Raw genomic sequence first — 56580 nt, 5'->3', positions numbered from 1 at the left:
GGATCGCGACCGGAACCGCGATCAGGAAGATGATGAGGAGCACCAGCATGACGTCCACGAGGGGCGTCGTGTTGATGTCCGACAAAGGTTTCTCGGTGTTATCGCCACCAACGCTCATCGCCATATGTCAGGCTTTCCTATTCTCCGTCCGACGGGAAACCGCCCGCCGGACCAGTGGCGGGACCGCACCAAGCCGGCGCGGTCCCCCACCCTTTTCTTATGCGCGGGTCTGCACGCCACCAGCCTGACCGGCGGTGGCGGTCGCACCGGCCGGCTTCACCGGCGCCTTGGTCGCGGTGTTGCCGATCGACGGACGCACCTTGCCGTTCGAGGCAAGGAAGCCGAGCACGTCGTTCGAGAAGGCCGACAGGTCCTCCGCGATCGACTTGTTGCGGCGCTGCAGCCAGTTGTAGGCGAGCACGGCCGGAACCGCGACGACCAGGCCGAGTGCGGTCATGATGAGCGCCTCACCGACCGGACCAGCGACCTTGTCGATCGAGGGATCGCCCGACGCGCCGATCTTGATCAGCGCGCGGTAGATGCCGACCACGGTGCCGAACAGACCGATGAACGGCGCGGTCGCGCCGACGGTCGCGAGGAACGCCAGACCACCGCCCAGCTTCGAGTTGATCGCGGCCTCCGAGCGAGCGAGCGAGCCGTGCAGCCAGTCGTGCGCCTCGACCGGATCGGTCAGCTGCGCGTGCTGGTCCTGCGCGGCGAGGCCGTCGTCGACGAGCTGCTTGTAAGCCGAGTTCTTCTCGAGCTTGGCCGAGCCCTCGCGCAGCGAGTTCGACGACCAGAAGCCGGCGCGCATGCGCTTCGCCTGGTTGATGATCTTCTGCTGCTCGAACAGCTTCGAGAACAGGATGTAGAACGACACAACCGACATCAGCACCAGGATGGTGAAGACCGACTGCGAGATGATGCCGCCTTCCTTCAGCGCCTGCTGAAGTCCGAACTGGTTCTCTGCGGCCGCGGTTCCACCCGCGGCCAGGATGTTGATGATCATGCGGTGGTATTCCCTCTAAAAAGCTTAGCTCGATTGACGTGTCGTATCAGTCGCGCGGCAGAACCCAGCGAACCGGCAGCGTGTAGCTGGAAGCGATGGGCGTGCCCGAGGCGTCCTGCGCGGGCGAGAAACGCACCCGGCTCTTGGCGATCCGGCAGGTAGCCTGATCGAGCGCGGATGAATTGCTCGACGTCGTGACGACGCAATCCGTCACACGACCATCGGTGCCCACCGTCAGCTTCGCGACGACGCGACCTTCCTCTTCGGCGCGGATGGCCGAGGGAGGATAATTGTCCGCACCGAAGAACTGACCCGGATTACCCTTCAGACCGGCAGCCTTGCTGACCGCGGGTGCGGGGGGAGCAGGCGCAGGTGCCGGGGGAGCAGGCGGCGCCACGACCGGCGTCGGTACGTAGACCGGCGGCGGGTTCGGCGTCGTGTTGATCACCACGGGCGGCGGGTTCGGGTTACGAACGATCGGCGGCGGCGAGACGACCGGCGGCGGCGACATCGGAATGTCGGGCGGCGGGGGCGGCGGCTCATCCGGCGGCGGGGGCGGCGGTTCTTCCACGTCAAACGTGTTCAGCTTCTCAACCTGCTTCTTCACGAAGTTGGTCGCAAGGCCGGTCACGAAGGCGTAGCCGAGAGCAAGGTGGACCAATGCCACGATCACCAATGCGGTGATTTTGCTCCCGCTCATCTTCTGGTCAGAATAGGCCATTCAGCAACGAAACTCCCTCATCCTGCGGCCCTGTTGGGCGGTCGGACAAACCCGACCGTCGAAAACAACCCACGACGCTCCCCTTTCGGGAAGGCCGTAGCGTCACGGTTTCTATCGCGGCACCGGAAGCGACGCAAACGCTTTGTCGGGCGCAACAAACGTACAAGCGCGAGATGACAGAATAATTTCTGTTTCGTTCACCTCCGCGGGCGTATCAATGGGGGATGTCTGCCCGCAAGCCATTCACCATGCTCGCCGTTCCGGCCGTTCTAACGCTCGCTGCCCCCGCTCTCGCGCAAGTGGCCGCACCGACGAACCCTGTCAGCGCTGTCGGAGTCGCAGGTGTTCCGGCGCTGTCCTACGCCGATTTCGCGGACCTGGTGGTCGATAGTCCGCTGATCGTCGACGCCACGATCCGCTCCGCCACGCGAATCAAGGGCGCCGAGGCGGCAGGCGTCGCCGCCAACGCCGCACGCTTCTACGTCGAGGGCGACGTCGGCACGCTGGTTCGTGGCACCGGCGCGATACCGGCGCGAGTGGGATGGCTGGTTGACGTGCCGCTCGACCCGCGCGGCCGCGCGCCTGCGCTCAAGAAGCAGCGCGTACTCGCCTTTGCGCGGCCCGTCGCGAATCGCCCCGATCAGATCCAGCTCGTCGCCAAGGATGCGCAGCGCGCATGGTCCCCCGCCGCCGACGCGCTGACCCGGCGTATCGCGACCGCGGCGGCGAGCACCGACGCGCCGCCCGTTATCACGGGGGTAAAGAGCGCTTTCTACGTGCCCGGCAGCCTGCCCGGCGAAGGTGAAACGCAGATCTTCCTGCTGACGCGCGGTGATCGGCCCGCGGCGGTGTCGGTCCTGCGCCGTCCGGGTGAGCAGCCGCGCTGGTCGATCGCGCTCAGCGAGGTGATCGACGAGAACGCGACCGCGCCCGCGCGCGACACGTTGCTGTGGTACCGCCTCGCCTGCTTCCTGCCACGTATGTTACCCGATGCTGCGACGGGCGCGCTGGCAGAAAGCGATGCGGCGCACGCGCGCGAGGATTATGCGTTCGTCATCCAGCAACTCGGCGCCTGCCGCGGCACCGGCGCGGCGGATGCGATCAGCGGCGGTGGCGTACCATCGTGATGCCGATCGCCTCGCCGGCCTCGGCGATCGCGAGCTTGACGATCTTCACCTTCACGCGCTGAACACGGGTGTCCTGCAGGAACAGCGTCTCGCAGATGTGATCGGCGACCGCCTCGATCAGCGTGAAATGCCCCGCGCTCTCCAGCGCGGTCGTCGCGGCGTATTTCAGGTCGAGGTAATTCTTCGACGCCGCCAACGGCGTGTCGGGCGCAAAATGCGCGGGCGCATCGAGCAGCACGGTCAGCGAAATTCGCAGCGGCTGAGGCAGATGGGTTTCTTCGGAATAGATGCCGGTCAGCACTGGCACCTCGAGATCGTGCACCTCGAGTTCGAGCGTATCGTTCATTCCGGCGCCGTTAGCCCTAGCAGCACGCGCGCGCCAGTCACGACGCGCTTGCGTTAGACCCGTGCTCCGCTAAGGGCGCGGCGCCCGGCCCGCGCCACGGGCATAGAGGGATGGCGAATGATCGAATTGGTACCGATCGACGAGGTGGATCAGGTTACGGTCGAGCATTTGCTCGATCGCGCCTTCGGTCGCGATCGCCACGGTCGCACCGCTTATGCCTTGCGCGCCGGTACCCGCCCGCTGGCAGGCATGAGCCTCGCCGCAATCGAGGATGATATTCTGGTCGGAACGATCCAGTGCTGGCCAGTGTCGTTCGTGCCCGACGCACCGGGCGATCCGCGGGTGTCGATGATCCTGCTCGGCCCGGTCGCCGTCACGCCCGAGCGGCAGCAGGACGGCATCGGCCGCCGGCTGATGCAGGCGGCGCTCGACGCCGTGGATCCCGATGCGGCGCTGATGCTGATCGGTGATCCCGAATATTACGCCCGCTTTTTCGGCTTCTCGGCCGAACGGACGAGCGGGTGGCGGCTGCCCGGACCGGTCGAGCCGCACCGCCTGCTTGCGCGCGGAACGCACGTGCCCGCGGGCGTGGGGGCGGTCCTGCCGCGCGTCAGCGTCGACGCCTGAGCGACGGCGCGCCTTTACCGCGCGCGCGCACGATCCTACCTGCACGTCATGCCCATGGCGCCGCTACCCGACTTCGACACGCTGACCGTCGCCGACATCGCCCGCATGGCCGAGAGCGATCGCCTGCCGCCGGTCGAACGCTGGCACCCCGCACACTGCGGTGACAGCGAGATGCGCATCGCGCGTGACGGGACCTGGTTTCATCAGGGATCGCCGATCGGCCGCGCCGCGATGGTGCGCGCGTTCAGCCGCATCCTGCGGCGTGAGGCGGACGGCGGCTACGTTCTCGTCACCCCGGTCGAGAAGCTCGATATCGCGGTCGAGGATGCGCCATTCGTCGCCGTCGAGATGAAGGTCGACGGCTCGGGTCGGGATCAGGTGCTCGCGTTCCGCCTCAACACCGGCGACATCGTCACCGCGTCGGCCGACCATCCGCTGCGGTTCGAAGAGCATGACGACGGCCCCCACCCCTATCTCCACGTCCGTGGCGGGCTGGAGGCGCTGGTATCGCGCGCAATCTATTACGAGCTGGCCGAATTCGCGCTCGCGGGCGACGACGAAACCCCGGGCGTGTGGAGTTCGGGCGGCTTCTTTTCGCTCGCCCCCGTCGCATCGGCCACGTGAACACGGCTCCTTCCCCGCCGACGCTCGCCGAACGGCTGACGAGCGCACTTGTGTCGCCGGTCGAGGTCGCGCTCCTGCTGGGGGATCGCGATGATCTGCCTAAGCATGAGGAACTGACACCGGCCGCAGTGCTGATCCCCGTCACCGATCGTGCGCGCCCCGGCGTGATCCTGACGCAGCGGGTCGACACCTTGCGCAAACACGCAGGGCAGGTCGCCTTTCCGGGCGGTCGTGTCGACCCGGGGGAGGACGCGGTAGAGGCCGCCTTACGCGAAGCCGAAGAGGAAGTGGCGCTTCCGGCATCCGCGGTTGCGGTGATCGGCCCGACCGATCGCTATCGCACCGGGACCGGATATTCGATCACGCCGGTGCTGGGGGTCGTGCCCCCCGATCTGCCGCTCCATCCCAACGAGGGTGAGGTCGCGCGCGTGTTCGAGGTGCCGTTCGACTTCCTGCTCAACCCGGCCAATCACCGACAGCGCACGGTTGAATGGCAAGGGCAGATGCGAACCTATTGGGAGATGACGTGGAACGATCACCGGATCTGGGGTGCGACCGCGGGGATGATCGTCAATCTGGGGCAGCGGCTGCAATGGACGGTGTGATCCCGGCCACCCTCCCCGACGCGGAGTGGCGGCAACGCCCGGGGCTTGCCCAACTCGCGAGCGTCCTGGGCGCAGCAGCAGGCGAAGCACGCTTCGTCGGTGGAGCCGTGCGCGATACGCTGCTCGGGCTCGACGCGCATGACCTCGACCTTGCCACCGTCCATGCGCCGGATGCGGTGATCGCTCGGCTGGAGGCGGCGGGGATCAAGGCGGTGCCGACCGGTATCGCGCACGGCACCGTCACCGCGGTCTCCTCGGGCACGGTGGTGGAGGTCACGACGCTGCGCCGCGACGTTTCGACCGACGGACGTCATGCCGTCGTCGCCTACACCGACGATTGGCGCGAGGATGCGGCGCGACGCGACTTCACGATGAACGCGCTCTACGCCGACCCGATCAGCGGCCGGATTTACGACTGGTTCGGCGGCCTCGCCGATCTGGCGGCGGGCCGTGTGCGTTTCATCGGCGACCCCTATCAGCGGATCGCGGAAGACCATTTGCGTATCCTGCGCTTCTTCCGGTTTCACGCACGCTTCGGCGACGACATCGACCAGGACGGCCTCGCGGCCTGCGTCGCGCGCGCGAACGACCTGATGGCGCTTAGCCGCGAACGCATCGCCGCGGAGCTGCTCAAGCTGCTCGTCGCGCGGTCGGCGACGACCGTCGTCGCATTGATGCAAGACACGGGCATCTTCCGCCCGATCCTCCCCGAGATCGATGCCGACGGCGTCGCTCGCCTGCGCGACGTCGCCGAACGGGAGGCTGCGGCGGGCGTTGCGCCCGACGCGATCCGACGCCTTGCCGCACTTCTGCCGCGCGAGGCGGCGGAGAGCGTCGGCGCGCGCCTGAAACTCAGCAACGCCGATCGCCGGCGACTCACCCTAGCCACGGAGGGGCCGGGCGACGAAGGCCCGCGCGGGCTCGCCTATCGTTGCGGTATCAACATCGCGCTCGATCGCCTATTGCTCGCGGGGGCCGACGTTTCCTCGCTCGCCGACTGGGTGGCACCGCGCATGGCCGTCGGGGGCGGCGATCTCGTCGCGCGCGGATTGAACAAGGGGCCGCTGGTTGCGCGCACCTTGAAGCGGGTCGAGTCGCGCTGGATCGTCGAAGGGTTTCCAGAGGCGGCACGTACGTCCGTGATCGCCGACGAAGAGGTCGTCGCCGCGCTCGCCGAGGCTCGCTAGCGATTGCGCGTCAGCAGGAACTCATAGGCATCGTTGGGCTCGAGCGGATGCGCGAAGGCATATCCCTGCCCCGACGCGCAGCCGAGCGCGGCGAGTGTCTGCGCGACATCATGCGTCTCGATCCCCTCCGCGACCGTGGTCATGCTGAGTGCCTGCGAGAGGCTGAGGATCGCGCGCACGATCGCGATCTTGTCGCGGTCGGCTAGCATCCCGGTGATGAAGCTGCGGTCGATCTTGAGCACGTCGATCGGCAGCTTCTGCAGCGAGGCGAGGTTCGAAAAGCCGGTGCCGAAATCGTCCATCGCGATCGTCAGCCCCAACGACTTGAGCGCCGTCAGCATCCGCGCCATGCGCGCGGGCTCTGCGATCAGCGCGCTCTCGGTCAGTTCGAGCTTCAACCGGTCACCCGCCATCCCTGATGTCGCGAGCGCGTGCTCGACCACGTCGGGGACTGAGTCGCGCTGGAGCTGGATCGGTGACACGTTGACGCCGACCTTGATGGTGCGGCTCGCGTCGCCGCGCCGATCCCACCCGGCCAACGTCGTCAGTGCGGCGTCGATCGCCCAGCGGCCGAGCGGCACGATCAGCCCCGATTCCTCCGCCACCCGAATGAAGTCGGACGGCTGGTGCTGCACGCCATGCTCGTCGGTCCACCGTGCCAGCGCCTCGAAACTCTCGACTTGTCCGGTCGCGAGGTTGCAGATCGGCTGGTAGCGCAGCGTCAGGTCGCCGTTGTCGATCGCGCGGCGTAGCGCCGTCTCCATCGCGAATTCCGCGCGCGCCGAATCGAGCGCGCGGGTCTGATACGCCTCGGCCTTCTTGCTTCCCTTGGACTTCTTCATCGCCACCTGCGCGTGGCGGATCACGTCTTCGGAATGCTCGACGTTCGCGTCGCCGAACGCGATACCGATCGCGGAGGTGACGCAGATCTCGTAATCGCTCAGGCGAAACGGGGTCGTGAGCGCCGCCTGCAATCGGTTGGCGACGTGCTGCGCCTCGTCGTCGCGCTCGTCGATGGCGAGCAGGATACCGAATTCGTCGCCGCCGGTGCGCGCCAGCACGTCGCGCGCGCGCAGCGCCCCCTTGATTCGACGCGCGACCGTGATGAGCAATTCGTCGCCCGCCATGCTGCCAAGGCACGCGTTGATCCGGCTGAACCGCTCCAGATCGACCATCAGCACCGCCCAGCGCCGCGATTGGTGCGCGATCGCCGCGTCGAGCGCGTCGGTGAAGCCGCCACGATTGGGAAGGCCGGTCAGCGAATCGGTCGCCATCTCGCGCCGTAGCGTCTCCTCGGTCCGTACTTCCGCGGTGTGGTCGACGAGGGAGACGACGCAGGTGGGCTCATTACGGACCGTGATGCGCGACAGGCAAACGCGGAAATAGCGCCGCTCGACCTCGCCGCCCGACTGCCACTGGTGTTCGGCAATGCGCGCGTCGCTGTTGAGAAAGGCGCGGATGATCGGGTCGAGGCTGTTTTTCGCGCCGATCTGCGCACGGACAAAGGCGCGGTTCGATGCCTCGTGCACGATCGTATCGCCGTGAAGCGACGCCATCAGCAACGGCAGCGGCACGAGCTCGAGCGCCCGCTCACCCGGCGACAGGCCGGGTGGCAGGACGAGCGGCGCGTCGAGGTTGGCGACGTAGGACAAGCTGCTGACCATCGCTGACAACGATAGCCAAGCAGTGATTAAAGCCCGATTACCTTAGCAATTAGAGGCCGCACGATGACGTGCATCCGCGAGGTCAGAACCGGTTGTCGCGCGGAAACCCGGTCGGGGGCATCCGACCCGCAGCCCCGCGCGCGGTCCGCCACGGGTTCAGGTCGGCCTCGGTACGGGTACGCCTGGTTTCGCCCCGCATCATCCAGCTAAGCCCTTGCGCAAAGACGAAGGTCTTGGCGTCCGCCAGCCCGCCTTCGCGATAGCGTTGCAATTGTACGCCCTGTCCCCGCGCCATCTCGGGCAGTTCGGCGAGCGGGAAGACGAGCAGCTTGCGATTGTCACCGATCACCGCGACGTAATCGTCCTCAGCAGCCAGCGGACGAACCACCATCAGCGTCGCGCCCGCGCGCGGTGACATCACATTCTTTCCCTTGCGGGTTTCCGCGATCGTATCTGCGGTGTTGACGACGAAGCCCCGCCCGTCGCTCGCCGCGAGCAAAAGACGTTCGGCGCCGCGTACCGGCAGGAAAGCGACGATTCCGACGCTGCCGTCCAGATCGATCGTCGCGCGAACCGGTTCGCCGAAACCCCGCCCGCCGGGCAGTTTGTCGGCGGCGAGCGTGTAGAACCGGCCATTGGCGGCCGCGAGCAGAAGTTTGTCCGTCGTCTGCGCGTGAAACGCGAAGGCGGGGCCGTCGCCTTCCTTGAACTTCAGCGTCTCGGGCGCTGACAGATCGACGTGCCCCTTCATCGCGCGAATCCAGCCGCGTTCGGACAGGATCACGGAGATCGGCTCGCGCTCGATCATTGCCTCCAGCGGAATGTCGCGCGTCGGCGCTGCTTCCTCAATTCCCGTACGGCGTGCGCCCAGCGGCGTGTCGGGGCCGTAGCGCGCACGAACACGCCCGAAGTCGCGCTTCAACCGCGTGCGCTGCCGCGCCTCACTGCCGAGCAGCAGCGTGAGGTCCGCCTGCTCCTTCTCAAGGTTCGCCTGCTCGCGCTTGAGCTCCAACTCCTCCAGCCGGCGGAGGGATCGCAGCCGCATGTTGAGGATCGCCTCGGCCTGCCGGTCGGTCAGCGCGAACTCCGCGATCATCACTGCCTTTGGCTCGTCCTCCGTGCGGATGATCTCGATGACGCGGTCGAGGTTGAGAAAGGCGATGATATAGCCGCCGACCAGTTCGAGCCGATCGGCGATCTTGCCCAGTCGGTGCTCGGTCCGCCGCCGCAATACAACGAACTGGTGCTCGACCCAGGCCGCGAGCGCGTCTCGCAGGCTCATGACGCGTGGGGTGCGATCCTTGTCGAGGACGTTCAGGTTGAGCGGCACGCGCGTTTCGAGGTCGGACAGGCGGAACAGCCCTTCCATCAAAACCTGCGCCTCGACGGTGCGACTCCGCGGCTCAAGCACCAACCGGACCTCGGCGTCGCTCTCATCGCGGACGTCGGCGAGAATCGGCAGCTTCTTGTCGTTGATCAGGCCCGCGATCTGCTCGATCAGCTTGCCCTTTTGCACGCCGTACGGGATTTCCGAGACGACGATCTGCCAGCCGCCGCCCTTCTCGCGCTCGACCGACCAGCGCGCGCGAACGCGGAAGGCGCCGCGTCCCGTCACGTACGCCTCGGTCAGCGCGGCCTGCGGGTCGACCACCAGACCTCCGGTCGGAAAGTCTGGCCCCTTCACCAACGCCAGCACATCGGCGTCGCTCGCATCGGGCCGGTCGACCAGCATCACCGCTGCGTCGAGCAGTTCGGCGGCGTTGTGGGGCGGAATGCTCGTCGCCATGCCGACCGCGATCCCGGCGGCACCGTTCGCGAGCAGATTGGGAAAGGCGCCGGGGAACAACTCGGGTTCCTGTTCCTCGCCGTTGTACGTCGGGCGGAACTCGACCGCGTCTTCGTCGAGCCCGTCCATCAGGTCGATCGCGACCTGCGTCAGCCGTGCCTCGGTGTAGCGATAGGCAGCGGCATTATCGCCGTCGATGTTGCCGAAATTACCCTGCCCGTCGACGAGCGGATAGCGAAGCGCAAAATCCTGCGCGAGCCGCACCATCGCGTCGTAGACCGACTGATCGCCGTGCGGGTGGTATTTGCCGATCACGTCACCGACGACGCGCGCGCACTTCTTGTACCCCGCCGCAGGATCAAGGCGTAACAGCCTCATCGCCCACAGTAATCGGCGGTGCACGGGCTTCAGTCCATCGCGCACGTCGGGAAGCGAGCGCGCGGTGATCGTCGACAGCGCGTAGACGAGGTAACGTTCGGACAGCGCGCTGTCGAACGGCGCATCGAGCACGCCAACGGGCGGATGATCGGGCAGGTCGGTGATCTTGGTCGGCATCGTCGCGTCATCACCTATCAGCCCGCACGGGCGGCGTTAAGGGGGCCGTACCGCATGGGCTTGCTCGCGACCGCGCGCTATAGGCCGCGTTCGTCATTCGTGAGTCTCGATCGTGCCGCGTTCCTCCGCCCCCTCCCGCCGTGTTCGACGCGGCGTCATCGTGACCGCGGTCATCTCCGCGATCATCTGCATCCTGGTCAGCCTCGCGGGCTATTTCAATCGCGACCCGTACGAACTGTACCCGGCGAAGGGCCGCCCCTTGCCGATCGCCGCCGTCAACTTTTCGGGCGACATGGGGGTGCGGTTCCTGCTCGGCGCCTCGACGATGCGTGGGCTGACCGAGCATGGCATCACGACGATGGCGGTTGTCACGCCGACGCTGTTCCGCCGCCGTCGCACGCGTGCCGACATCGACGCGATCGTCGCCAACGGCATCCGCACTGCGCTCGCACGTACGGGTGCGGGGCGGATCGTCGTCATTGGCCAGTCCTACGGGGCCGACGTTGTCCAGACCGGCCTCGCAGATCTGCCCGAAGACCTACGCGCACGGGTAGCCGCGATCATCCTGATTCTCCCGGGCGAGACGGTCTTCTTCCGCGCCGATCCGAGCAGCATCGCGTATCGTGGCGAGCCCGACAGCCTGGGGATCAGCACCGCCCGCACGCTTTCATGGGCGCCACTCACCTGCATCTTCGGCGTCGAAGAAGATGATAGCCTCTGCCCCCAGTTGCGCGTACCGGGCGCGCGGATCGTCGGCATGCCGGGGGGGCACAACATTCGACATGACGAGGCGGGATTGCTTCGCCATGTCCTTCACGCGATCGCGCGGGTGACGCCGGCGGCGCTACGTGGCAGGCTGGCCGCATGAGCCAGCGCCGCCTTTTCATCACCCTAGCCGCTTGCATCGCGTTCGGGAGCATTTCCGCCATGTCCGAAGCGACCCCACCCGCGCCCGCGACGTTCAAACCGCTGACCTGGGACGACCTCACCAAACGCCCGCGCCCCGAACCGGACGCCACCGTCAGTTACGGCCAGGATCAGATGCAGAAGGTCGACGTGTGGCTGCCGCGCGGCAAGGGGCCGCATCCGACCGTGCTGATGGTCCACGGCGGGTGCTGGACGACCTCGATTGCGGACCGGACATTGATGAACTGGGTCGCCGATGATCTGCGTCGATCTGGCGTGGCGGTGTGGAACATTGACTATCGCGGTGTCGACCGCGCCGGCGGCGGCTATCCCGGCACCTTCAGTGATGCTGCAAAGGCCGCCGACCAACTGCTTGTATCCGCCCGGACGTTCAATCTGGACACGCGCCGCGTCGTCGCGGTCGGGCACTCGGCGGGCGGACACCTCGCGCTATGGTTGGCTGGGCGCGCGCGATTGCCCGCCGCCAGCCCGCTGCGGGTTGCCCACCCGCTCCACCTCGCGCACGTCGTCAGCCTCGGTGGCCTGCCCGACCTCGAGGCAACCGCGAAAAGCCCGGATAACGGTTGCGGGACAGCCGTCGTCGGCAAGCTGGTCGGGTCTGGTCGTGCCGATCCGTACAGCGACACGTCGGTGCCACGACTGTTCCCGCTAGGCGTCGGTCAGGATCTGGTCAACGGACGCGAGGACAGGATCATCCCCTATCGCATGGCGACCGACTATGTCGCGCGCGCCACCGCTGCCGGTGATCGCGCGCTGCTGCACACCGTACCGGACACGGGGCACGTCGAACTCGTGACCCCTGAAACGGCGGCGTGGCGCGAGGCCAAGCGGCTGCTGCTCGAACAACTTCACGTTCCCGATCGGCGTCTCGACACCGCACGCTGATCGCCGCATCGCAGCAGAACCTCTTTTCGGGCGGCGACCTTTCCCGTATAGCGCCGCGCAACATCGCCCCGGTCTCGCGGCCCAGGTCCGCGTTTCCGGGGCGTCATTATTTCGCGAAAGGTCGATCAATGGCGCGCAGGCGGCAGATCTACGAGGGCAAGGCGAAGATCCTGTACGAGGGTCCCGAGCCGGGCACGCTGATCCAGTATTTCAAGGACGACGCGACCGCCTTCAACGCACAGAAGAAGGGCACGATCAACGGCAAGGGCGTGCTTAACAACCGCATCAGCGAGCACATCTATACGCTGCTGGGTCATATCGGCGTGCCGACGCACTTCATACGTCGTCTCAACATGCGCGAGCAGCTCATTCGACAGGTGGAAATCGTCCCCGTCGAGGTGATGGTGCGCAACGTCGCCGCGGGATCGCTGTCAAAGCGCCTCGGGATCGAGGAAGGTGTCCAGCTTCCGCGCACGATCATCGAATACGCCTACAAGTCGGACGAGCTCGGCGATCCGATGATCACCGACGAGCATATCGCGGCATTCGGCTGGGCGAGCCAGGAGGAGATGCACGACATCGCCGATCTGGCGATCCGCGTGAACGATTTCCTGTGCGGCCTGTTCGCGGGCGTCGGCATCCGCCTCGTCGACTTCAAGCTCGAGTTCGGACGTATCTGGGACAACGACTATAGCCGCATCATCCTCGCGGACGAGATCAGCCCCGATTGCTGCCGCCTGTGGGACATGGACAGCGACGAGAAGCTCGACAAGGACCGCTTCCGCCGCGATCTCGGCGGCGAGGTCGAGGCGTATCAGGAGGTCGCGCGCCGGCTGGGTCTCCTCCCCGAAGGCAGCGAGAATGCTGTGCTGGACATGGAAACTCATCGAAAGAAGCGCGGCAAGTAAGTGCATTGACCGCGAATTAACCAGTGATTGCTACCCCCTCGCTGACACCGGTTCGACGAGGGGGTTTTCTTATGCGCGTTTCTTCGATTGCCTTGGCACTGCCGCTGCTTGCGCTTGCCGCGTGCGGTGGCGCGGGGCCGGAGACGGTCGGTAGCATCGCCCCGCCCGCCCCCACCGGCGGAACGACGGGTGGCGGCACCGGCGTCGGAACGCCGGGCACGGGTTCGGGCTCGACCACGCCCAGCAATCTGCTCGCCGTATCGAGCGCGACCAACTTCACCGCGGTCGGCGCGCTTCACTCATTCACGTACAGCGACACCGGCGTGTTGTATCAAGGGAACGCCAGCACGGTGAAGGCCCCCAGCGGCACGATCAGCTACGACCCGCGCGACGGTATTTTCACCGTCGCCCTGACCGACGACAAGGCAGGCTTCGCGCAGAACACCCGGTTTCAGGACCCCGCTCACCGCGCCGACTACAATCCCGAGGCGACGCCGAATCTCGAGGCGCCGAACCTGGCGGGGTTCAACTACCTCGAATCGGGCACCTCGACCGAAACGACGAGCTTCTTCTACCAGCGCCCTGGGGACGGCACCTACGTCACGTTCGCCGGATTCACTCGGAACGTTCACGACGACAAGGGCGTCACCAACCGGCAGCACGGCGTGATGGTGTTCGGCACGCCGACGATCCAGTCACAAATCCCGATCTCGGGCACCGGTACGTACACCGGAGGCTTCCTCGCCTCGGCCGTGCTGAACGACGGCACCTCGCGGGACAGCTACATGCAGTGGCTGACCGGAACGAGCGCGGTCGCGGTCGACTTCGGCCGATCAACCGTCGATGTACGCATCGACGGCGCGGTGGGCCCCACGTTCCAGAATGGCGTTCGCGTCAGCGACGCTGCGCTTGCCAATCCGACCGGCACAGCATTCCAGGCGGTCGGCTCGGCGAAGATCGACCTGTTGCGCTACAACGGCTTCTCCGGCGCGTTCACCAGCGCGACGCTTGGCGGCAAGGCGATCGATTTTACCAGCGCTGCCAGCGGCACGAGCACGGCAGGCGCGAGTTCGATCGATGGCACCTTCTTCGGCCCGAATGCGGCGAACGTCGGCGGCAACTTCCGCATCGTGGGCGGCGTCCCGGGGCAGCGCGTCGACATCCAGGGTGCATTCACCGGCAAGAAGTAAGCGTTCGAACGGATCGTCAGGTCATCCAACGTGTTCCGGCTACTCGCCGCCTTGCTGCTTCTCGTGGCGCCCTTCCCCGCGCTCGCGGGCACAGTCGAGACGGAACCGTCGACGGCCGCCGTCGCGCAGGCACCTGCTCCCGCGGGATGTACCAGAACCGCGCGGTGCGAGGTACGGCTGACCGCGCCGCAATTGCTCGCGTCGGCCGAGCGACTGGTGCAGGCAGGTCGGTATCCCGAGGCACGAGCGCTGCTCACCGCATTGCGGCTGGCGCCCGGCTTCACGATGCAGACGCGCTTCCTGACCGGCTTCATGGCGGCGCAGGAAGGCGACCTCGCCACCGCGGCGCGCGAGTATAAGGCAATTCTCGCCGACGACCCCAACCAGACGCGGGTGCGCCTTGAACTGGGTCGCACCATGATCGCGATGGGGCAGAGCGCGGCTGCCGACCGGCAGTTGCGACTGGCACAGCAGAGCCGGGAACTCGATCCCGATCTGGCGCGGCTGGTGCGCGGCGCGCGCGACGTGATTCGATCGGCGCGTGCGTTCCGCGCCGACGTATCGCTGGCGCTCGCGCCCGATACCAACATCAATAACGCGACCGACGCGCGGACGGTCGACGTGCATCTCGGCGATTACAGCCTGCCGCTCGAGCTCGATGCGGGCGCGCGGCGGCGATCGGGCACCGGACAGACCGCGACCGCCTCCGCCGCGGCACGTCTGCCGGTCGGGGGAGACCTGTTCTTCCTCGGCAATCTGGATGTCAGCGCCCTCAATTACGCCGGCACGCGCTTCGACGACGATCTCGTCCAGGCCGCGGCGGGTGGTGAGGCGCAGCTTTCCAACGACGCCAGCGTGTCCGCGCAGATGATCGGGGCGCAACGCTGGTACGGCGGGCGGGTCGCGAGCCGGCAGATCGGCGTTCGCGGTGGTGGACAATGGTCGCTCGACGCGACGCGGCGTTTCGGCCTGCAAGTCGACGTGCGACGCACCGACACAACGTTCGATCGCGCCTTCGATGGCTGGCAGGGCGGTCTCTACCTGTCCTACGAAACGAGCTTTCGCCGCACGTTCGTTGCCGCCGGCCAGGCATTCGTGCGGCGCGACTGGCTCAACGCGAAAGCCTATTCGAATACCGAGTTCGGCATCGGCGCAAGCGTCGCGGGTGAGCTGCCGCGCGGGTTCAACGTCGGTTTCGGTGGAAGCGTCAGCCGCGCGCGCTTCGATGCCGCGATCCCGATCTTCTCGCTCCAGCCGCGACGCGACTGGCGGGTGACGTCGCAGGTGACGATCGGCAATCGCAAATTGCGCGTGCTGGGTTTCTCGCCGCAGCTTTCCTGGGCAGCGACGGGCATCCTTTCCTCACTAGACCTGTATCGCACGAAACGCAGCCGTTTCTCGATCGGCCTCGCGCGCTACTTCTGAACGGGCGAACGAGCGAAAACCTTGCCCCCGCGCGCGTCGCGCGGCATAGGCGCGCGGCATGAAGCTCACCATCCACGTCACGCTCAAGCCCGGCGTCCTCGACCCCCAGGGCAAGGCGATCGAGCACGCGCTCTCCGGCCTCGGCTTCTCGGGCGTGCACGGCGCACGCGTCGGCAAGTTGATCGAGCTCGACGTCGACGAAGGCACCAGCGACGCCGACGTCGAGGCGATGTGCCGCAAGCTGCTCGCCAACACGGTGATCGAGAATTACCGGATCGCGCGCGCATGAAGACGGCGGTGGTCGTCTTTCCGGGCTCCAACTGTGACCGCGACATCGCGGTCGCGCTGGAGCAGGTGACGGGGACGAAGCCCGTCATGGTCTGGCACCGCGACGCAACGCTGCCCGATGACGTATCGCTGGTCGCGATACCGGGCGGCTTTTCCTACGGTGACTACCTTCGCTCGGGTGCGATCGCGGCGCGATCGCCGATCATGCGCGACGTCGTCGATCGCGCGGGCAAGGGCTTGCCGGTGCTGGGCATCTGTAACGGATTCCAGGTCCTGACCGAGGCGGGACTGCTGCCGGGCGCGCTGATGCGCAACGCAGGTCTCGACTTCGTCTGCCGCGACGTCGCGCTGACGGTCGGCGAGACGCGTTCGATCTTCACGACCGGCTACAGCGCCGGCGAGACGGTGCGGGTGCCGGTCGCGCATCACGATGGCAATTACGTCGCCGATCCCGAGACGCTCGACCGGATCGAGGGTGAGGGGCAGGTCGCGTTCCGCTACGCCGAACGCGTCAACGGCAGCGCGCGCGACATTGCCGGGCTGGTCAACACGGCCGGTAACGTGCTGGGCATGATGCCGCATCCCGAACGGCGGATCGAAGCCGCGCACGGTGGTGACGACGGACGCCGCCTGTTCGAGGGCCTGCTACGAGCGGTCGCGTAAGCAGGCCCGAGCTGAGAAAGTTCAGATTACCGACACTTGTGACGCAGTCTTGACGCTGTCTCACACCCGTGCCCGGAACGGAGAAAAGTCGGTCTTCCGGTCGAACACGTCGACACCCTCAGCGCGCTTGAGGCCGCCGACGACGGCGTAGGTGACAGGCGTCAGCAACGCCTCCCACGCGACCTTCAGCGCCCATTGCGTGAACAGCACCTTCACGACCAGATCCGCGGTCCAGCCGGCCGCGCCCAGGAACGCGAGCGGATAGAAGATCAGGCTGTCGACACCCTGCCCTGCGATTGTCGACCCTATGGTTCGCATCCACAAATGGCGCCCGCCGCTCCACACCTTCATCCGCGCGAGCACGTAGGAGTTGACGAACTCACCCGCCCAGAACGCGCACATGCTCGCGAAGACGATGCGCGGGACTTGTCCGAACACCGCCTCATAGGCCGCCTGATTGGTCCAGTCGGGCGCAGGCGGCAGCGCGACGACGACCCACGCCATCAGCGCCATGAACACCGTCGCGGCAAAACCGACCCAAATCACGCGGCGCGCACGCGCGTAGCCGTAGACCTCGGTCAGCACGTCGCCGATCACGTAGCTGACGGGAAAGAACAGGATGCCCGCGCCGAATGGCCACTCGCCGATCAGCGGGAGCGTCACCACCGCAACCTTGCCCGCTCCCAGCACGTTGGAGAGCAGCAGGATCGCAACGAACGCTGCCATCACCAGGTCGTAGAACCGCAGCGACCTGCCCTGCAACGCGTCGGCATCAAGGCTGGTCGGCGCTGGGTCGGCAGGCGGCGGGGCGCGGTCGATCATCCGACTTTTATAAGCGGCAGTTTCGCGGCGCCGCAATCCGCGCTAATCACCTCCTGCGCGCGCCCGTAGCTCAGTTGGATAGAGCACGAGCCTTCTAAGCTTGGGGCCGCTGGTTCGAATCCAGCCGGGCGCGCCAACATGCTGTCCTTCGTCAGCAAGCCTGCACCTTTTTCTCAAAACGTGCACCGCTGCAGCAAGCGCTGACGCCGCCTCGGTAGGCGGAGCGATGTCATAGTGGCGGTCTCGTCTGCCAGGTCCACGCCGTCATTCAGAATTGTCCAAGCGATGCCGACTAAACAGGGTGCGGGCGATCGCCGGCATGCGCGTAGCGACGGCAAGGCGCCGGAACGCAAGACGGATCACCAAGGTAAGCCTTTCTCGATTTCTCAACAGCTACAGCAGAGCCGTCAGGAAGTGTGAAGATGCGGATCACGCCACGGTGCGGAAAAGATCCTTCGCCACAAGGCTCGGAAAGGTCGTTTGATGTCTCGAGAAAAGATAAACGTGCAGGATCTCAAGCAAGTCAGGCTGCTGGTATCCCGTATGCTCCTGGACAACGGCGTAGGAGTCGAAGCGAGCAAGATCAGGGCCACGCTGCTGGACGACGAGATCACGAAAGCACAGCTGCATCTCTCCTAGAGCACCTCGTATGTCTGCGAGACCGACGCCTGGTAGCCGCCCTCACGCGAGATGAACATGATGCCCTCGTCGTCAGGATGGTTCCAATCGAAGGCGAGCCCATGCATCACCAGTTCCACGAACGGCTCGAACGGCGCCGCGTGCACCTCGTTGAGCTTGGTCCCGCAGAATGAGCACTCGGTCTCGGTCGCGTTGCTCACGATCCACGCTTGCAAGGCCTCCTCGTCAACACAGTCGGAGCAGATCGCGCCTTCTACATAAGCGTAGCCGCGCTCCCATTCCTCGATCATGCGCTCCTTGGCCGCACCCACTCCGCCCTCCCGTATCTACTTTGTCTCTCGACCGACCTGCCGTGTCAGTCCCGTCGAACGTGTGACAGCTTGGCGCGAGCCGCAAGGGGCATGCGAGCGCAACCATGGTGTCCAGGAAAAAGGCCTCCGGAGCGGCCACTTACGAGGATCGGTGCAGGCTTGTGAAAAGGGTAGCTTTGTGAAAAATCGGCGGTCCCTAGGCGGAGCGGTGCAGGCTTAGCGCTGAAGGACACATGCATGGTCAACCATTCAGCAAGATGATCCGATCGCCCAGACGCTCGGCCTCCTCACGGTCATGCGTGACCAGCAGCGTCGGAAGCGCGGTGGCGTCACGCACTAAGGTGATCGCGCGCATCGCATCGTGGCGACGCGCGGCATCGAGCGACGAAAGCGGTTCATCGAGCAGCAGGAAGTCGGGCTTGCTCAACAAGGCGCGGCCGATCGCCACCCGCTTTGCCTCGCCGCCCGACAACGTCCTCGGCCAGCGATCGAGTAGATGCTTAAGGTCAAGCAGTCGCGCCATATCAGCGAGTTGCCTGTCGTTCTTTGCGCCGTAGAGCAGGTTTGCCCGCACACGTTTGTGGGGGAACAACCGAGCGTCCTGAAAAACGTAGCCGGCACGGCGATGCTCGATTGGCAGGTTCACGCCACGCGACGCATCAAACAATGTACGCCCCGCCACTCGCACATGCCCGCGCTCGGGCGTGACAAGGCCGGCGATCATGTCGAGCAAGCTGGTCTTTCCCGCACCCGACGGCGCGAACAGGACAGTGACGCCGTCAGCCACGGCGAAGCGCGCCGATACACGACCGCCGCGCCCCGTCAGATCGACGTCAAAGGACATGCGTCCCCCGCCCTGCCCGTCGGACCAACGCCTCGGACGCCACCAGCGCACCAAGCGAAAGGGACACCGAGATTGCGGCCAGCCGCCATACCTGATCTTCCCCGCCGGGCTGCTGCAACGCGGCATAAATCGCGAGCGGCAACGTCTGCGTTTCGCCAGGAACGTTGCTGACGAACGTGACCGTCGCGCCGAATTCTCCGATCGAACGCGCGAATCCCAGCACCACCGCAGCGAGCACACCGGGCGCCGCGAGCGGCAGCGTGACGGTCGCATAGGCACGCCACCGCGAGGCACCGAGCGTCCGCGCAGCCTGTTCCAACCGACGGTCGACCGCTTCGATCGACAGCCGCATCGCGCGCACCATCAACGGCAGCGCCATCACTGCGGCCGCGATCGCCGCCCCCGTCCAGCGGAACAGCACGGTGACGCCCAACCATCGCTCAAGCAACGCCCCGATCGGACCGGACGGCGCGAACGCGAGCAGCAACACCCAGCCGGTCACGACGGGCGGTACGACCAGTGGCAGGTGAACGATGCCGTCGAGCAAGACCTTGCCAGGGAACCGCCACCGCGCGAGCACCCACGCGAGCAGAAAGGCAATCGGCAGGCTGCCAAGCGTTGCCGTGCCGCCGATCAGCAGCGACAGTCGAACGACGTCGAAAACGTCGCTCACCGCGCCATGAAACCGCGCCGGACGAAGACGGCCTGACCGGCGGGCGAGAGCAGGAACCGGCGAAAAGCCTCACCCTCACGGCTGTTTGACCGGGCGAGGCGCGCGATCGGATAGACGACGGGCGTGTGGCTGTTCGCGGGAAATACGCCGGCGATACGTACCCGCGTCGAGGCGCGGGCGTCGGTCGCGTACACCACCGCATATGGGGCTGCCCCGCGCTCGACCAGCGCGAGCGCCGCGCGGACATTCTCGGTCCGAACGACGCGCGGGGCAATTGCGCTCCACGCGCCCAGTTTGGTCAACGCCTGCTGACCATATCGCCCCGCCGGCACCGAGGCCGGATCGGCCATCGCGATAGGCCCCGCCCCCAGCACCCGCGCGAGCGCGGCGCCCTTCAACCCGCGAAGTGATCCCGCCGCCGCTCGCGAAACGACAACCAATTGTCCGCGCGCGAGCGTCGCCCGCGTCCCGTCTGCGAGCAGACGCCGCCGCGCGAGTTCATCGATCCACGCGGTGTCGGCAGAGACGAACAGGTCGGCGGGCGCACCCGCCTCGACCTGACGCGCGAGCGCCGAGGATGCCGCAAAGGCAAGCACGGGCCGCGGGTGTCCCTGTAGGGCCCAGGCATTCGCCGCGTCGTTCATCGCTTCCTGCATGCTAGCGGCGGCGAGCACGATCGGTGGGCGCTGCTGCGCCGCCAACGGCGTCGCGGCGAGCGACGCGAGCATCAACAGGACGGTGCGACGGATCATCGCGTCGCTGTATCGCGGCGGATACCGCGGCGCCAGCCACGTCGACGCCCATACCATACGCCGCGGCGCAACGCGCGGCGGCGAGGCTCGTTGACGCGCGATGCTTGCTTCTCAGCCCGCCACGCTCGTCATCAGTCGCGCCGTCCGGCCCGGCAAGGCAGATGCCTTCGCCCGCTGGATCGATGAACTGAGCGCGGCGGCTAGAGCGGCGGACGGCTTCGCCGGCATCGTCCGCCTCGGCCAGACCGACGCCCTGCAGCACCTGCTGCTACGGTTCGAGGACGACGCCACACTTGCTCGGTTCCGCGCCAGCGCGGGCTATCGCGCGCTTGCCGAGCACGGTGACGAACTGACCGTCGGCGTCGAGCAGGTCGCGACCGGTCGCGACGTCGACATCGAACTGCCGAGCGACGCGAGCGCATCACCGTGGAAACGCTTCATCGTCACGTGGCTGTCGGTACTCCCCGTGCTGCTGTTGGTCAGCACGGTCGTACGCACGCTGCTGCCGGCGCTGCCCCCGCCGGTGCAGATCATCATCTCGTCACTGCTGCTCACGTCATTGCTGCAGTGGGTGATCCTGCCGCGTGTACAGCGGGCCGCCCGCGCGTGGATGCTCAAGGACGCAGGCGGCGCGCTGCGGGTCGAGGCCTAGCTGAGCAAAGGCCGCCGACGCCCGCTCAATGATCAGCCCTCGTCGCCCATCCGCAACGCGGCGATAAACGCCTCCTGTGGAATCTGAACGCTGCCATATTCGCGCATCTTGAGCTTGCCCTTCTTCTGCTTGTCCAAGAGCTTGCGCTTGCGGGTTGCGTCACCGCCGTAGCATTTCGCGGTCACGTCCTTGCGCATCGCGCTGATCGTCTCGCGCGCGACCACCTTGCCGCCGATCGCCGCCTGGATCGGTATCTTGAACAGGTGACGCGGGATCAGCTCTTTCAACCGCTCACACATGCCGCGCCCGCGCGTTTCGGCGGTGCCGCGGTGAACGATCATCGAAAGCGCGTCGACCGGCTCCTCGTTGACGAGAATCGACATCTTGACGAGGTCGCCCTCGCGGTAGCCGATCTGGTGATAGTCGAAACTGGCATAGCCTTTCGACAGTGATTTCAGCCGGTCATAGAAATCGAACACCACCTCGTTGAGCGGCAGCTCGTACGTCGCCTGCGCGCGACCGCCGACGTAGGTCAGGTTGCGCTGGATGCCGCGGCGGTCCTGGCACAGCTTCAGGATCGAGCCGAGATATTCGTCGGGGACGTAGATCGTCGCCTCGATCCACGGCTCGCTGATCGTCGCGATCTTGTTGGGGTCGGGCATGTCCGCCGGATTGTGGAGCTCGACCCGGCCGCCGTTGTGCGTCAGCTCGATCTCGTACACCACGCTCGGTGCGGTCGTGATGAGGTCGAGGTCATATTCGCGCATCAACCGTTCCTGGATGATCTCCAGGTGAAGCAGGCCCAGGAAACCGCAGCGGAAACCGAAGCCGAGCGCGGCGGAAGTCTCCATCTCGAAGCTGAACGAGGCGTCGTTCAACCGCAGTTTGCTGATCGACTCGCGCAATTTCTCAAAGTCGTTGGCATCGAGCGGGAACAGCCCGCAGAACACGACCGGCTGTACTTCTTTGAAGCCCTCGAGCGGTTCGGCGGTCGGCTTCTTGCTGTCGGTCAGCGTGTCGCCGACGCGCGCCTGCGCCACGTCCTTGATCTGCGCGGTGATGAAGCCAATTTCACCCGGACCCAGATCGGTCAATTGTTCGATCTTGGGGCGAAAGCAGCCCACGCGGTCGACCAAATGCTGCGTTCCCGCCTGCATGAAGGTGACCTGCTGACCCTTCTTCAGTGTCCCGTCGATGACGCGGATCAGGATGACGACGCCGAGATACGGGTCGTACCACGAATCGACCAGCATCGCCTTCAGGGGTGCGTTCGCGTCGCCCTTTGGTGCCGGGATCTTGGTGACGACCGCTTCGAGGATGTCGGCGATCCCAATCCCCGACTTCGCGCTGGCGAGCACCGCGCCCGACGCATCGAGGCCGATCACGTCCTCGATCTCGGCACGGACCTTCTCGGGCTCGGCGGCGGGCAGGTCGATCTTGTTGATGACGGGCACGATCTCGTGGTCGTGCTCGATCGATTGATAGACGTTGGCGAGCGTCTGCGCCTCGACGCCCTGCGCCGCGTCGACCACCAGCAACGCGCCCTCGCAGGCCGCCAGGCTGCGCGACACTTCGTAGGCGAAATCGACGTGGCCGGGCGTGTCCATCAGGTTGAGCGTGTAGGTTTCGCCGTCCTGCGCCTTGTAGGCGAGCCGCACGGTCTGCGCCTTGATCGTGATCCCGCGCTCACGCTCGATGTCCATGTTGTCGAGCACCTGCTCGCTCATCTCGCGATCGGACAGCCCGCCGGTAGCCTGGATCAGCCGGTCGGCGAGCGTCGATTTGCCGTGATCGATATGCGCGATGATCGAGAAATTGCGGATGTGCGAAAGCGGGGTAGCCATGATCCGCGCGCGTTAGCAGGCGCAGCGCAAAAGCCAAAGCGTCACGAAACGACCGTCCCCGCGCCTGCGCGGGTTACGAAGGCGGCCAATCGCAGCCGGGCGTTGCGGCACGACTTGCGGCGTGTCACCGATCTGGGGGGAAACCGGCCGTTCAGCCCTTCGCGTCGTCGCCGTAATAAAGTTCGCCGATGCGGATTTCGTCGCGACCCTGGCTGACGCGGTGGGCGTTGCTGTCACGCAGCGAATAGACGCAGCCGCAATATTCCTGCTGATAGAAACGCTCGCGCTTCGAAATCTCGATCATCCGCGCCGCGCCGCCGCCCTTGCGCCAGTTGAACATCCAGTAATCGATCCCCGGATAATGCGACGCCGCGCGTTCGCCCGAACCGTTGATCTGGTTCATGTCCTTCCAGCGCGAAATGCCGAGCGACGAGGTGATGACCGGGAAGCCGTGCTCGTGCGCGTAAAGTGCAGTGCGCTCGAACCGCATGTCGAAGCACATCGTGCAGCGCGCGCCCCGCTCGGGCTCCCACTCCATCCCCTTCGCGCGCTTGAACCAGTTGACCGTGTCATAGTCGGCGTCGACGAACGGCACGCCGTGGTCCTCGGCGAAACGGATATTCTCCTCCTTGCGGAGGATATATTCCTCCTTCGGGTGGATGTTGGGATTGTAGAAGAAGATCGTGTAGTCGATCCCACTCGCGGTCATCGCCTCCATCACCTCGCCCGAACATGGCGCGCAGCAGGAGTGGAGCAGGACTTTCTTCTCGCCGTTCGGCGGTACGAGGACGGGGCGCTGAAACTCGCTCATGCCGCGCGCCTTATCCGATTTGCGCGATTGCGGAAACAGCCGCGCGACATTCGGCGAACGAAACGGGTACACCGCGGCGCACGCGGCCGCTATAGCGCATGCGTGACCGAGGCGCCCGTCCGCAAGATCATCCACGTCGACATGGACGCCTTTTACGCGTCGGTCGAACAGCGCGACGCGCCCGAATTGCGCGGGCGCCCGCTCGCGGTCGGCGGGTCAAGCGCGCGTGGTGTCGTCGCGGCAGCGAGCTACGAAGCACGGGTGTTCGGCGTTCGCTCGGCCATGCCCTCGTCGGTCGCGCGACGTCGCTGTCCCGAACTCCTGTTCGTCAAGCCGCGCTTCGAGGTTTACGCTGGGGTCAGCCGGCAGATCCACGCGATCTTCGCCGATTACACCGCCGAGATCGAGCCGCTGAGCCTGGACGAGGCCTATCTCGACGTGACGATCGATCGACGGGGGCTCGGTTCGGCGAAGGCAATCGCCGAGGAGATCCGCGCAAGAATCAAGCAGGTGACCGGGCTCACGGCCTCCGCCGGAGTTAGCTACAACAAGTTCATCGCCAAGCTCGCCTCTGACCAGAACAAGCCCGACGGATTGTGCGTGATCCCACCGGGCAAGGGTGCGGCGTTCGTCGCCAGCCTGCCGGTCAAACGCTTCCACGGCGTCGGCCCGGTTACCGCGGCGAAGATGGCGCGGCTGGGGATCGAGACGGGGGCGGACCTACGCGACCGCCCGATCGAATTTTTGCGTGCGCATTTCGGCAGCTACGCCGACTATCTCCACCGTGCGGCACGTGGCATCGACGAGCGGCCGGTGCGTTCGAGCCGCGAGAGCAAGTCGATCGGCGCCGAACGGACATTCGAAACCAATCTGTCCTCACCCGAAGATATCGACGCTGCGCTGGCGCATGTCGCCTCGGCAGCCTGGGCACGAGTCGAGCGCAAGCAGGCCCGCGGTCGCACCGTGACGCTCAAGCTTCGCGACAGCCAGTTCCACACCATCACGCGCGCGCGCTCGATCGGTGATCCGGTTGCGAGCGAGGCGGAAATGCTGGCGATCGGCCGCATGCTGATCGCACCCGAATTGCCGGTCGCGGGCGGGATCAGATTGCTGGGCCTGACGCTGTCGGGGATCGTACGCGCGCACGAGGAAGTGCAGCCGGGGTTGCCGCTGGTCGCAGCGCAATAGCCAAAGCTATTGCGCGCTTCGGCGATCAGCGCGGCCGGCGGCGCAACCGCGCCGACCGACGACGCGGGCTTTTCCCGCGGCGCTGTGGCCTAAGATGTTAGCCGATCGTCAGTTTAACAACACTTCGGACTGACGCGGTAAGGCGCGAGCTCTCTCAAACCGTCTCAAGCGTCACCGACCGCGCGTCACGATCCACCAGCAGCCTGACCTCGCCAACCGTCATCGCGAATCCCGCGCTGCTGTCCCAGTCCCCCTGCGTCATCTCGCCGCCATCGTGGCGATGCCAGCGCGCATCATGTCGCATTGCAGGATCGGATATCGCGGCCGCCGCGCGGCGCTGGCGCGAGAGGTCGGCGACGTAATCCTCGAGCTGCCGGTCACGGCCGTGCCAGTCGAGCCACGTCGTCGCATTGTCCTGCGCGTAGGCGTTGTTGTTGCCGCGCTGCGAGCGACCGAACTCGTCCCCCGCAGTCAGCATGATCGTGCCGCGACTGGCGAACAAGGTCGCGAGCAGCGCACGCTGGTCGGCGTGGCGCCGCTCGATGACCGAGGCATCGTCGCACGACCCTTCCGCACCGTTGTTCCACGACACCTCGTGCGCGTGGCCATCGCGGTTGTGCTCGCCATTGGCGTGATTGTGACGCTCGGCATAGGCGACCGTATCGGCAAGCGTGAAGCCGTCGTGCGCGGCGATGAAGTTGACGCTGCAGGTCGCGCGGTCGCCGAAGACCTCGCTCGACCCCGACAGGCGCGTGGCGAGCGTCCCGTTGCTTCCGTCGCCGCGCCAGAAACGCCGCACGTCGTCGCGAAAGCGGTCGTTCCATTCGAGCCAGTCGGGGGGGAAAGCGCCGAGCTGATAACCGCCGGGCCCGGTGTCCCACGGTTCGGCGATCAACACACGATCGGCGAGCAGCGGGTCGGCCGCGATATCGGCGAAGATCGGCGCATGTGTGTCGAAGCCGGGGCCTCGCGCCATGACAGTGGCGAGATCGAAGCGAAAGCCGTCGACGCCGCAGGTCGCGACGAAATGACGCATGCTGGCGAGCGTCAGGTCGCGTACCGCGGGGTTCGCGAAATCGAGCGTGTTGCCGGTGCCCGCATCGTTGATCAGCCTGCCCTCGCCGTCGCGCGCGTAGACGGCATCGTCGAGCCCGCGCAGCGACAGCGTCGGGCCGTGCTCGTCGCTCTCGCCGGTGTGATTGAACACGAGGTCGAGGATCACGCCGATGCCGTGCGCGCGCAGCGTCGCAACCGTGTCACGCAATTCGGCGACACCGCCGGGTGCGAGCCGCGGATCGAGCGCCATGGGTACGACCGGATTATAGCCCCACGCATTGCGCAATCCGAGCGGCGGCAGGTGCCGCTCGTCGATCCAGGCGACGATCGGCATCAGTTCGACCGCATCGACCCCGAGCTTCGTCAAATGTCCGATCACCGCGGGATGCGCGAGTGCGGCGATCGTACCGCGGATCACCTTGGGCACGTCAGGGTGCAGCATCGTAAAGCCGCGGACGTTGACCTCGTAGATCAGGCGACCATGGCGGAACACGGGCCGCAAGGGCGTGACCAGTGACGGCGCAGTCATCACGGCCTTGGGCACGAGCACCGCGGTATCGACACCACGCTCGCCCAGTCTCATATCGTACGAGAAGGCGCGGTCGAGCGTCGTGGCGTGGGGATCGACGAGCAGCTTGGCGACGTCGTGCGGTGGCGGACCCCCGGCGCGGTAGCCATAGCGGGTGCCCTCGCCAACGCCGGGCACGTCGGCACGCCAGATCGCGCCATCGCGGGCCATCGGAACCCGGCGCTCTGTCTCATCGTGGAACAGGCATAACCACACCGCCTCCGCCGTCGGCGCACGGACGGCGAAGCTGGTTCCGTCCGGCCCAACGCGCGCGCCGAGCTCAGGTGACGACATCGGGCTCGCCGCGACCAGTGTGCCGCTGGATCCCCGCGATGTCGTCCGCCGCCGCGATGATGTCGGCGAGCATGACGCCGGTGTCCGCGTCGAGGTCACCGCCCGCGGGCTCATAGCGTTCGAGGTAAACGCGCAGCGTCGCACCGCTGGTGCCGGTGCCCGACAGGCGAAACACGACGCGGCTGCCGCCCTCGAAAATAATTCGCACGCCCTGATTGGCGCTGGTCGAGCCATCGGCCGGATCGGTGTAAGCGAAATCGTCGGCCTGTGCGATCGTCAGCGTACCGATCCGCTTGCCCCGCAGGGTCGCGAGCTTACCCCGGAGCTCCTGCATCAGCGCGTCGGCGGCGGTGCTGTCGACACCCTCGTAATCGTGGCGGGCGTAGTAATTGCGCCCGAAGCGCGCCCAGTGATCGCGCGCGATCTGGTCGACTCTCTTGCCGGTCACGGCCAGGATGTTGAGCCACAGCAGCACCGCCCACAACCCGTCCTTCTCGCGGACGTGGTCGCTGCCTGTGCCCGCGCTCTCCTCGCCGCAGATTGTTGCCAATCCGGCGTCGAGCAGGTTGCCGAAGAACTTCCATCCCGTCGGCGTCTCGTAGGCGGGGATGCCCAATTCTGCCGCGACGCGGTCGGCCGCGGCGCTGGTCGGCATCGACCGCGCGATACCCTTCAGTCCGCCCGCGTAACCGGGGGCGAGGTGCGCGTTGGCGGCGAGCATCGCGAGGCTGTCCGACGGCGTCACGAACCGCCCGCGCCCGATGATCAGGTTGCGGTCGCCGTCGCCGTCCGAGGCGGCGCCGAAATCGGGCGCGCCTTCCGCCATCATCGTCTCATACAGGTCGCGCGCGTGGACGAGATTGGGGTCGGGATGGTGGCCACCGAAGTCCGGCAAGGGCGTACCGTTGCGCACCGTGCCGGGCGCGAAGCCCAATCTGCGCTCGAGGATCTCCGTCGCGTAGGGACCGGTCACCGCGCTCATCGCGTCGAACGCCATCGTCAGCCCGGCGGCGCGAATTGCGTCGAAATGGAACAGCGTCTCCATCAAATCAGCGTAATCGGCGACGGGATCGACCACCTCGACCGTCATGCCGCCGACGCTCACCGCGCCGGGCGTGTCGAGATCGATGTCGGCGGTGTCCTCGGCGTACCAGGTGTCGATCGCTTTGGTCCGCGCGTAGATCGCGTCGGTCACGCTCTCGGGTGCGGGCCCGCCGTTCGAGACGTTGTACTTGATGCCGAAATCCTCGTCGGGTCCGCCGGGATTGTGGCTGGCCGAGAGGATCAGCCCGCCGAGTGCGCCACGCTTGCGGATGAGGTGCGACGCCGCCGGAGTCGACAGGATACCGCCCTGCCCCACCACCACGCGCCCGAACCCCGCCGCCGCCGCCATGCGGATCGCGATCTGGATCACCTCGCGATTGAGGAAGCGCCCGTCGCCGCCGATCACCAGCGTCGCACCGGCGCGCTCGCGCTCGATCACGTCGAACACCGACTGGATGAAGTTCTCCGCGTAGCTCGGTTGCTGGAATACGCGTACCTTTTTGCGCAGTCCCGAGGTGCCGGGCTTTTGATCGGTAAAGGGGGTCGTTTGAACGGCGCGAATCATTGGTCGAGAAGCCCCCGGTAGAGCTGGGCGTAGCGCAATCCGCTACGGTCCCAGGAAAAATCGCTGCGCATTCCGCGCTTCTGGATCGTCGCCCAGGTCGCGCGGTCGGCGTAGAGGCGCACGGTGCGCGCGATCGCGGCGGTGAGCGTCTCGCGTGAGACGCCGGTGAATTGAATGCCGGTCGCGACGCCCGCCGCCAGCGCTGCCTCGTTCGCGTCGATGATCGTGTCGGCAAGGCCGCCGGTGCGCGCCACGACCGGCACGCAGCCGTAGGCGAGCCCGTAGAGCTGCGTCAGCCCGCACGGTTCGAAGCGCGACGGGATCAGGATTGCATCGCCGCCGCCCTGGAGCAGGTGCGACACGGGTTCGTCGTAGCCGATCATCACGCCGACGCGACCGGGGTGGCGATCGGCCGCGAGGCGGAACGCTTCCTCGAGCCCGGGGTCGCCGGAGCCGAGCATGGCGAGCCGCCCACCCATCGCGACGAGGTCGTCGACGCATTCGCCGAGTACATCCATCCCCTTCTGCCACGTCAGCCGGCTGACCACGGTGAAGATCGGGCCGTCGCCGGGTTCGAGCCCGAAGCGTACCTCGACCGAACGCTTGTTGGCGGCGCGCTTGCCCAGCGTCCGGTCAGTGTAGCGCGCCGGCAGCGCCGCATCCCTCGCCGGGTTCCAGATCGCAGGATCGATCCCGTTGACGATCCCTGACACATGTTCGCGCCGCGCGGCGACGAGCCCCTCGAGCCCCATGCCGAACTCCGGCGAGAGAATCTCCTTTGCATAAGATGGGCTGACGGTGGTGATCGCGTCGGCGAACTGCATCCCGCCTTTCAGGTAACCGACGCCGCCGAAGAACTCGATGCCGTCGACGGTGAACAGGTCATCGGGCAGCCCGAGCCACGGCAGGATGCCGGGGTCGAACCAGCCCGGGAACGCGATGTTGTGTATGGTGATGACCGACCGTGCGACCGTCTCGCCGGCGGGGGCGTGGCGCAGGTAGACGGGCGCGAGTGCCGCCTGCCAGTCGTGCGCGTGAACGATATCGAACGCTCGCGCCCTCACCGCCCCGGAACCGAGATCGGCCGCGGCGCGCGCGAGTGCGGCGAAGCGGCGCCAATTGTCGTGCCAATCCTTACCGCCCGGATCGGCGTAGATGTTGCCGTCGCGCGCGAACAATTCGGGCGCGTCGAGCACCAGCAGCGGATGCCCCTCGATCTCACCCGCGAGCAACCGCGCTGGCGTACCGAGCAGTGCGGGCCAGCGATGCACCGCCCGCACCTTGCCGATCGCGGCGGTGACCGCGGGATACCCCGGGATCAGCGTGGTCGCCTCCACGTCGTGTGCGGCAAGCGCGGCGGGCAACGCGCCGACCACGTCGGCGAGCCCCCCGGTCTTGATAAGCGGATACGCTTCGGACGCGACGGAGAGGACGCGGATCGTCATGCGCGCGTCAGCCCAGCCGATCGATCATCGGTTGCGTGATCAGGCAGATGCCCTTGTCGGTGCGGCGGAAACGATGCGCGTCGGCGACCGGGTCCTCACCCACTACCAGCCCGTCGGGGATGTGTACGCCGCGATCGATCACGACGCGGCTCAACCGCGATCCGCGCCCGATATGCGTGTAGGGCAGCACCACCGCTTCATCGAGGCACGAGTAGCTGTGCGCGCGAACCCCGGTCGATAGCAGCGAGCGGTGGATCGTCGAGCCGGAGACGATGCAGTCGCCCGCGATCAGGCTCGACACCGCCGACCCGCGCCGCCCGTCGATGTCATGGACGAACTTCGCCGGCGGGGTGATCTCCGAATAGGTCCACAGCGGCCAGCTGCGGTCGTAGAGGTCGAGCTGGGGCACGACATCGGTCAAGTCGATGTTCGCCTCCCAATAAGCGTCGACGGTGCCGACGTCGCGCCAATAAGCCGCAGGCTCCTCCGCGGTGCGGACGCAGCTGTCGCTGAAACGATGCGCGTGTGCGTGGCCATGCTTGACGAGATAGGGGATCAAATCCTTGCCGAAGTCGCGATGCGATCCCGGCGTATCGGCATCGCGGCGCAGCTCGTCGATCAGTAGCCGGGTCGAGAAGACATAGATGCCGAGGCTGGCGAGCGCGACGTCGGGCTGGCCGGGGATCGATGGCGGATCGGCGGGCTTCTCAACGAAGTCGATGATGCGGTCGTCGGCGTCGACGTGCATCACGCCGAAGCCCACGGCCTCCATCCGCGGCACCTCCATGCAGGCGACGGTCACGTCCGCACCGCTGTTGCAATGCTGCTGGAGCATCACCTCATAATCCATCTTGTAGATGTGGTCGCCTGCGAGGATGACCATGAACTCCGGCGCGTAACTCTCGATGATGTCGATGTTCTGGTAGACCGCGTCGGCGGTGCCTTCGTACCATTGGAACTCGCTGACCCGCTGCGACGCGGGGAGAATGTCGAAGCTTTCGTTGCGTTCGGGCCGCAGGAAGTTCCAGCCGCGCTGCAGGTGGCGGATCAGGCTGTGCGCCTTGTACTGCGTCGCGACCCCGATCCGGCGAATACCGGAATTGATCGCGTTCGACAGCGCGAAGTCGATGATCCGGCTCTTGCCACCGAAATAGACCGCGGGTTTGGCGCGCGTGTCGGTCAATTCCGCAAGACGACTGCCGCGGCCGCCCGCCAGAACATAGGCCATTGCGTCACGCGCCAGCGGATGGCTGCGTCGGTGTTCCCTCTCCGTCATTCAGCCTGTCCTTTCTTTTCGTTGCGCGGATGAGAAGGCTTACGTACGTTTGTTGTGCTCACCCGCGAAGAGGTGACGACCTTAGGAGCGAACACTGGAACAGGTGAATTCGGACGCCACGTCCCTCTACCCCGCCCCGCCGATTAAGGATCAAGATCAAGCGGCGTCGCCGATGACCGGCATGGCGATCGCGACGCTGATGTCGCTCGCGCTGTGGCTGCTGATGTTCGCGGCGTGGGAGACGTTCGGCTAAGCCCGAGCGACGCAGCGGCACGCTCATGCGACATATTCCAGCATGATCGTCGCGAGCGGAGGCAGCGTCACGTTGGCGCTGCCTCCGCTCGCGACCACGCCGCCTAGGTTGCCGAGCCCCGATCCCCAATAATCGTGCGCATCGGAATTGAGGATCTCCCGCCAGCGCCCATCATGCGGCAGCGGAACCGGATAGGGCATCCGCGCGACGGGCGTCATGTTGGCGATCACCGCGATCGTCGCCGCGCCGGGCGCCTTGCGCAACCAGACGAAGACGGAATTCTCCGCATCGTCGGGAACAGCCCACTCGAACCCTTCCGCCTCGCAGTCACGGGCGTGGAGCGCGGGCTTCGCGCGGTAGAGGCGGTTCAGATCACGCACCAGTTTGCGCATCCCGTCGTGCGCGGATGACTTGAGCAGGTGCCAATCGAGCGCGCGTTCCTCGCTCCACTCGCGACGCTGCGCAAACTCCTGCCCCATGAACAGCAGCTTCTTGCCGGGATAACCCCACATCATCGCGTAGTATGCGCGCAGATTGGCAAATTGCTGCCAATCGTCACCCGACATCTTGGTAAGTAACGAACCCTTGCCGTGAACGACCTCGTCGTGGCTTAGCGGCAGGACGAAGTTTTCGCTGAACGCATACATCAATCCGAAGGTCATTCCTTCGTGATGATGCTTCCGGTGCACAGGCTCGCGCGCCATATACTGGAGGGTGTCGTGCATCCAACCCATGTTCCACTTGAACCCGAACCCCAGGTTCTCGCGTCCGCCCTCGTCATAGGCGGGCTGGCTGACGCCTGGCCATGAAGTCGATTCCTCGGCGATCGTAAAGACGCCGGGATGCTCGGCGTAGACCGCGCGGTTGACGCCGCGAAGGAAGTCGACCGCCTCCCAATTCTCGCGACCGCCGGCCTGGTTGGGAATCCACTCGCCCGACTTGCGGCTGTAGTCGCGGTACAGCATCGAGGCGACCGCATCTACGCGTAATGCATCGACGTGGTAACGATCGGCCCAGAACAATGCGTTGTTGGTCAGGAACGACGCCACTTCGCGACGGCCGTAGTTGTAGATCGCGGTGTTCCAGTCGGGGTGGAAACCGAGCCGCGGATCCTCGTGCTCGTAGAGCGCGGTGCCGTCGAAACGCGCCAGGCCGTGCGCGTCGATCGGGAAGTGCGCCGGTACCCAGTCGAGGATCACGCCCAGCCCGGCGCGGTGCGCGCCGTCGACGAAGCGCGCGAACCCTTCGTGATCGCCGAAGCGCGCAGACGGCGCGTACAGCCCGGTCGCCTGATAACCCCAGCTGGGGTCATAAGGATATTCGCTGATCGGCATGAATTCGATGTGGGTGAAGCCCATCGATACGACGTAGGGGATCAGCCGGTCGGCGAGCGCGTCCCAGGTCAGGAACCAGCCGTGCTCGTCGCGCTCCCATGATCCGGCATGAACCTCGTAGATGCTGATCGGCACGCGGCGCGGATCGACCTTGCTCCATGCCGCACGGTGTGCGTCGTCACCCCAGACGTGCGCCGGGGCGGCGGTGGTGATGGAGGCAGTGGCGGGGCGCAGTTCGGCGGCGAAGGCGAACGGATCGGCCTTGAGCGGCTGCGTCAGCCCATCGGGCCCGACGATCTCGTACTTGTAGGCGCGGCCGGCACCCAGGTCGGGGACGAAGATTTCGCACACGCCGGCGTCGCCGCGACGCCGCATCGCGTGGCGCGCGCCGTTCCAATTGTTGAAGTCGCCGACGACCGACACGCGCCGCGCATTGGGTGCCCAGACCGCGAAGTGGATACCGCTCGCGCCCTCATGCTCGATCAGGTGCGCGCCGAGCTTGTCGTAGAGACGGCGGTGCGTGCCCTCGACCATCAGCAGGTCGTCGATTGGCCCCAGCACCGGTCCGAAGCTGTACGCGTCGCCGATCCACCAATCGCCCCCCGCCCCGCTGGCGCGGTAGCGCAGCGGCTGGGGGTCACCGGCGATCACCCCCTCGAACAGGCCGCGATCATCGACGCGCGCTAGTCCGCCAAGCGGCTCACCATCGAGCGAATGCGCGACCACCCGATCGGCACCGGGGATCCAGGTCCGCGCGAACGTGCCCTCGGGTCCGGCATGGGGGCCGAGCAGGGAAAAGGGATCGTCGTGCCGCCCCTCGAGCAGCGCAGCGATCGTCTCGCTCGGCGGGGTCACATCACGCCCCAGATGTCGCGGGCATATTCGGCGATGGTGCGGTCGGACGAGAACCAGCCCATGTTGGCGACGTTGAGCACGGCCGAGCGGCCCCAGGCATCACGGTCGCGCCAGCGCGCATCGACGTCGCGTTGGGCTGCGGCATAGGCATCGAAATCGCCCGCGACCATGAACCAGTCGTGGTCGTACAGCCCCTGCATCAGGTCTCGGTACCGGCCCGGATCGTCGGGCGAGAACACGCCGGAGGCGATCGCGTTGATCGCCTGCGACAGCTCGCGCGAGCCCTCGATCACGCTGCGCGGATCGTAGCCACCGGCGCGCTTCGCCGCGACCTCGTCGGCGGTCATGCCGAAGATCACGATATTGTCCGCGCCGACATGGTCCCTGATCTCGACGTTCGCGCCGTCGAGCGTGCCGATCGTCAGCGCGCCGTTCAGCGCGAACTTCATGTTGCCGGTGCCCGATGCCTCCATGCCGGCGGTCGAGATCTGTTCGGACAGGTCGGCGGCGGGGACCATCCGCTCGGCCAGGCTGACGTTGTAGTTGGGCACGAACGCGACCTTCAGCAGCCCGCCGATCGCAGGGTCGACATTGATGCGCCGCGCGACGTCGTTCGCCAGTTTGATGACGAGCTTGGCGTTATGGTAGCTCGACGCCGCTTTCCCTGCGAACAGCTTGACGCGCGGGGTCCAGTCGCGGTCGGGATGGCTGCGGATCTGGTCGTAGAGCGCGACCGTCTCGATCAGGTTGAGCAGCTGCCGCTTGTACTCGTGGATGCGCTTGATCTGCACGTCGAAGATCGCGTCGGGATCGAGGCGAAGCCCCATGTCGGTGCGCAGATGCTGCGCGAGCGCCGCCTTGTTGGTGCGCTTGACCGCGGCGAAGCGGTCACGGAATGCGGCGTCGTCGGCGAACGGCGCGAGTGCGGACAAGGCGGTCGCGTCATCGAGGAAGCGATCGCCGATGGCGTCGCGGATCAGCGCGGTGAGCGCCGGATTACACTCCTGCAACCAGCGCCTGGGCGTGATGCCGTTCGTCTTGTTGTTGATCCGCTTCGGGTAAAGCCGGTGGAGGTCGGCGAATACCGTCTGCTTCATCAGATCGGTGTGGAGCGCGGCCACGCCGTTGACGCTGTGGGATCCGGCGAAGGCAAGGTTCGCCATCCGCACGCGCCGCTCGCCACCCTCGTCGATCAGACTGATCGCCGCGATCGCGCGGTCGTCGATACCGTCGGTCGCGCGCGCCTCGCGGAGCAGCTTGGCGTTGATCGCGTAGACGAGCTGCATGTGGCGCGGCAGCATCCGCTCGAACAGCGGCAGCGGCCAGCTCTCGAGCGCTTCGGGCAGCAACGTGTGATTGGTATAGCCGAAGGTGGCGCGGGTCACGTCCCACGCCTCGTCGAAGGTCAGCTCGTGATGGTCGATCAGCAATCGCATCAGCTCGGCGACCGACACCGCGGGGTGCGTATCGTTGAGCTGGATCGCGGCCTTGTCGGGTAGTGTGCGGACGTCGCCGAAATACTGGACGTGTCGCCGGACGATGTCCTGGATCGAGGCGGAGGAGAAGAAATATTCCTGCCGGAGCCTGAGCTCCTGCCCCGCCGCGGTGCTGTCATTGGGGTAGAGGACACGGGTCAGCGTCTCGGCGCGGAGTTGATCGGCGAGCGCGGCCTGGAAATCGCCGGCGTTGAAGGCGTCGAGCTTGATCGGGTCGAAGGCACGTGCAGTCCACAACCGAAGCGTGTTGACGCGCCGGCCGCGCCAGCCGACCATCGGCGTGTCGACCGCGACCGCCTCGACCGCTTCGGCCGGGTGCCAGTGGACCGCGCCCTGCTCGTTCCCCGTCACCTCGCCGCCGAAGCCGATGAAATAGGCGCTCTCTCGGCGCTCGAACTCCCACGGATTGCCGTGGGCGAGCCAGGTTTCGGGCAGCTCCATCTGCCAGCCGTTGTCGATCCGCTGGCGGAACATGCCGTTGACGTAGCGGATGCCGTATCCGTAGGCGGGCAGATCGAGCGTCGCCATACTTTCCATGAAACAGGCGGCGAGTCGGCCGAGGCCACCGTTGCCGAGCGCCGCGTCGGGTTCGATCTCCTCTAGATCGGCGAGGCCGACGCCGAGTTCGGCGAGCGCGGCGGCGACCTCGTCGGTCTTGAGCAGGTTCGACAGCGTGTCGCGCAGCAGGCGACCAATCAGGAATTCGAGGCTGAGGTAATAAACCCGCTTGGCCCCCGCGGCGTGCGCGGCGCGGGTCGAATCCATCCAGCGTTCGATGATGTCGTTGCGGACGGTCAGGATCGTCGCCGCGAGCCAGTCGTGCGGTCGCGCAGCATGCTCGTCCTTGCCGATACGATGGACGAGCGTGTCGAGGATGGCGGTGGCCAAGGACCCGCGCGCAGTGGACGGCGCGGCGACGACGGTTGAAGCGTTCAAGCAGGACCCCCGATTAGTGCTTGAGACAGGATTAGGAGGGACAACGCCCTCTTGTCACGTCCGGTCGCACCAGTCGGAGGGAAAAACCCTTACACGGTGAAGCTCTCGCCGCAGCCGCACGCGCCCTTGGCATTGGGATTGTTGAACACGAAGCCCGCGGTGAAATCGTCCTCGACCCAGTCCATCGTCGAGCCGATCAGGTACAGGATCGATCCGCCATCGACCCAGAGCGTGCCGCCGGGGGTCTCGATCTTCTCGTCGAACGGCTTCGCCTCGGTGACGTAGTCGACCGAATAGGCGAGACCGGAACATCCGCGGCGCGGGGTCGACAGTTTGACCCCGATCGCGTCCACAGGCGCGCGCGCCATCAGCGACGCGATCCGTGCCTCGGCCGTCGGGGTGAGATTGAGCGCGGCGGGACGCGCGCGCGTCTTTAGGTCGGTCATCGCGGAGCCCTCACAACATACCGAGTTCGAGCTTGGCATCGTCCGACATCTTCTGCGGATCCCACGGCGGATCCCAGACGAGATTGACGTCGGCGAACGCGATGCCGGGGACGGCGGCGACGCGCATCTCGACCTCGGCAGGCATCGATTCGGCGACCGGGCAATGCGGGGTGGTGAGCGTCATGGTGACGATCGCCTGCCCCTCGTCGGTCACCTCGACGCCGTAGATCAACCCGAGGTCGTAGATGTTGACCGGGATTTCGGGGTCGAAAATGTCCTTGAGCGCGTCGATCACGGCTTCGTAGAGCGCGCCGCCGGGCTCGCCGGGCTTGTCGCCCGCGGGCTTTTGCTGGAGGAAGCCGGTCAGGTAATCGCGCTCGCGCGGTTCCTTCGCGTCCTCGACGCGTGCGCGCGGCGGGGCTGCAACCGCGTCGACCTCTTCCACTTCGATCCGATCGGGATCGCTCATCCAAAAATCCTCTTCACCCGTTCCATGCCGGCGACCAATGCCTCGACGTCCCCGGGACCGTTGTAGACACCGAAGCTGACCCGCGCGGTGGCATCGACGCCCAGGCTCGCCATCAGCGGCTGCGCGCAGTGATGCCCGGCGCGGATCGCGACCCGGCTCTCGTCCAAGATGGTGCCGATGTCGTGCGGATGCACCCCCTCCATCGCGAAGGAGACGATGCCCGCGGAATCGGCGGGGCCGAACACGCGAACCGAATTGAGGTGCGACAGCGCGGCACGCGTGTCGGCGACCAGCGCCGCCTCATGCGCGTGAATGCGGTCGAGCCCGATCGCCGACACGTAATCGATCGCGGCGTGCAGGCCGAGCGCGCCGACGATGTGCGGCGTGCCCGCCTCGAAGCGGGTCGGCGCAGGTGCGTAGGTCGAGCGCTCGAACGAGACGCGGTCGATCATCGAGCCGCCACCCTGGTACGGCGGCATCTGGTTCAGCAGATCACCCCTGCCCCACAGCACGCCGATGCCGGTAGGACCGTAGAGCTTGTGGCCCGAAAAGACGTAGAAGTCGCAGCCGATCGCGGCGACGTCGACCGCCATACGCGGCACCGACTGGCAGCCGTCGATCAGGATCTTGGCACCCACCGAATGCGCGATCTCGCTTGCGCGAACGGCATCGAGGACGGAACCGAGCACGTTCGAGACGTGCGCGAGCGCGACGAACTTGTGCGCCGGCGTGATCATCGCCGCCATCGCGTCGAGGTCGATGCGGTGATCCTCGGTCAGCGGGATCACATCAATCGCGGCACCGACGCGCTCGGCCGCGATCTGCCACGGCACGATGTTGCTGTGGTGTTCGAGCTGCGACAGCAGGATGCGGTCGCCCGCCTTCAACTGCTGAGAAACCCAGGAATGCGCGACGAGGTTGATCCCCTCGGTCGCGCCGCGAACGAAGACGATCTCCTCGGACTTGCCACCGATGAAGGAGGCGACGCGGTCGCGCGCGGCCTCGTAGGCGAGCGTCATGTCGGCGCTGCGCTGATACACGCCGCGGTGGACCGTCGCGTAGGTCTCGCCGTAGCCGCGGGTGATCGCGTCGATCACCGCCTGTGGTTTTTGCGACGTGGCGGCGGTGTCGAGATAGGCCCAGCCATCGGGGATCGCGGGGAAGTCGGCGACCGTGTCGAGCGGGCGTTCCTGGGTGATCGTGGTCATGCCGGCACCTGCTGGAAAGTCACTAAGGTCGCACCCCTACGCATGTGCGCGCGCGAGGAGGTTCGGGCGCGACGCCTGTGCCGACGCGTAGGCGACGCTGCCGGTGTAGGACAGCACAGGCGCGCGCGTCGTCACAGCGCGGCGTCGAGCCAGGCGTCGGCGTCGCGCTCGAAGGCGGTGCGGACCGTCTCGTTCCCGATCCGCTCCAGCACGTCGGCGACGAAGGCGTGGGTGAGGATCGCCTGCGCGCGCGCGCGCGGGATGCCGCGGCTCTGCATGTAGAACAGCGCGCGCGGATCGAGCTCGCCCACCGTCGCGCCGTGTGCGCACTTCACGTCGTCGGCGAAGATCTCGAGCTCGGGCTTCAAGTTCACCGTCGCGGTACGGTGAAGCAGCAGGCCGCGAAGCGATTGCTCGCCATCGGTCTTCTGCGCGTGGCGCGCGACCTCGACCGCGGCGGCGAGGCTCGCACGGCTCCGGTCCGCGGCGACCGCGCGCCACACCTGACGCGATGAGCCGTTCGGCTGCGCATGGTTGACGCGGACGGCGCATTCCTGCGCCTGGGTTTCGCTCGTCAGCAGCGCGCCGCCGTACTCGGCGAACGCGTTCTCACCCGACATCGTCAGTTGCGCGTCGACGCGGCTGCCCTGCCCGCCCGCACCCAGAAAGGTGGTGACGAGGCTCGCGGCCTCGCCCACGTCGGCCTCCTCGCGCAGCGACGCGAAGCCCGCGGGCTGGAGCAGGCGAACGCTGCGCATCAGGCGAGCACCCTTGCCGAGACGGGTGCGGGTGTAGCGGTTGGCCCAGCCGGCGCCGACGAACGTCTCGACCACTTCGCCGACCGCATCCTCGGCGAGCACGATCTCGGCCGCCAAGTGGTTTTCGCCCGCCGTCGCGACATGGACGATCTGGACCGGGTCGGCGGCGGCCTGCGCGTCCAGACGGAGCGACCAGCCCTTGCGCGCGTGGCGACCGAGCGCGTGGTCACTCCCCGCCACCTCGCCCAGCGTCACTGCGCCGAGCGTCGAGGCGCCTTCATCGAGCACGCCGTCGACGAACAGCAGCCGTGCACCGGGTAGGTCGAGGAAGTCATGCTCGGGCCGCGCCACCGGCGCCATCGCCGCGGCGGCGGAGAGCGCGCCGAGATCGGCCCAACGCCACGCCTCTGCGCGGTTGGAGGGGAGTTGGAGGGTGGTCATCGGATCGTCTCCGCTGCGGGGAGCGGGTTGATCGAGGGAGCGTGCAGCAGGCGGTGCGCTCGCGGCGCTCCCCCTCCACCGGCTTCGCCGGTCCCCCTCCCCGTGCCGGGGAGGATATTCATGCTATCACCTCCGCGTAACCTTCGCGCTCGAGCTGCTGCGCGAGTTCGGGGCCGCCGGTGCGGGTGATGCGGCCGTCGGCGAGGACGTGGACGACGTCGGGCTTCACGTAATCGAGCAGCCGCTGATAATGGGTGATGAGCAGCACCGACTTGTCGGGCTGGCGCATGATGCGGTTGATACCATCGCCGACGATGCGAAGCGCGTCGATGTCGAGTCCAGAGTCGGTTTCGTCGAGGATCGCAAACTTCGGGCTGATGATCCCCATCTGCACCATCTCGTTGCGCTTCTTCTCGCCGCCCGAGAAGCCGACGTTGACCGGGCGCTTGAGCATCTCGGCGTCCATCTCCAGCCGCGCGGCCTCCGCGCGGGCGAGCTTCAGGAACTCGGCACCCGACAGCGGCTTCTCGTCGCGGCTGCTACGCTGCGCATTCAGACTCTCGCGCAGAAACTGGACGTTCGACACGCCGGGGATCTCGACCGGGTACTGAAAGCCCAGGAACACTCCAGCGGCGGCGCGCTCGTGCGGTTCCATATCGAGCAAATCATGGCCGTCGAAGGTGATCGAGCCTTCGGTCACCTCATAACCGGGCCGGCCGCCCAGCACGTAGCCGAGCGTCGACTTGCCCGCGCCGTTCGGCCCCATGATCGCGTGGATCTCCCCCGCGTTCACTTCGAGCGAAAGGCCCTTGAGGATCGGCTTGCCGTCAATCTCGGCGTGGAGGTTTTCAATCTTGAGCATGTTTTATCCAATGAAGCCGGCGAACAAGAAGTACCCAAACACGAGAGCTATCGAGGATGTCAGCAATGCACTGAACGCCATCAGCGAAGTCGAAAGCCAATAGGTGACTGGCTCATGGGATCGCCGGTATCTAGCCCATTTAACAGTAGCGACTTTGTCACGCGCCGACACATAGAAGCGCCACCACATGAAACTTGCCGCACCGGCAAAGAACAAAATGTACAGCGCCGCGACGATCACCCCACACTACCCTCAAGCGAGATTCCCAGCAGCTTCTGCGCCTCGACGGCGAACTCCATCGGGAGTTGCTGCAGCACCTCGCGCGCGAAACCGTTGACGATCAGCGCGACCGCCGCCTCCTGATCGAGCCCGCGGCTCATCGCGTAGAAGAGCTGATCCTCGCTGATCTTCGAGGTGGTCGCCTCGTGCTCGATCTGCGCGCTGGGATTGCGCACCTCGATATAGGGGATCGTGTGCGCGCCGCACTGATCGCCGAGCAGCAGGCTGTCGCACTGGGTGAAGTTGCGCACGCCTTCCGCGGTCGGCGCGACGCGGACGAGCCCGCGATAGGTGTTGTCGCTGCGCCCCGCGCTGATCCCCTTCGACACGATGGTCGAGCGGCTGCCCTTCCCCAGATGAATCATCTTGGTGCCGGTGTCGGCCTGCTGGCGATTGTTGGTCACCGCGACCGAGTAGAATTCGCCGACGCTGTTCTCGCCCGCGAGCACGCACGACGGATATTTCCACGTGACGGCCGAGCCGGTCTCGACCTGCGTCCACGACACCTTGCTGTTCTTGCCCTGGCAGAGCGCGCGCTTGGTCACGAAATTGTAGATGCCGCCGACGCCGTTCTCGTCGCCGGGATACCAGTTCTGAACGGTCGAATATTTGATCTCGGCATCGTCCAACGCGACGAGTTCGACGACGGCGGCGTGAAGCTGGTTCTCGTCGCGCATCGGGGCGGTGCAGCCCTCGAGGTACGACACGTAGCTGCCCTTGTCGGCGACGATCAGCGTGCGCTCGAACTGGCCCGTATTCTCCGCGTTGATGCGGAAATAGGTCGACAATTCCATCGGGCAGCGGACGCCCTCGGGAATGTAGACAAACGTGCCGTCGGAGAAGACCGCGGAGTTCAAAGTCGCGAAATAATTGTCGTGCTGCGGCACGACCTTGCCGAGCCACTTGCGTACCAGGTCCGGGTACTCGCGGATCGCTTCCGAGATCGAGCGGAAGATGACGCCCGCGGCCTCCAGCTCCTTGCGGAACGTGGTCGCGACCGAGACGCTGTCGAACACCGCGTCGACCGCGACGCGGCGCTTGGGCTCGCCGTTCTCGTCACGCTCCTCGACGCCCGCGAGCATCTTCTGCTCGGCGATCGGAATGCCAAGCTTCTCATAAACGCGCAGGATCTCGGGGTCGACTTCGTCGAGCGAACCGAGCTTGGGCTTCGCCTTGGGCTCGGCGTAATAATAAGCGTCCTGATAGTCGATCGGCGCGATGTTGAGCTTCGACCAGTCGGGTGCCTCCATCTCGAGCCAGCGCGCATACGCCTTCAGCCGCCAGTCAAGCATCCACTCGGGCTCGCCCTTCTTGGCGGAGATGTAGCGGACGGTGTCCTCGCTCAGCCCCTTGGGCGCGAAGTCCTGCTCGATGTCGGAGGAAAAGCCCCACTCGTACGTCTTGGAGACGGCCGCATAGGCTTCGGCGTTCTTGGTGGCCATTATGCCAGCACCTTCGTGGGAGTTGGGGGAGCGGGCTCGACCGCGAGTTGCGCGAGCGTGACGCCCGCGAGTGCGCCGCGCACCGCTTCGTTGACCGCGTTCCAGTGCGGCTTGACGCGACACGCGCCGGAGAGGTTGCAATCGTGGTCGCCCGCGTCGACGCAGGCGGTCATGACGATCGGCCCCTCGACCGCCTCGACCACGTCGGCGATCGTGATCGCGGACGGCGGCCGTGCCAGCCGGAAGCCGCCGCCGGTGCCGCGCACGCTGTCGATCAACCCTGCAGCGGACAGGCGACTGACGAGCTTCTGCGCGGTCGGCAGCGGCACGCCAGTCTCCTCCGACAAGAGCGTCGCGTTCAATCGCGCCACACCACCGCAATGACGCGCAGCTGCGGTGAGCAGCACGACGGCGTAATCGGTGAGTGATGACAGGCGCATGTTGCGAATAATTCTCAAATCGGAGCGGATTGTTCCGATTGGCAGATGGCGCGCGGGTGAACGAAAATCAAGCCGATGCTGCGGTGCGAAAAGCTCGATGACCGTGATCGACCGCGCGTCGACGAAAAAAAGCCCGGCGGGAGTGCCGGGCCTGAGTGCAAGGGCGTCGCGGAACGAAGCCCTTCGGGTCGCAGCCCCCTTTGAGCACGGTCGCGAGCGGAAGTATTGGACGGAAGCAACGCCTGTGCGGTCGTTCCTTACAGATCGCGCGGCGAAATGCCGGTTTGATCGCGCGGGCGTGATCGGCGAAGAAGCGCGCCATGCCCGATACGATGCGCCTGCTCCGCCTGCTCGACGCCGAACGAGCCCATGTGGCCGCGGTGCGACTGCTGTCCGCCTGGGGCGCGACCGGTGCACCGATGCGGCCGCGCGTGCCCCGGCTGGAAACACGGGTCGCGGGGTTGACCTTCGCCAACCCGCTCGGCCTCGCCGCGGGGGTCGACAAGGACGCGCGCGCGATCCCGGGCTGGTTCGCGCTCGGGTTCGGCGCGGTCGAGGTCGGCACGCTTACCCCGCTGCCGCAGCCGGGCAATGCGAAGCCGCGGCTGTTCCGGCTGGAGGAGGACGGCGGCGTCATCAATCGCTTCGGGTTCAACAACGGCGGACAGGCAGCGGGCATCGCGCGCGCGGCGGCGGCGAAGCGCGGCGGCGTACTGGGCATCAACGTCGGCGCAAACAAGGATGCGGCCGACCGCGTCGCGGATTACGTGACCGGGGTGACCGCGGCGGCGCGCGTCGCCGATTACGTCACTATCAACATCAGTTCCCCCAACACGCCGGGGCTGCGCGACCTTCAAGAAGGCGCGGCGCTGCGCGACCTGCTCGCGGCCGCGGGCGCAGCGAAGGGGGCGACGCCGCTGTTCCTGAAGGTCGCACCCGACCTGACCCCGGCGCAGATCGACGACGTCGCGCGCGCGGCGATCGAGGGCGGGGTCGATGCGCTGATCATGGGGAACACCACCGTGTCGCGGCCCGCGCTCGTCTCGCGCCACAAGGGCGAGACGGGCGGGCTGTCGGGCGCGCCGCTGCGTGCGCTGGCGCGCAAACGATTGCGCGATTTCCGCCGCGCGACGGGTGCAGAACTGCCGCTGATCGCGGTGGGCGGCATCGACACGGGTGCGGAAGCCTATGCGCGCATCCGCCTGGGCGCGAGTTTGGTGCAGCTCTACTCGGCGATGGTCTACGGCGGGCCCGGCTTGCCCGCGCGCATCCTGCGTCAACTCGACGTGTTACTGCGCCGCGACGGGTTCGCGTGTGTCGCGGACGCGGTCGGGGCGGGTGCGGTCGGGGCGGGCGACTGACCCCCTGATCCGCGGCGCAGGCACTGCCTCGACCACCACCTTGCCCTCGCGGCGCGGATCGTAGCCGCCGTCGTAGCGATTGCCCGCGCGCACAATCATCGCGTGGACGCCCGAATCCTCGCCCTGCCCCGGCTTGAGCGCGACGCCGCGCGCGGCGAGGCCGGCGAGCACCGGCGGCGAGAATTTGGTCACTTCGCCCTGGAACGCGTCCCCGCGCGCGACGAGATTGGGCTGCGCGAGCGCCTGCTGCGTCGGCAGGTTCCAGTCGACCGCGGCGACGAGCGACTTGGCGACATAGGCGAGGATCGCGTTGCCGCCCGCCGATCCGATCGCGCCGGCGAAGCGGCCCTCGCGGTCGAGCAGGACGAGCGGCGTCATCGACGAGCGCGGGCGCTTCCCCGGCGCGACCGCGTTGACCGCGACGCGACCGTCCACGTTGCGCGGCGCGAACGAGAAATCGGTCATCTGATTGTTGAGAAAGAAGCCGTCGACCATCCGCCCCGAGCCGAAGATCGATTCGACGGTCGTCGTCATCGACACGACGTTGCCCGCCCCATCGCCGACGATGAAGTGCGAGGTGCCGGCGGGCTCGCGCGTCGCGTCGGGCGCCGCCGCCGGCGCACCGCGCGGCGTGCCCGCCACCGGTGCGGGGCCGGCGCGCGGACCGATCAATCGCGCGCGCGCGTCGAGATAAGCGGGCTCGATCATCCCCGCGACGGGTACCCGCACGAATGCGGGGTCGGCGACGTAGCGGTCGCGATCGGCGTACATCAGCCGGCTCGCCTCGGCGAAGAGGTACCATCCTTGCGGATCGTTCGGCGCGCGCTTCGCGATGTCGGTACGCTCGAGCAGGCCGAGCAGCTCGATCAGCCCGACCCCGCTCGCGGGCGGCGGCGCCGCGCAGACGCGGTACACCCGCCACGCGCCGCACACCGGCGCGCGCGCGACGGGCGCGTAGGCGGCGAGATCGGCTTCGCTCAGGCTGCCGGGTAAAGGCGCCGCCCGCACGCGCGCGACGATCCGGCGCGCGGTTTCGCCACGGTAGAGCGCGGCGGGTCCCTGCGCGGCGAGGCGGGTCAGGAAGTCGGCGTAGGCGGGATTGCGCAAGCGGTCACCCGCCTGGAGCAGCCCCCCGCCCGCGCGCGCGAAATAATGCTGCACGTCGGGCGCGGACAGTTCGGCATAGCTGCCTTGCAGCATGTGCGCGAGCCGCGGCGAGACGACGAAGCCGTCGCGCGCGGTCCGCTGCGCGTCGTCGAACAGGACGTTCCACGCGAGCGCACCGTGGCGGCGATGCGCCTCGGCGAGCATCGCGACCGCACCCGGCACCCCGGTTGCACGCCCCGACAGGACGGCCTGCGCGAACGGCAGCGGCTGTCCGGTCGCGGGGTCGAGGAACATGTCGGGCGTGGCGCCCGCGGGCGCGACCTCGCGGCCATCGTACACCGTCACGTCGCGCAAACCCGCGTCGTAATAGGTCATGAACGCGCCGCCGCCGATCCCCGAACTCTGCGGCTCGACCAGCGACAGCATCGCCTGCACCGCGATCGCGGCGTCGACCGCGCTGCCGCCGCGCCGCAGCACCGCCATCCCGGCATCGACCGCGAGCGGATTGGCCGCGACGACGAAACCGGGCGTGCGCGGTGCCGCGATCGTATCGGGCGCGGCGCGCTGGACGCCTGGCGGCAGCGGCGCGCACGACGCGAGAAGGAACGTGGCGGCGGCGAGCAGACGGGAGCGCATGGGTCGGCGATAACGTCCGCGGATCGACGCGTCCACGGCGGGTGTCGGGGTGAGCGTCGCACGACCGCCGCCGCGTTCCCGGCGAAGGCCGAACCCCCGATCGCCGCTGCCGGTCCCCCGGCACACTAGCGTCGCCGGGCACCTACCCCTAGAGCGAGGCGGTGATGCGGCGCAGGGGGCCGCGCATGGGAGGATGATCGGTGACACGCAGGCTTGAGCATTTCCCCAATCTGGTCGCGATGTTCTTCACCCGCGCGGCCGAGAAGGGCGACGCGCCGTTCCTTTGGGCAAAGCGCGACGGTGCCTGGACCGCGATCACGTGGCGCGCGGCGGCGGAAAAGGTCGCGCGCCTCGCCGCGGCCCTGACCGCGATCGGGGTGGAGCGCGGCGACCGCGTCATGCTGGTGAGCGAGAACCGACCCGAATGGTGCCTGTCCGACCTCGCGATCATGGCGGCGGGCGCGGTGACGGTGCCGACCTACACCACCAACACCGAGCGCGATCACACCCACATAATCGAGAATTCGGGCGCGAAGGCGGTGATCGTCTCGACCGACAAGCTCGCCAAGACGCTGATGCCCGCGATCCTGCGCTCGATCCAGCCGCAGATCCTGATCGGGATCGACCCCGTCCGGCTGGGGCAGACGCCGTTCGACGTCTACGACTGGCAGACGCTGATCGACACACACCCGGCCACGATCGAGGACGCGCGCACCAAGGCGGATTTCGCGCGCGAGGACCTCGCCTGCATCATCTACACCTCCGGCACCGGCGGGGCGCCGCGCGGGGTGATGCAGCACCACGGCGCGATCCTGCACAATGTCGCGGGCTGCTCGGCGGTCGTCGCGGAGGATTTCGGCTGGGGTGACGAGGTGTTCCTGTCGTTCCTTCCGCTCAGCCACGCGTACGAGCACACCGGCGGGCAGCATTTCCCGATCGGGATGGGCGGGCAGATCTATTATGCCGAGGGGATCGAGAAGCTCGCGGCGAACATCGAGGAGGTGCGCCCGACGATCATGTTCGTCGTGCCGCGGCTGTTCGAGGTGCTCCGCACGCGGATCTCGAAGGCGATCGAGAAACAGGGCGGCATGTCCGCACGGCTGCTCGCCGCCGCGCTCGATATCGGTGCCAAGCGGTACGCGGGCACGCTGCGCCTCGCCGACCGGCCCAAGGCGCTGCTGGTCGACGCATTGTTCAAGCCCAAGATCGCGAAGAAATTCGGCGGCCGGATCAAGGCGATGATCTCGGGCGGCGCGCCGCTGACGCCCGAGGTCGGCGTGTTCTTCCAGTCGCTCGGCCTCACCTTCCTGCAAGGCTACGGCCAGACCGAAGCGGCGCCGGTGATCTCGTGCAACCGGCCGTCGGCGGGCGTGACGATGGACGGGGTCGGCCCCGCGCTAGACGCGACCGAGGTGCGGATCGCGGAGGACGGCGAGATCCTCGTCAAGGGCGAACTCGTGATGCACGGTTATTGGCGCAACCCGGCGGAGACCGCGCGCGTGCTCCACGACGGCTGGCTACACACCGGCGACATCGGCGAGATCGACGCCGCCGGCCGCATCCGCATCACCGACCGCAAGAAAGACCTGATCATCAACGACAAGGGCGACAATGTCGCCCCCGCCAAGGTCGAGGGGATGCTGACGCTCCAGCCCGAGATCGCGCAGGCGATGATCACGGGCGACCGCAAGCCGCACATGGTCGCGGTGCTGGTGCCCGATGCCGAATGGACGCAGGACTGGGCGCGCGCCAACGGCGTGTCGGGCGGGTACAAGGGCCTGATCGACAACCAGGATTACCGCGCCGCGCTGCAAAAGGCAGTCGACCGCACCAACCGCGATCTGTCGGTGATCGAACGCGTCCGCCGCTGGGTAATCGCGGACGAGCCGTTCACGATCGAGAACGAGCAGCTGACCCCGAGCCTGAAGATCCGCCGCCACGTGCTGCGCCAGATCTACGGCGAACGGCTGGAGGGATTGTACAAGAGTTGAACCGGGGCTGAGACATGGCGAGGCCGTTGCCTCGCCCGCTTTGTCGGCGCGCTCTCATCGATAGGCGCGACCCGCCTCCTGTTATTTCGCGCCGTTAGCCGCAGCGGGAGCCGTCGCCGCCTTCGGCATGACCGCGAGCGTCCAGTCTTTTTCCGGGCGCAGGTATTTGGCGGCGGTCGCCTGTAGCAGTTCGGGGGTGATGCTCGTCATGTCGGTGACGATGCTCTGCGTCGCCTCGAGCCGTTTGGGATCGTAGCTGCCGCCCTGCATCTGCATCAGCCAGAACTGGTTCCCCGACGACGCGCGCGACATATACTGCAGCATCGGGACGATCGTGCGCTTGAGCTCGTCGGGACCGATCGGGGTCGACACGAGCTCGGCTGCGATCTGGCGCGAGAGCTGGAAGAATAAGGGCACGCGGTCGGGTGCGACCTGTCCCAGCGCGACGAGCCGTCCGCCACCGGGAAGCCCGGTCGGCCACTGGCTCTGCGCGCTGGGCGAATAGCTCGCGCCCGCGATCGAGCGAAGCCGTTCGAACAGGCGATCGGAGAAGACCGCGGCAAGCACGTCGAGACGGCGCGCCTCGGCGTGGTCGGCCGAGCCGCCGCCGGTCGGCCAGGCGATCACCGCCGCCGCCTGCGTGTCGGCGCCGTCGTGGGTGAGCAGCACCGGCGTCGTGTTGTGCGCGGGGAAGCGGATGGGTGCGGCGTTCACCGGTGCGGGGGTACGAGGCTTGAGCGCGCCGAAGCTCTTGGCGATCGCGGCGATCGCCTCGTCCGCCTTCACGTCGCCGAACACGTCAACCTCGATCGGACCGGTCGCGAGCAGCGGTTCGAACAGGCGGCGGAAGTCGGCCGCGTTCAGCGCCTCGATCTGCGCGAGCGTCGGCGTGCCCCAGCGCGGGTCGCCGTCGCGCAGCAGCCGCTCGAGATCGCGCGACAGTACGCCGTCGGGCGATGACGACAGCCCGGCATAGCCCGCGAGCGCGGCGGCGCGCGCGCGTGCAACCGGTTGCGGGTCCCAGCCCGGTGCGGCGAGCTTCGCGGCCATCAACGTCAGATTGTCGGCATAATCGCCCGGCGTCGTGATCGCGCTGAAGGTGAACGCGTCGTCGCCGATATCGAAATCGAGCCCCATGCGGCGGCCGGCGGTGAGCTGGTCGAGATCGCCCTGCCGCAGCCTGCCGATCCCGCTCGCCACCAGCGCGTTGTCGCCCGCCCAGGCGACGGTCGGCTTGTCACCCGGCAGCGCGAGATTGCCGCGTCCGAAACGCACGCGGACGTAGACGCGGCCCGTCTCCGACGTGTTCGGATACAGCAAGGCGCGGACGCCGTTCGAGAAGGTGACCTGCTCGATCCCCGGATCGGCGGAGACGGTGGCGCGCGCGGTCACCTTCCCCGGAGCGCCGAGCTTGGGCACCTTCGAGAAATCGACCGCAGCCTGCTGGCTGCGCTTGCCCGCGAGCTTCGACACGTCGGCCTTCAACGCGGCGGCGAGCTTGGCAGCGGCGCCCGCGTCGGGCGTGCGCGTGTTAAGCAGCGCGCGGGTCACGTCGCCCTTGAACAGGCGATTGGTCGATTCGAGCATCGCCGCGGGGGTGAAGAACCCTTTGGCGCGCGCGTCCTGCAGGATCTTGTACGACGTCTCCGGCCCCGCGACCGTTTCACGGATGTCGAGCGCGCCGACCATGTCGTCGGCCTGTTTCGATCCCGCCTCGACGCGCGACGTGGCGACGTCGTTCTTCATCGCGGCGTCGAACTCGGTCAGCTCGCGGTCGACCTCGGCTTGCGTCGGCGCGGTCGCCATCGCGTCGGCGATCACCGCGCGCACGTCTTTCAGCGCCGCTTCCCAGTCATCGCCCAGCGGGACGATGTTGGTGAAGGTGCCGTTCGCCGAACGCGACACGTCGTCGAGGCTGACCGAGGCTTGCAGGAAGCTGCCGCCGGCGCGCGCGCGCGTTTCCAGCCGGCGGTTGATGACGCGCAGCGCGACGAAATCGACCAGCCGCTTCTGGTTGAAGATGATCGTGTCGTCGCGGTATTCCCACGGGCGCAGCACCGCGGTCGCGACGATCGGGGGGAGTGACGGTTCGACCACGGTTTTGGTCGGCGCGGCCTTGGGATCGGGCTTGCCGAAATCGGGCGCGGGCACCGACGGGCCGTGGCCGGTCCAGCTCGCGAAATTCTTGACGATCAGCGTCGCGGCGGTCGCGGGGTCGATGTCGCCCGACAAGATCACGACGGTGTTCTCCGGCCGATACCAGCGGTCATGGAACGCCTGCACCGCCGCCGGGGTCGCCGCCTCCAGCGTCTTGATCGTCCCGATCGGCGAGCGGTCGGCGAGCGGTTGGCCCGTGAAGAAGGTCTGGCGCAGCGCGTCGCCGTAGCGGACCTGCGGCCCCGGCGCCTCGCGCTGTTCGGCGAGCACCGCGGGACGCTCGGCAGCAAGCCCCTGCGCGGTGATCGCGGGCTCCTGCATCATGCCGGCGAAGATCTTGAGGCTCTCGTCGAGGTTCGCCTGCGTGGCCCCCGGCAGATCGAGCTTGTAGACCGTCTGCGTCGGGGTGGTCGACGCGTTCGAGTCCGAGCCGAAGGTGGCGCCGAAGCGCTGCCACACGCGCTTCGCCTCACCATCGGGCACGTATTTGGAACCGCGGAACGACAGATGCTCGATCAGGTGCGCGAAGCCCTGTTCGTCGTCCTTCTCGTACAGCGACCCGGCATCGATGCGGACGCGGACCGCGACCTGGCCGGGCGGCACGCCGTTCTTGCGCACCGCGTAGCGGAGCCCGTTGGGGAGGCGGCCGAAATACCACGCCGGATCGGGCGGGATGTCCGATCCCTTGAACAGCCACGGTGCGGTATCGACCTTCACCGAGGCGGGGTCGACCGGGGTCGCATCGGGCGTCGACGGCTTGACCGCAGGAGCAGGCTTGCCGTTCCCGACGCGCTGCCCGGCGGCGGCCGGGACGAGCGCGGTGGCGAGGAGAAAGGCGACGAGCGGCTTCGACAGCGCGCGTGCGGAAAGACTCATATTCGCCGTGTGTAGGCCCCCCGCCGCGTGTCCGCAACGCCCGCACTGTGCCGGGCCCACGCGATAAGCCGCGGGGAAACACATGCTTACCCGCACGCGCGCCGTCGCTCACGCTTCGCCGCACCGATGCCATCATTTCGTCGCGTTGCCGGCGTAGCAGACCGCTGCGACCCCGGACACGCGCATGACCGGGGCGGATCGAGCGAAACAGTGGACGTTGCCATGATTGCAGAAAAGGTCGTCGAACCCCGCACGTGGCAGCGCAGCACGGTCGCAACGGCGACGGCGACGGTCGTTTCAAACCTGAACGTCATCTCCGGCGCGCCCGCCGCGGGCGCAGCGATGCAGGCGGAGCGCAACCGCCCGCTGATCATCCGCGTCGGCAAGCATCTGCGCGGTATCTTCGACCGCTTGATCGCGGGATCGTCGCTGGTGCCCAACGACCCCGTCCTCGACGTCCGCGATTTCGCGTGGACGCAAGGGCTGCGCGATCACTGGCAGGCGATCCGTGCCGAGGCGACCGCGGTCGCGCTCGTCGGCAACGCGGCACCCAGCCTCGCGACGATCTCGCCCGACCACCGCTCGATCGCGGAGGTCAACAAGTGGCGGTCGTTCTTCCTGTGGGGATACGGCTATCCGATCCACGACAATCTGGCGCGCTGCCCGCGCACCAAACAGGTGATCGAGGCGATACCGGGGCTCAATTCCGCCTTCTTCTCGATCCTCGCACCGGGCACGCACATTCCCGCGCACCGCGGGGTCAGCAAGGGGCTGATCACCTGTCACCTGGGATTGATCGTGCCGCGCGACGGCGACGTCCGCATGCGCGTCGACGACCGGGTCGTGCGTTGGTCGGAGGGGCAGACGCTCGTGTTCGACGACACCTACGATCACGAGGTGTGGAACGACACCGAGAGCACGCGGGTCGTGCTGCTGATCCAGTTCGAGCGGCCGCTGCGCCAGCCGGGCAAGTGGTTCGCCGACCTGTTCCTCGGCTTCGTCAAGCGCAGCGCGTTCGTGCAGGAGGCGCGCGACAACGTCGCCAAGTGGAATGCGGCGGTGAAGCAGCTGGACGTGTGAAGGCCGGGCACGCGCGCTGAAACGATCGCTTTCGCGCAACCCGCTTGATCCGGCCACCGCGTCGGGCCACATCGCGGCGATGCTGATCGAAACCGAAACCACGCCGAACCCCGCGACGCTCAAGTTCCTGCCCGGCCGCGTCGTGATGGACGCGGGCACGCGCGACTTCGCGACGCCCGAAGAGGCGGAGGCGAGCCCGCTGGCCCAGGCCCTGTTCGACCTCGGCGACGTGACGGGCGTGTTCTTCGGGCGCGATTTCGTGTCGGTGACGGCAGCGCCCGGCACGTCGTGGGCGACGCTGAAGCCCGACGTGCTCGGCATCCTGATGGATCATTTCGCGGCGCAGATGCCGTTGTTCCGCCCCGCCTCGGCCGGTTTCTCGGTCCCGCCGGAGGAGGAAGCATTCGCCGACGATCCCGCCGATGCCGACATCGTCGCGCAGATCAAGGATCTGATCGACACGCGCGTTCGCCCGGCGGTGGCGAACGACGGCGGCGACATCGTTTATCGCGGCTTCGACAAGGGCAAGGTGTATCTGCGGATGCAGGGCGCGTGCGCGGGTTGCCCGTCGTCGAGCGCGACGTTGAAGAACGGCATCGAGCAACTCTTGCGCTATTACGTGCCCGAGGTGAGCGAGGTGCGCGCGGTCTGATCCGCGTCGCCTAAGCCCCTGCCCTGACCCATCCGGAGTTTCCATGTCCCAGCCGCTCAACGACGCCGCGCTCGACCAGCTGTTCCGCACCGCGCGCAGCTACAACGGCTATACCGACCGGCCAGTGACCGAGGACGATTGCCGCGCGATCTGGGAGCTGGCGAAGATGGGGCCGACCTCGGCGAACCAATTGCCCGCGCGGTTGGTGTGGTGCACGTCCGACGCGGCCAAGGCGAAGCTCGCCGACTGCTGTTCGGACGCCAACAAGCCCAAGGTGCTGGGCGCGCCGGTCACCGTAATCATCGGCATGGACACCGATTTCCACGAGCATCTGCCCGAGCTGTTCCCGCACACCGATGCGAAGAGCTGGTTCGACGGCAATCGCGAGTTGCGCGAGGCCTCGGCGTTCCGCAACTCGTCGCTCCAGGGGGCGTATCTGTTGCTGGCGGCGCGCGCGCTCGGGTTCGATACCGGTGCGATGTCGGGGTTCGACGGCGGCGCGGTCGACAAGGCGTTCTTCGCTGACAGCCCCGCGGTACGCACCAACTTCATCATGACGATCGGTCACGGCGATCCCGCCTCGATCTTCGATCGCAGCCCGCGCCCGGCGTTCGAGAAGTTCAACACGGTTGCATGAAGCTGCGCGGGCGGCGAAAGCCTGCGCGATGCATCTGGTCTTCATTACCGAGCCGCTGACGTGAGCGACGCTGCACGCCTGCTCGTCATCGACACCGCGACCGCCGCCTGCTCGGTCGCCTTGTTCGAAGGCGATACGTTGCTCGCGCACCGGCACGATGTCGTCGGGCGTGGCCATGCCGAGCGGCTGCTGCCGATGATCGCCGACCTGCCGGGCGGCGGGCGCGCAGGCGACATTCTGGTCGATGTCGGTCCGGGCAGCTTCACCGGTATCCGCGTCGGGATTGCCGCGGCGCGCGCGCTGGCGCTCGGCTGGGGCGCGGAAGCGCGCGGGTACAGCGCACTCGCGCTGATCGCCGCCGCGGCGTTGGCTAAGGACGACGAGGGCGCGCGCGCGCCCGAACTTGCGGTCGTGACCGAAGGCGGGCACGGTGAAGTCTTCATGCAGGCGTTCGCCGCCCCTTTCCGCGCGCTGGACACGGTGCAGTCGCTCCGTCCCGAGGCCGCGCTCGCCGCGCTGGCGGGACGCCGCGCGATCGGTAGCGGGACGCGCTGGCTGGCGGATCTCGCGTCCGACTTCCCCATCGCGGACGCGTGGCCCGACGCGGCGAACGCGCTGCTGCTGCCACCCGAGTATCGCACATTGCCCCCCGCCCCGCTCTACGGCCGCGCGCCCGACGCGAAGGTGCCGACGCCCAGAGTGACACGGTGAGCACGCAGCTTCATCTGGTCGAACTCGCCAGCGGGCGCGTCAGCGATGTCGACGCGGTCGACCGCGTCATGCAGGCGGCGTTCGAACCGCGCTACGGCGAGGCGTGGACGCGCGCGCAATGCGTCGGCATCCTGACGATGCCGGGGGTGTGGCTGACCCTCGCCAGATCGGCGGGCGAGACCGTCGGGTTCGCGCTGGTGCGCGCGATCATGGACGAGGCGGAACTGCTGCTGATCGCGGTTGACCCCGCCTGCCGCCGCCGCGGCGTCGCGGGCGCACTGATGCGGTCGATGCTGGCGGAATGTCGCGGCCGCGGCGTCAAGCGCGTCCACCTGGAGGTGCGCGCGAACAATCCGGCGGTCGCGCTCTACACCGCGCACGGCTTTGCCAAGGCGGGCGAGCGGCGCGATTACTACCGCGCAAAATCAGGCGAGCAGTTCGACGCCCACACCTACGCGCGCGACATATAGCGTTTTTGCGAGTCGCTAGCGCTTTTCGCAACAAGCCCGAGGCTTTAAGAGCGCGCTCATGCCTCGCAACATCGATCTCGAAGCCCTTTGCCAGCAGAAGGGCCTGCGCATCACCGAGCAGCGCCGCGTCATCGCGCGCGTCCTGTCCGAAGCCGACGACCATCCCGACGTCGAGAAGGTGTACGAGCGCGCGTCGAAGATCGACTCCGGCATCTCGATCGCGACCGTCTACCGGACGGTGCGCCTGTTCGAGGAAGCCGGCATCCTCGACCGCCACGATTTCGGCGATGGCCGCGCGCGCTACGAACCGAGCCCGGAGGCGCACCACGATCACCTGATCGACGTCGAGACGGGCAAAGTGATCGAGTTCGTCGACCCCGAGCTCGAGCAGCTGCAAAAGGCGATTGCGGAGAAACTGGGCTTCCGCCTCGTCGACCACCGGATGGAATTGTACGGCGTCAGCCTCAGCCGCAAGGATTGAGCGCGGCACGGGCCCCGCTAGCATGATCGCCGCGATACGAATTGCGGCGCGGCTGGCGCTGCTCGTCGTCGCGCTGCTGATCGCGTTGTTGCTTCACGGCGCGTGGCGACTGGTACGCGCGCCCTCGCCCTGGCCGCGCCGGTTCCTCGGCACCGTCGCGCGAATCGTCGGCGCGCGGGTGCGCGTGGTCGGGCGGCCGCTGCGTCGCGACGTCGTGGTGCTCGCCAATCATCTGAGCTGGATCGACATCCTGCTGCTCGCGGGCGCGAACGGCACCGCGTTCGTCGCGAAGGAGGAATTGCTCGGCGTGCCACTGATCGGCTGGCTGTGCACGCTCAATCACACGATCTTCGTCGCGCGCGGCGATCGGATGAACGTCGCGGCGCAGGTGGCGCAGTTGCGGAGCGCACTGGCGCGGCCGTGGCCCGTCACGATCTTTCCCGAGGGCACGACCGGCGACGGCGTGACGCTGCTGCCGTTCAAGGCGGCGCTGCTCGGCGCGCTCGATCCCGCGCCCGCCGGGTTGATGGTCCAGCCGGTCAGGATCGATTACGGCGCGGCGACGCGCGATCTCGCCTGGGTCGGCGACGAGCCGGGGATCAATCATGCACGCCGCGTGCTCGCGCGGCCGGGACGGTTCACCGCGACGCTGCACTTCCTCGAGCCGTTCGCGCCCGCCGGCGACCGCAAGACGATCGCGGCCGAGGCGCGCGCGCGGATTGACGCCGCCCGGCAGTAGCGGTTCCGCACGCTTTCGCCTAAGGGCACGCGCATGAAATCGCCCCCGAAAACTTTTCACGTCAAGTCGTTCGGTTGTCAGATGAACGTCTACGACGGCGAGCGGATGGCCGAGTTGATGGCCGCCGATGGCCTGACCGCGACCGACGACGCCAATGCCGCCGACCTCGTCGTGCTCAACACCTGCCACATCCGCGAGAAGGCGACCGAGAAGGTCTATTCGGACATTGGCCGGATCAGGAAGCACGCCGGCAAGGACGGGCGCGCGCCAATGATCGCGGTGGCGGGCTGCGTCGCGCAGGCAGAGGGCGCCGAGATCGTTCGCCGCGCCAAGGTCGACGTGGTAGTCGGACCGCAAGCGTACCACAACCTCCCGCGCCTCGTCGCCGACGCGGCATCGGGCAATGCCGCGCTCGACACGGACATGCCGCTCGCCTCGAAGTTCGGCGCGCTGCCCGCGCGTCGCAAGGTTGGGCCGAGCGCGTTCCTAACCGTGCAGGAGGGGTGCGACAAATTCTGTACCTATTGCGTCGTCCCCTACACGCGCGGCGCGGAGGTCAGCCGGTCGTTCGCGCAGGTGCTCGACGAAGCAAAGGCGCTGGTCGACGCCGGCGCGCGCGAGATCACGTTGCTGGGGCAGAACGTCAACGCGTGGGAAGACGCGGACGGCCGGGGGCTGCACGACCTGATCCGCGCGATGGACCGAATCCCGGCGTTGTCACGCATCCGCTACACGACCAGCCATCCGAACGACATGCGCCAGGGACTGATCGACGCGCACCGCGACGTCGAATCGCTGATGCCGTTCCTCCACCTGCCGGTGCAGGCGGGCGCGGACCGCGTGCTGAAGGCGATGAACCGCAGTCACACGCGCGACAGCTACCTGCGGCTGCTTGACCGTATCCGCGACGCCCGCCCCGACATCGCGCTGTCGGGCGATTTCATCGTCGGCTTCCCCGGCGAGAGCGAGGCCGAGTTCGCCGAGACGCTGAGCCTCGTCGACGCGGTCGGTTACGCGCAGGCATATTCGTTCAAGTACAGCCCCCGCCCCGGCACGCCCGCCGCCGACATGGCCGATCAGATCGCACCCGAGGTGATGGACGATCGCCTGCAACGCCTGCAGGCCGCGCTCAATCGCGATCA

54 protein-coding genes and 1 tRNA gene (2 of these 55 running past the window's edge) are annotated in these 56580 nt (G+C 67.1%); 27 read left to right on the top strand and 28 right to left on the bottom strand.

Features of this window, described 5'->3' with window-relative positions:
• The 3 genes from KZ810_RS03960 to KZ810_RS03950 all read right to left on the bottom strand — a co-directional run.
• Window positions 1-124: the start of an ExbD/TolR family protein gene (locus tag KZ810_RS03960; RefSeq protein WP_219767657.1), read on the bottom strand. The gene continues 350 nt to the left of window position 1, outside the view; 124 of the gene's 474 nt are visible here — the first part of the coding sequence; the start codon lies at window positions 122-124; the stop codon falls past the left edge of the window.
• Window positions 125-217: 93 nt separating this feature from the next.
• On the bottom strand, window positions 218-1009 hold the full coding sequence (locus KZ810_RS03955; RefSeq protein ID WP_219767656.1) for a MotA/TolQ/ExbB proton channel family protein: 792 nt from the start codon (window positions 1007-1009) through the stop codon (window positions 218-220).
• 46 nt (window positions 1010-1055) lie between these two features.
• Window positions 1056-1730, bottom strand: a complete 675-nt coding sequence (locus KZ810_RS03950) for an energy transducer TonB (protein WP_219767655.1) — start codon at window positions 1728-1730, stop codon at window positions 1056-1058.
• Between the two features lie 380 nt (window positions 1731-2110).
• Between KZ810_RS03950 and KZ810_RS03945 the strand changes: the two genes are divergently transcribed.
• A complete protein-coding gene (locus tag KZ810_RS03945; RefSeq protein ID WP_308461478.1) occupies window positions 2111-2857 on the top strand; it encodes a hypothetical protein in 747 nt (248 codons plus the stop codon).
• Here the strand turns inward: KZ810_RS03945 and KZ810_RS03940 are convergent.
• Entirely contained in the window at window positions 2832-3203 is a 372-nt protein-coding gene (locus tag KZ810_RS03940) for a dihydroneopterin aldolase (protein ID WP_219767654.1), read from the bottom strand. The genes KZ810_RS03945 and KZ810_RS03940 overlap by 26 nt on opposite strands.
• A 117-nt stretch (window positions 3204-3320) precedes the next feature.
• Here KZ810_RS03940 and KZ810_RS03935 point away from each other — a divergent pair, with 117 nt between their 5' ends.
• From KZ810_RS03935 to KZ810_RS03920, 4 genes are read left to right on the top strand one after another with little or no spacing between them, the layout of a single operon-like run.
• A complete protein-coding gene (locus KZ810_RS03935) occupies window positions 3321-3830 on the top strand; it encodes a GNAT family N-acetyltransferase (RefSeq protein WP_219767653.1) in 510 nt (169 codons plus the stop codon).
• A gap of 48 nt (window positions 3831-3878) precedes the next feature.
• Window positions 3879-4454 carry a DUF1285 domain-containing protein gene (locus tag KZ810_RS03930; protein WP_219767652.1) on the top strand — a complete coding sequence of 192 codons (576 nt, stop codon included), beginning with the start codon at window positions 3879-3881 and terminating at the stop codon, window positions 4452-4454.
• Complete coding sequence (locus tag KZ810_RS03925; RefSeq protein ID WP_219767651.1) at window positions 4451-5059, top strand: CoA pyrophosphatase; 609 nt, start codon at window positions 4451-4453, stop codon at window positions 5057-5059. Before KZ810_RS03930 ends, KZ810_RS03925 begins: the two co-directional genes overlap by 4 nt.
• Window positions 5047-6246, top strand: a complete 1200-nt coding sequence (locus KZ810_RS03920) for a CCA tRNA nucleotidyltransferase (protein ID WP_219767650.1) — start codon at window positions 5047-5049, stop codon at window positions 6244-6246. Before KZ810_RS03925 ends, KZ810_RS03920 begins: the two co-directional genes overlap by 13 nt.
• On the opposite strand, the gene KZ810_RS03915 is transcribed toward KZ810_RS03920, so the two are convergent.
• Window positions 6243-7802 (bottom strand): putative bifunctional diguanylate cyclase/phosphodiesterase, encoded by a 1560-nt coding sequence (locus KZ810_RS03915; RefSeq protein ID WP_258044414.1) that lies wholly within the window; start codon window positions 7800-7802, stop codon window positions 6243-6245. The two genes, KZ810_RS03920 and KZ810_RS03915, sit on opposite strands and share 4 nt — an antisense overlap.
• A gap of 190 nt (window positions 7803-7992) precedes the next feature.
• The gene (parC, locus tag KZ810_RS03910; RefSeq protein WP_219767648.1) at window positions 7993-10251 is read right to left on the bottom strand and encodes a DNA topoisomerase IV subunit A; all 2259 of its coding nucleotides are present in this window, start codon (window positions 10249-10251) and stop codon (window positions 7993-7995) included.
• A gap of 160 nt (window positions 10252-10411) precedes the next feature.
• Between parC and KZ810_RS03905 the strand changes: the two genes are divergently transcribed.
• From KZ810_RS03905 to purQ, 7 genes are all read left to right on the top strand, one after another.
• Window positions 10412-11119, top strand: a complete 708-nt coding sequence (locus tag KZ810_RS03905) for an AcvB/VirJ family lysyl-phosphatidylglycerol hydrolase (RefSeq protein ID WP_308461477.1) — start codon at window positions 10412-10414, stop codon at window positions 11117-11119.
• Window positions 11120-11178: 59 nt separating this feature from the next.
• Complete coding sequence (locus tag KZ810_RS03900) at window positions 11179-12063, top strand: alpha/beta hydrolase (protein ID WP_258044333.1); 885 nt, start codon at window positions 11179-11181, stop codon at window positions 12061-12063.
• 128 nt (window positions 12064-12191) lie between these two features.
• A complete protein-coding gene (purC, locus tag KZ810_RS03895; RefSeq protein ID WP_219767645.1) occupies window positions 12192-12971 on the top strand; it encodes a phosphoribosylaminoimidazolesuccinocarboxamide synthase in 780 nt (259 codons plus the stop codon).
• Window positions 12972-13042: 71 nt separating this feature from the next.
• Complete coding sequence (locus KZ810_RS03890) at window positions 13043-14161, top strand: transferrin-binding protein-like solute binding protein (RefSeq protein ID WP_219767644.1); 1119 nt, start codon at window positions 13043-13045, stop codon at window positions 14159-14161.
• Between the two features lie 30 nt (window positions 14162-14191).
• A complete protein-coding gene (locus tag KZ810_RS03885; protein WP_219767643.1) occupies window positions 14192-15586 on the top strand; it encodes a surface lipoprotein assembly modifier in 1395 nt (464 codons plus the stop codon).
• Between the two features lie 58 nt (window positions 15587-15644).
• Complete coding sequence (gene purS, locus KZ810_RS03880; RefSeq protein ID WP_219767642.1) at window positions 15645-15875, top strand: phosphoribosylformylglycinamidine synthase subunit PurS; 231 nt, start codon at window positions 15645-15647, stop codon at window positions 15873-15875.
• Window positions 15872-16537 carry a phosphoribosylformylglycinamidine synthase subunit PurQ gene (gene purQ / locus KZ810_RS03875; protein ID WP_219767641.1) on the top strand — a complete coding sequence of 222 codons (666 nt, stop codon included), beginning with the start codon at window positions 15872-15874 and terminating at the stop codon, window positions 16535-16537. The genes purS and purQ overlap by 4 nt, the downstream gene beginning before the upstream one ends.
• Before the next feature lie 60 nt (window positions 16538-16597).
• Here the strand turns inward: purQ and KZ810_RS03870 are convergent, their stop codons facing one another.
• A complete protein-coding gene (locus KZ810_RS03870) occupies window positions 16598-17359 on the bottom strand; it encodes a queuosine precursor transporter (protein WP_219767640.1) in 762 nt (253 codons plus the stop codon).
• 59 nt (window positions 17360-17418) lie between these two features.
• Between KZ810_RS03870 and KZ810_RS03865 the strand changes: the two genes are divergently transcribed.
• Window positions 17419-17495 (top strand) — tRNA-Arg (locus KZ810_RS03865).
• Between the two features lie 368 nt (window positions 17496-17863).
• Window positions 17864-17998, top strand: a complete 135-nt coding sequence (locus KZ810_RS17170) for a hypothetical protein (RefSeq protein WP_258044332.1) — start codon at window positions 17864-17866, stop codon at window positions 17996-17998.
• Here KZ810_RS17170 and KZ810_RS03860 read toward each other — a convergent pair.
• The 4 genes from KZ810_RS03860 to modA form a co-directional block, all read right to left on the bottom strand.
• Window positions 17995-18309, bottom strand: a complete 315-nt coding sequence (locus KZ810_RS03860; RefSeq protein ID WP_219767639.1) for a HEPN-associated N-terminal domain-containing protein — start codon at window positions 18307-18309, stop codon at window positions 17995-17997. The two genes, KZ810_RS17170 and KZ810_RS03860, sit on opposite strands and share 4 nt — an antisense overlap.
• Before the next feature lie 241 nt (window positions 18310-18550).
• A complete protein-coding gene (locus KZ810_RS03855; protein WP_219767638.1) occupies window positions 18551-19153 on the bottom strand; it encodes an ATP-binding cassette domain-containing protein in 603 nt (200 codons plus the stop codon).
• Window positions 19143-19826: a molybdate ABC transporter permease subunit gene (modB, locus tag KZ810_RS03850; protein WP_219767637.1), complete on the bottom strand. Its 684-nt coding sequence runs from the start codon at window positions 19824-19826 to the stop codon at window positions 19143-19145. The genes KZ810_RS03855 and modB overlap by 11 nt, the downstream gene beginning before the upstream one ends.
• Entirely contained in the window at window positions 19823-20578 is a 756-nt protein-coding gene (modA, locus tag KZ810_RS03845) for a molybdate ABC transporter substrate-binding protein (RefSeq protein ID WP_219767636.1), read from the bottom strand. Before modA ends, modB begins: the two co-directional genes overlap by 4 nt.
• Before the next feature lie 100 nt (window positions 20579-20678).
• Between modA and KZ810_RS03840 the strand changes: the two genes are divergently transcribed.
• Complete coding sequence (locus tag KZ810_RS03840; protein WP_219767635.1) at window positions 20679-21230, top strand: putative antibiotic biosynthesis monooxygenase; 552 nt, start codon at window positions 20679-20681, stop codon at window positions 21228-21230.
• A gap of 32 nt (window positions 21231-21262) precedes the next feature.
• On the opposite strand, the gene lepA is transcribed toward KZ810_RS03840, so the two are convergent.
• Entirely contained in the window at window positions 21263-23074 is a 1812-nt protein-coding gene (gene lepA / locus KZ810_RS03835) for a translation elongation factor 4 (RefSeq protein WP_219767634.1), read from the bottom strand.
• A gap of 151 nt (window positions 23075-23225) precedes the next feature.
• Complete coding sequence (locus tag KZ810_RS03830; protein WP_219767633.1) at window positions 23226-23885, bottom strand: epoxyqueuosine reductase QueH; 660 nt, start codon at window positions 23883-23885, stop codon at window positions 23226-23228.
• A gap of 102 nt (window positions 23886-23987) precedes the next feature.
• Between KZ810_RS03830 and dinB the strand changes: the two genes are divergently transcribed.
• On the top strand, window positions 23988-25073 hold the full coding sequence (gene dinB / locus KZ810_RS03825) for a DNA polymerase IV (RefSeq protein ID WP_219767632.1): 1086 nt from the start codon (window positions 23988-23990) through the stop codon (window positions 25071-25073).
• Between the two features lie 154 nt (window positions 25074-25227).
• On the opposite strand, the gene glgX is transcribed toward dinB, so the two are convergent.
• Genes glgX through glgC form a run of 4 tightly spaced genes read right to left on the bottom strand, consistent with a single transcriptional unit; the run spans window position 25228 to window position 31321 of the window.
• The gene (gene glgX, locus KZ810_RS03820) at window positions 25228-26991 is read right to left on the bottom strand and encodes a glycogen debranching protein GlgX (RefSeq protein ID WP_219767631.1); all 1764 of its coding nucleotides are present in this window, start codon (window positions 26989-26991) and stop codon (window positions 25228-25230) included.
• Window positions 26978-28600, bottom strand: a complete 1623-nt coding sequence (locus tag KZ810_RS03815) for an alpha-D-glucose phosphate-specific phosphoglucomutase (RefSeq protein WP_219767630.1) — start codon at window positions 28598-28600, stop codon at window positions 26978-26980. Before KZ810_RS03815 ends, glgX begins: the two co-directional genes overlap by 14 nt.
• Window positions 28597-30045 (bottom strand): glycogen synthase GlgA, encoded by a 1449-nt coding sequence (gene glgA / locus KZ810_RS03810; RefSeq protein WP_219767629.1) that lies wholly within the window; start codon window positions 30043-30045, stop codon window positions 28597-28599. The genes KZ810_RS03815 and glgA overlap by 4 nt, the downstream gene beginning before the upstream one ends.
• 7 nt (window positions 30046-30052) lie before the next feature.
• Window positions 30053-31321 carry a glucose-1-phosphate adenylyltransferase gene (glgC, locus tag KZ810_RS03805; protein WP_219767628.1) on the bottom strand — a complete coding sequence of 423 codons (1269 nt, stop codon included), beginning with the start codon at window positions 31319-31321 and terminating at the stop codon, window positions 30053-30055.
• Between the two features lie 103 nt (window positions 31322-31424).
• Between glgC and KZ810_RS03800 the strand changes: the two genes are divergently transcribed.
• On the top strand, window positions 31425-31574 hold the full coding sequence (locus KZ810_RS03800) for a hypothetical protein (RefSeq protein WP_219767627.1): 150 nt from the start codon (window positions 31425-31427) through the stop codon (window positions 31572-31574).
• 23 nt (window positions 31575-31597) lie between these two features.
• Here KZ810_RS03800 and glgB read toward each other — a convergent pair whose 3' ends face one another.
• The 9 genes from glgB to KZ810_RS03755 all read right to left on the bottom strand — a co-directional run bounded on the left by glgB (window position 31598) and on the right by KZ810_RS03755 (window position 42540).
• On the bottom strand, window positions 31598-33763 hold the full coding sequence (gene glgB, locus KZ810_RS03795; RefSeq protein WP_219767626.1) for a 1,4-alpha-glucan branching protein GlgB: 2166 nt from the start codon (window positions 33761-33763) through the stop codon (window positions 31598-31600).
• Entirely contained in the window at window positions 33760-36147 is a 2388-nt protein-coding gene (locus KZ810_RS03790; protein ID WP_258044330.1) for a glycogen/starch/alpha-glucan phosphorylase, read from the bottom strand. Before KZ810_RS03790 ends, glgB begins: the two co-directional genes overlap by 4 nt.
• Window positions 36148-36284: 137 nt before the next feature.
• The gene (locus tag KZ810_RS03785; protein ID WP_219767624.1) at window positions 36285-36641 is read right to left on the bottom strand and encodes a HesB/IscA family protein; all 357 of its coding nucleotides are present in this window, start codon (window positions 36639-36641) and stop codon (window positions 36285-36287) included.
• Window positions 36642-36651: 10 nt separating this feature from the next.
• Window positions 36652-37110, bottom strand: a complete 459-nt coding sequence (locus tag KZ810_RS03780) for an SUF system Fe-S cluster assembly protein (RefSeq protein ID WP_219767623.1) — start codon at window positions 37108-37110, stop codon at window positions 36652-36654.
• Window positions 37107-38318, bottom strand: a complete 1212-nt coding sequence (locus KZ810_RS03775; protein WP_219767622.1) for a cysteine desulfurase — start codon at window positions 38316-38318, stop codon at window positions 37107-37109. The genes KZ810_RS03780 and KZ810_RS03775 overlap by 4 nt, the downstream gene beginning before the upstream one ends.
• A gap of 131 nt (window positions 38319-38449) precedes the next feature.
• Window positions 38450-39517 (bottom strand): SufD family Fe-S cluster assembly protein, encoded by a 1068-nt coding sequence (locus KZ810_RS03770; RefSeq protein WP_219767621.1) that lies wholly within the window; start codon window positions 39515-39517, stop codon window positions 38450-38452.
• Between the two features lie 118 nt (window positions 39518-39635).
• Window positions 39636-40379, bottom strand: a complete 744-nt coding sequence (gene sufC / locus KZ810_RS03765) for a Fe-S cluster assembly ATPase SufC (RefSeq protein ID WP_219767620.1) — start codon at window positions 40377-40379, stop codon at window positions 39636-39638.
• Window positions 40380-40615: 236 nt separating this feature from the next.
• On the bottom strand, window positions 40616-42100 hold the full coding sequence (gene sufB / locus KZ810_RS03760) for a Fe-S cluster assembly protein SufB (RefSeq protein ID WP_219767619.1): 1485 nt from the start codon (window positions 42098-42100) through the stop codon (window positions 40616-40618).
• Window positions 42100-42540, bottom strand: coding sequence for an SUF system Fe-S cluster assembly regulator (locus KZ810_RS03755; protein WP_219767618.1), 441 nt, complete (start codon window positions 42538-42540; stop codon window positions 42100-42102). The genes sufB and KZ810_RS03755 overlap by 1 nt, the downstream gene beginning before the upstream one ends.
• A 320-nt stretch (window positions 42541-42860) precedes the next feature.
• On the opposite strand from KZ810_RS03755, the gene KZ810_RS03750 reads away from it, so the two are divergent.
• Window positions 42861-43901: a quinone-dependent dihydroorotate dehydrogenase gene (locus tag KZ810_RS03750; RefSeq protein ID WP_219767617.1), complete on the top strand. Its 1041-nt coding sequence runs from the start codon at window positions 42861-42863 to the stop codon at window positions 43899-43901.
• Here KZ810_RS03750 and KZ810_RS03745 read toward each other — a convergent pair.
• Complete coding sequence (locus KZ810_RS03745; protein ID WP_219767616.1) at window positions 43830-45644, bottom strand: gamma-glutamyltransferase family protein; 1815 nt, start codon at window positions 45642-45644, stop codon at window positions 43830-43832. The two genes, KZ810_RS03750 and KZ810_RS03745, sit on opposite strands and share 72 nt — an antisense overlap.
• Before the next feature lie 239 nt (window positions 45645-45883).
• On the opposite strand from KZ810_RS03745, the gene KZ810_RS03740 reads away from it, so the two are divergent.
• Window positions 45884-47635: an AMP-dependent synthetase/ligase gene (locus KZ810_RS03740; protein WP_219767742.1), complete on the top strand. Its 1752-nt coding sequence runs from the start codon at window positions 45884-45886 to the stop codon at window positions 47633-47635.
• Window positions 47636-47716: 81 nt separating this feature from the next.
• Here KZ810_RS03740 and KZ810_RS03735 read toward each other — a convergent pair whose 3' ends face one another.
• Window positions 47717-50668 carry a M16 family metallopeptidase gene (locus KZ810_RS03735; RefSeq protein WP_219767615.1) on the bottom strand — a complete coding sequence of 984 codons (2952 nt, stop codon included), beginning with the start codon at window positions 50666-50668 and terminating at the stop codon, window positions 47717-47719.
• A gap of 210 nt (window positions 50669-50878) precedes the next feature.
• Between KZ810_RS03735 and KZ810_RS03730 the strand changes: the two genes are divergently transcribed.
• The 8 genes from KZ810_RS03730 to miaB all read left to right on the top strand — a co-directional run.
• The gene (locus KZ810_RS03730) at window positions 50879-51748 is read left to right on the top strand and encodes an aspartyl/asparaginyl beta-hydroxylase domain-containing protein (RefSeq protein ID WP_308461476.1); all 870 of its coding nucleotides are present in this window, start codon (window positions 50879-50881) and stop codon (window positions 51746-51748) included.
• Window positions 51749-51827: 79 nt separating this feature from the next.
• On the top strand, window positions 51828-52400 hold the full coding sequence (locus tag KZ810_RS03725) for a NifU family protein (RefSeq protein WP_219767614.1): 573 nt from the start codon (window positions 51828-51830) through the stop codon (window positions 52398-52400).
• A gap of 43 nt (window positions 52401-52443) precedes the next feature.
• Window positions 52444-53037 (top strand): malonic semialdehyde reductase, encoded by a 594-nt coding sequence (locus tag KZ810_RS03720; RefSeq protein WP_219767613.1) that lies wholly within the window; start codon window positions 52444-52446, stop codon window positions 53035-53037.
• A gap of 60 nt (window positions 53038-53097) precedes the next feature.
• Window positions 53098-53748 carry a tRNA (adenosine(37)-N6)-threonylcarbamoyltransferase complex dimerization subunit type 1 TsaB gene (gene tsaB, locus KZ810_RS03715; protein WP_219767612.1) on the top strand — a complete coding sequence of 217 codons (651 nt, stop codon included), beginning with the start codon at window positions 53098-53100 and terminating at the stop codon, window positions 53746-53748.
• Window positions 53745-54218: a ribosomal protein S18-alanine N-acetyltransferase gene (gene rimI / locus KZ810_RS03710; protein ID WP_219767611.1), complete on the top strand. Its 474-nt coding sequence runs from the start codon at window positions 53745-53747 to the stop codon at window positions 54216-54218. Before tsaB ends, rimI begins: the two co-directional genes overlap by 4 nt.
• A gap of 58 nt (window positions 54219-54276) precedes the next feature.
• Window positions 54277-54699 carry a Fur family transcriptional regulator gene (locus tag KZ810_RS03705; RefSeq protein ID WP_219767610.1) on the top strand — a complete coding sequence of 141 codons (423 nt, stop codon included), beginning with the start codon at window positions 54277-54279 and terminating at the stop codon, window positions 54697-54699.
• Window positions 54700-54721: 22 nt separating this feature from the next.
• The gene (locus tag KZ810_RS03700; protein WP_219767609.1) at window positions 54722-55438 is read left to right on the top strand and encodes a lysophospholipid acyltransferase family protein; all 717 of its coding nucleotides are present in this window, start codon (window positions 54722-54724) and stop codon (window positions 55436-55438) included.
• Window positions 55439-55471: 33 nt separating this feature from the next.
• A protein-coding gene (gene miaB, locus KZ810_RS03695) for a tRNA (N6-isopentenyl adenosine(37)-C2)-methylthiotransferase MiaB (RefSeq protein WP_219767608.1) crosses the window boundary here: on the top strand, window positions 55472-56580 show its 5' portion. It continues 214 nt past the right edge of the window; the window shows 1109 of its 1323 coding nt (coding positions 1-1109); it begins with the start codon at window positions 55472-55474; the stop codon falls past the right edge of the window.

The sequence above is a fragment of the Sphingomonas citricola genome, assembly GCF_019429535.1.
GTDB classification, from domain to species: domain Bacteria; phylum Pseudomonadota; class Alphaproteobacteria; order Sphingomonadales; family Sphingomonadaceae; genus Sphingomonas; species Sphingomonas citricola.
The sequence above is the reverse complement of the archived record's forward strand: the minus strand, read 5'-3'. Positions and strand labels throughout refer to the sequence as shown.

What these genes read in the sequence shown, in the direction of transcription:
- KZ810_RS03955 (WP_219767656.1), bottom strand. Translation starts at nt 1,009, where the DNA reads ATGATCATCAACATCCTGGCCGCGGGTGGAACCGCGGCCGCAGAGAAC.
- KZ810_RS03950 (WP_219767655.1), bottom strand. Translation starts at nt 1,730, where the DNA reads ATGGCCTATTCTGACCAGAAGATGAGCGGGAGCAAAATCACCGCATTG.
- KZ810_RS03940 (WP_219767654.1), bottom strand. Translation starts at nt 3,203, where the DNA reads ATGAACGATACGCTCGAACTCGAGGTGCACGATCTCGAGGTGCCAGTG.
- KZ810_RS03935 (WP_219767653.1), top strand. Translation starts at nt 3,321, where the DNA reads ATGATCGAATTGGTACCGATCGACGAGGTGGATCAGGTTACGGTCGAG.
- KZ810_RS03930 (WP_219767652.1), top strand. Translation starts at nt 3,879, where the DNA reads ATGCCCATGGCGCCGCTACCCGACTTCGACACGCTGACCGTCGCCGAC.
- KZ810_RS03920 (WP_219767650.1), top strand. Translation starts at nt 5,047, where the DNA reads ATGGACGGTGTGATCCCGGCCACCCTCCCCGACGCGGAGTGGCGGCAA.
- KZ810_RS03915 (WP_258044414.1), bottom strand. Translation starts at nt 7,802, where the DNA reads ATGGCGTCGCTTCACGGCGATACGATCGTGCACGAGGCATCGAACCGC.
- parC (WP_219767648.1), bottom strand. Translation starts at nt 10,251, where the DNA reads ATGCCGACCAAGATCACCGACCTGCCCGATCATCCGCCCGTTGGCGTG.
- KZ810_RS03900 (WP_258044333.1), top strand. Translation starts at nt 11,179, where the DNA reads ATGTCCGAAGCGACCCCACCCGCGCCCGCGACGTTCAAACCGCTGACC.
- purC (WP_219767645.1), top strand. Translation starts at nt 12,192, where the DNA reads ATGGCGCGCAGGCGGCAGATCTACGAGGGCAAGGCGAAGATCCTGTAC.
- KZ810_RS03890 (WP_219767644.1), top strand. Translation starts at nt 13,043, where the DNA reads ATGCGCGTTTCTTCGATTGCCTTGGCACTGCCGCTGCTTGCGCTTGCC.
- purS (WP_219767642.1), top strand. Translation starts at nt 15,645, where the DNA reads ATGAAGCTCACCATCCACGTCACGCTCAAGCCCGGCGTCCTCGACCCC.
- purQ (WP_219767641.1), top strand. Translation starts at nt 15,872, where the DNA reads ATGAAGACGGCGGTGGTCGTCTTTCCGGGCTCCAACTGTGACCGCGAC.
- KZ810_RS03870 (WP_219767640.1), bottom strand. Translation starts at nt 17,359, where the DNA reads ATGATCGACCGCGCCCCGCCGCCTGCCGACCCAGCGCCGACCAGCCTT.
- KZ810_RS03855 (WP_219767638.1), bottom strand. Translation starts at nt 19,153, where the DNA reads ATGTCCTTTGACGTCGATCTGACGGGGCGCGGCGGTCGTGTATCGGCG.
- modA (WP_219767636.1), bottom strand. Translation starts at nt 20,578, where the DNA reads ATGATCCGTCGCACCGTCCTGTTGATGCTCGCGTCGCTCGCCGCGACG.
- KZ810_RS03840 (WP_219767635.1), top strand. Translation starts at nt 20,679, where the DNA reads ATGCTTGCTTCTCAGCCCGCCACGCTCGTCATCAGTCGCGCCGTCCGG.
- lepA (WP_219767634.1), bottom strand. Translation starts at nt 23,074, where the DNA reads ATGGCTACCCCGCTTTCGCACATCCGCAATTTCTCGATCATCGCGCAT.
- KZ810_RS03830 (WP_219767633.1), bottom strand. Translation starts at nt 23,885, where the DNA reads ATGAGCGAGTTTCAGCGCCCCGTCCTCGTACCGCCGAACGGCGAGAAG.
- glgX (WP_219767631.1), bottom strand. Translation starts at nt 26,991, where the DNA reads ATGTCGTCACCTGAGCTCGGCGCGCGCGTTGGGCCGGACGGAACCAGC.
- KZ810_RS03815 (WP_219767630.1), bottom strand. Translation starts at nt 28,600, where the DNA reads ATGATTCGCGCCGTTCAAACGACCCCCTTTACCGATCAAAAGCCCGGC.
- glgA (WP_219767629.1), bottom strand. Translation starts at nt 30,045, where the DNA reads ATGACGATCCGCGTCCTCTCCGTCGCGTCCGAAGCGTATCCGCTTATC.
- glgC (WP_219767628.1), bottom strand. Translation starts at nt 31,321, where the DNA reads ATGACGGAGAGGGAACACCGACGCAGCCATCCGCTGGCGCGTGACGCA.
- KZ810_RS03785 (WP_219767624.1), bottom strand. Translation starts at nt 36,641, where the DNA reads ATGACCGACCTAAAGACGCGCGCGCGTCCCGCCGCGCTCAATCTCACC.
- KZ810_RS03780 (WP_219767623.1), bottom strand. Translation starts at nt 37,110, where the DNA reads ATGAGCGATCCCGATCGGATCGAAGTGGAAGAGGTCGACGCGGTTGCA.
- KZ810_RS03775 (WP_219767622.1), bottom strand. Translation starts at nt 38,318, where the DNA reads ATGACCACGATCACCCAGGAACGCCCGCTCGACACGGTCGCCGACTTC.
- KZ810_RS03770 (WP_219767621.1), bottom strand. Translation starts at nt 39,517, where the DNA reads ATGACCACCCTCCAACTCCCCTCCAACCGCGCAGAGGCGTGGCGTTGG.
- sufC (WP_219767620.1), bottom strand. Translation starts at nt 40,379, where the DNA reads ATGCTCAAGATTGAAAACCTCCACGCCGAGATTGACGGCAAGCCGATC.
- sufB (WP_219767619.1), bottom strand. Translation starts at nt 42,100, where the DNA reads ATGGCCACCAAGAACGCCGAAGCCTATGCGGCCGTCTCCAAGACGTAC.
- KZ810_RS03755 (WP_219767618.1), bottom strand. Translation starts at nt 42,540, where the DNA reads ATGCGCCTGTCATCACTCACCGATTACGCCGTCGTGCTGCTCACCGCA.
- KZ810_RS03750 (WP_219767617.1), top strand. Translation starts at nt 42,861, where the DNA reads ATGCCCGATACGATGCGCCTGCTCCGCCTGCTCGACGCCGAACGAGCC.
- KZ810_RS03745 (WP_219767616.1), bottom strand. Translation starts at nt 45,644, where the DNA reads ATGCGCTCCCGTCTGCTCGCCGCCGCCACGTTCCTTCTCGCGTCGTGC.
- KZ810_RS03740 (WP_219767742.1), top strand. Translation starts at nt 45,884, where the DNA reads ATGTTCTTCACCCGCGCGGCCGAGAAGGGCGACGCGCCGTTCCTTTGG.
- KZ810_RS03735 (WP_219767615.1), bottom strand. Translation starts at nt 50,668, where the DNA reads ATGAGTCTTTCCGCACGCGCGCTGTCGAAGCCGCTCGTCGCCTTTCTC.
- KZ810_RS03725 (WP_219767614.1), top strand. Translation starts at nt 51,828, where the DNA reads ATGCTGATCGAAACCGAAACCACGCCGAACCCCGCGACGCTCAAGTTC.
- KZ810_RS03720 (WP_219767613.1), top strand. Translation starts at nt 52,444, where the DNA reads ATGTCCCAGCCGCTCAACGACGCCGCGCTCGACCAGCTGTTCCGCACC.
- KZ810_RS03705 (WP_219767610.1), top strand. Translation starts at nt 54,277, where the DNA reads ATGCCTCGCAACATCGATCTCGAAGCCCTTTGCCAGCAGAAGGGCCTG.
- KZ810_RS03700 (WP_219767609.1), top strand. Translation starts at nt 54,722, where the DNA reads ATGATCGCCGCGATACGAATTGCGGCGCGGCTGGCGCTGCTCGTCGTC.